Source organism: Pseudomonas sp. NPDC086251, from assembly GCF_044746405.1.
Lineage (GTDB): Bacteria > Pseudomonadota > Gammaproteobacteria > Pseudomonadales > Pseudomonadaceae > Aquipseudomonas.
Window position 1 is genome coordinate 687,228 of the sequence record NZ_JBIVBY010000001.1, and the last position, 57,671, is coordinate 744,898.

The 57,671-nt window shown below is 60.2% G+C and carries 46 protein-coding genes and 1 tRNA gene (2 of these 47 cut by a window edge); 20 read left to right on the forward strand and 27 right to left on the reverse strand.

Annotation, left to right across the window (positions count from 1 at the left end):
- The 5 genes from ACIPL2_RS03050 to ACIPL2_RS03070 form a co-directional block, all read right to left on the reverse strand.
- Positions 1 to 1,007 carry the 5' portion of a patatin-like phospholipase family protein gene (locus tag ACIPL2_RS03050; RefSeq protein ID WP_401353360.1) on the reverse strand. It extends 136 nt beyond the left edge of the window, so only the first 1,007 of its 1,143 coding nucleotides appear in the window; its start codon is at positions 1,005 to 1,007; the stop codon falls past the left edge of the window.
- Positions 1,008 to 1,150: 143 nt separating this feature from the next.
- Positions 1,151 to 1,615 (reverse strand): MaoC family dehydratase, encoded by a 465-nt coding sequence (locus tag ACIPL2_RS03055; RefSeq protein WP_401352863.1) that lies wholly within the window; start codon positions 1,613 to 1,615, stop codon positions 1,151 to 1,153.
- Between the two features lie 194 nt (positions 1,616 to 1,809).
- A complete protein-coding gene (locus ACIPL2_RS03060; RefSeq protein ID WP_401352864.1) occupies positions 1,810 to 2,895 on the reverse strand; it encodes an AI-2E family transporter in 1,086 nt (361 codons plus the stop codon).
- A gap of 78 nt (positions 2,896 to 2,973) precedes the next feature.
- Positions 2,974 to 3,609, reverse strand: a complete 636-nt coding sequence (locus ACIPL2_RS03065) for a response regulator transcription factor (protein WP_401352866.1) — start codon at positions 3,607 to 3,609, stop codon at positions 2,974 to 2,976.
- A gap of 4 nt (positions 3,610 to 3,613) precedes the next feature.
- Positions 3,614 to 5,890 (reverse strand): PAS domain S-box protein, encoded by a 2,277-nt coding sequence (locus ACIPL2_RS03070; protein ID WP_401352867.1) that lies wholly within the window; start codon positions 5,888 to 5,890, stop codon positions 3,614 to 3,616.
- Between the two features lie 229 nt (positions 5,891 to 6,119).
- On the opposite strand from ACIPL2_RS03070, the gene ACIPL2_RS03075 reads away from it, so the two are divergent.
- The 6 genes from ACIPL2_RS03075 to phaR all read left to right on the forward strand — a co-directional run bounded on the left by ACIPL2_RS03075 (position 6,120) and on the right by phaR (position 14,100).
- On the forward strand, positions 6,120 to 7,742 hold the full coding sequence (locus ACIPL2_RS03075; protein ID WP_401352868.1) for an acyl-CoA synthetase: 1,623 nt from the start codon (positions 6,120 to 6,122) through the stop codon (positions 7,740 to 7,742).
- A gap of 122 nt (positions 7,743 to 7,864) precedes the next feature.
- Complete coding sequence (locus tag ACIPL2_RS03080; protein ID WP_401352870.1) at positions 7,865 to 8,191, forward strand: DUF485 domain-containing protein; 327 nt, start codon at positions 7,865 to 7,867, stop codon at positions 8,189 to 8,191.
- Entirely contained in the window at positions 8,191 to 9,861 is a 1,671-nt protein-coding gene (locus ACIPL2_RS03085) for a cation acetate symporter (RefSeq protein WP_401352872.1), read from the forward strand. Before ACIPL2_RS03080 ends, ACIPL2_RS03085 begins: the two co-directional genes overlap by 1 nt.
- Positions 9,862 to 9,928: 67 nt before the next feature.
- Positions 9,929 to 11,701 (forward strand): acyl-CoA dehydrogenase C-terminal domain-containing protein, encoded by a 1,773-nt coding sequence (locus tag ACIPL2_RS03090; RefSeq protein ID WP_401352874.1) that lies wholly within the window; start codon positions 9,929 to 9,931, stop codon positions 11,699 to 11,701.
- Between the two features lie 128 nt (positions 11,702 to 11,829).
- On the forward strand, positions 11,830 to 13,098 hold the full coding sequence (locus tag ACIPL2_RS03095) for an OprD family porin (RefSeq protein ID WP_401352875.1): 1,269 nt from the start codon (positions 11,830 to 11,832) through the stop codon (positions 13,096 to 13,098).
- Between the two features lie 489 nt (positions 13,099 to 13,587).
- Positions 13,588 to 14,100: a polyhydroxyalkanoate synthesis repressor PhaR gene (gene phaR, locus ACIPL2_RS03100; protein WP_401352877.1), complete on the forward strand. Its 513-nt coding sequence runs from the start codon at positions 13,588 to 13,590 to the stop codon at positions 14,098 to 14,100.
- Positions 14,101 to 14,135: 35 nt separating this feature from the next.
- Here phaR and phaP read toward each other — a convergent pair whose 3' ends face one another.
- Entirely contained in the window at positions 14,136 to 14,705 is a 570-nt protein-coding gene (gene phaP, locus ACIPL2_RS03105; RefSeq protein ID WP_401352878.1) for a TIGR01841 family phasin, read from the reverse strand.
- A 254-nt stretch (positions 14,706 to 14,959) separates the two neighbouring features.
- Here phaP and ACIPL2_RS03110 point away from each other — a divergent pair, with 254 nt between their 5' ends.
- Positions 14,960 to 17,500, forward strand: a complete 2,541-nt coding sequence (locus ACIPL2_RS03110) for a DUF3141 domain-containing protein (RefSeq protein WP_401352879.1) — start codon at positions 14,960 to 14,962, stop codon at positions 17,498 to 17,500.
- Positions 17,501 to 17,524: 24 nt separating this feature from the next.
- Here ACIPL2_RS03110 and ACIPL2_RS03115 read toward each other — a convergent pair whose 3' ends face one another.
- Positions 17,525 to 18,562: an AraC family transcriptional regulator gene (locus ACIPL2_RS03115; RefSeq protein ID WP_401352881.1), complete on the reverse strand. Its 1,038-nt coding sequence runs from the start codon at positions 18,560 to 18,562 to the stop codon at positions 17,525 to 17,527.
- Positions 18,563 to 18,919: 357 nt separating this feature from the next.
- On the opposite strand from ACIPL2_RS03115, the gene phbB reads away from it, so the two are divergent.
- The 5 genes from phbB to ACIPL2_RS03140 all read left to right on the forward strand — a co-directional run bounded on the left by phbB (position 18,920) and on the right by ACIPL2_RS03140 (position 25,079).
- Entirely contained in the window at positions 18,920 to 19,666 is a 747-nt protein-coding gene (phbB, locus tag ACIPL2_RS03120; protein ID WP_082377982.1) for an acetoacetyl-CoA reductase, read from the forward strand.
- A gap of 57 nt (positions 19,667 to 19,723) precedes the next feature.
- Positions 19,724 to 20,902: an acetyl-CoA C-acetyltransferase gene (locus ACIPL2_RS03125; protein WP_401352883.1), complete on the forward strand. Its 1,179-nt coding sequence runs from the start codon at positions 19,724 to 19,726 to the stop codon at positions 20,900 to 20,902.
- Between the two features lie 99 nt (positions 20,903 to 21,001).
- Positions 21,002 to 22,705 carry a class I poly(R)-hydroxyalkanoic acid synthase gene (gene phaC, locus ACIPL2_RS03130; RefSeq protein WP_401352885.1) on the forward strand — a complete coding sequence of 568 codons (1,704 nt, stop codon included), beginning with the start codon at positions 21,002 to 21,004 and terminating at the stop codon, positions 22,703 to 22,705.
- A gap of 324 nt (positions 22,706 to 23,029) precedes the next feature.
- Positions 23,030 to 23,683, forward strand: a complete 654-nt coding sequence (locus ACIPL2_RS03135; RefSeq protein ID WP_401352887.1) for a hydrolase — start codon at positions 23,030 to 23,032, stop codon at positions 23,681 to 23,683.
- A 64-nt stretch (positions 23,684 to 23,747) separates the two neighbouring features.
- Positions 23,748 to 25,079, forward strand: a complete 1,332-nt coding sequence (locus ACIPL2_RS03140; RefSeq protein WP_401352889.1) for an OprD family porin — start codon at positions 23,748 to 23,750, stop codon at positions 25,077 to 25,079.
- Between the two features lie 4 nt (positions 25,080 to 25,083).
- Here the strand turns inward: ACIPL2_RS03140 and ACIPL2_RS03145 are convergent.
- From ACIPL2_RS03145 to fdnG, 7 genes are all read right to left on the reverse strand, one after another.
- Positions 25,084 to 25,179: transfer RNA gene (locus tag ACIPL2_RS03145), tRNA-Sec, on the reverse strand.
- 478 nt (positions 25,180 to 25,657) lie between these two features.
- The gene (gene selB / locus ACIPL2_RS03150; protein ID WP_401352891.1) at positions 25,658 to 27,562 is read right to left on the reverse strand and encodes a selenocysteine-specific translation elongation factor; all 1,905 of its coding nucleotides are present in this window, start codon (positions 27,560 to 27,562) and stop codon (positions 25,658 to 25,660) included.
- On the reverse strand, positions 27,559 to 28,989 hold the full coding sequence (selA, locus tag ACIPL2_RS03155; protein ID WP_401352892.1) for an L-seryl-tRNA(Sec) selenium transferase: 1,431 nt from the start codon (positions 28,987 to 28,989) through the stop codon (positions 27,559 to 27,561). Before selA ends, selB begins: the two co-directional genes overlap by 4 nt.
- A gap of 64 nt (positions 28,990 to 29,053) precedes the next feature.
- Complete coding sequence (gene fdhE, locus ACIPL2_RS03160; RefSeq protein WP_401352893.1) at positions 29,054 to 29,980, reverse strand: formate dehydrogenase accessory protein FdhE; 927 nt, start codon at positions 29,978 to 29,980, stop codon at positions 29,054 to 29,056.
- A 4-nt stretch (positions 29,981 to 29,984) separates the two neighbouring features.
- Entirely contained in the window at positions 29,985 to 30,638 is a 654-nt protein-coding gene (locus ACIPL2_RS03165) for a formate dehydrogenase subunit gamma (RefSeq protein ID WP_401352895.1), read from the reverse strand.
- Positions 30,635 to 31,570 (reverse strand): formate dehydrogenase subunit beta, encoded by a 936-nt coding sequence (gene fdxH / locus ACIPL2_RS03170; protein ID WP_401352896.1) that lies wholly within the window; start codon positions 31,568 to 31,570, stop codon positions 30,635 to 30,637. Before fdxH ends, ACIPL2_RS03165 begins: the two co-directional genes overlap by 4 nt.
- Positions 31,571 to 34,633: a formate dehydrogenase-N subunit alpha gene (fdnG, locus tag ACIPL2_RS03175; RefSeq protein WP_401352898.1), complete on the reverse strand. Its 3,063-nt coding sequence runs from the start codon at positions 34,631 to 34,633 to the stop codon at positions 31,571 to 31,573.
- A 342-nt stretch (positions 34,634 to 34,975) separates the two neighbouring features.
- Between fdnG and ACIPL2_RS03180 the strand changes: the two genes are divergently transcribed.
- Positions 34,976 to 36,130, forward strand: a complete 1,155-nt coding sequence (locus ACIPL2_RS03180; RefSeq protein ID WP_401352900.1) for a MalY/PatB family protein — start codon at positions 34,976 to 34,978, stop codon at positions 36,128 to 36,130.
- A 212-nt stretch (positions 36,131 to 36,342) separates the two neighbouring features.
- Positions 36,343 to 37,200 carry a glucose 1-dehydrogenase gene (locus ACIPL2_RS03185; protein ID WP_401352901.1) on the forward strand — a complete coding sequence of 286 codons (858 nt, stop codon included), beginning with the start codon at positions 36,343 to 36,345 and terminating at the stop codon, positions 37,198 to 37,200.
- 45 nt (positions 37,201 to 37,245) lie between these two features.
- On the opposite strand, the gene ACIPL2_RS03190 is transcribed toward ACIPL2_RS03185, so the two are convergent.
- From ACIPL2_RS03190 to ACIPL2_RS03200, 3 genes are read right to left on the reverse strand one after another with little or no spacing between them, the layout of a single operon-like run.
- On the reverse strand, positions 37,246 to 37,695 hold the full coding sequence (locus ACIPL2_RS03190) for a DUF421 domain-containing protein (RefSeq protein ID WP_401352903.1): 450 nt from the start codon (positions 37,693 to 37,695) through the stop codon (positions 37,246 to 37,248).
- A gap of 7 nt (positions 37,696 to 37,702) precedes the next feature.
- On the reverse strand, positions 37,703 to 38,221 hold the full coding sequence (locus tag ACIPL2_RS03195) for a hypothetical protein (RefSeq protein ID WP_401352905.1): 519 nt from the start codon (positions 38,219 to 38,221) through the stop codon (positions 37,703 to 37,705).
- Entirely contained in the window at positions 38,214 to 38,732 is a 519-nt protein-coding gene (locus ACIPL2_RS03200) for a CinA family protein (protein ID WP_401352907.1), read from the reverse strand. The genes ACIPL2_RS03195 and ACIPL2_RS03200 overlap by 8 nt, the downstream gene beginning before the upstream one ends.
- A gap of 171 nt (positions 38,733 to 38,903) precedes the next feature.
- Here ACIPL2_RS03200 and ACIPL2_RS03205 point away from each other — a divergent pair, with 171 nt between their 5' ends.
- The 3 genes from ACIPL2_RS03205 to ACIPL2_RS03215 all read left to right on the forward strand — a co-directional run bounded on the left by ACIPL2_RS03205 (position 38,904) and on the right by ACIPL2_RS03215 (position 41,387).
- Positions 38,904 to 39,515, forward strand: a complete 612-nt coding sequence (locus tag ACIPL2_RS03205) for a Yip1 family protein (RefSeq protein WP_401352909.1) — start codon at positions 38,904 to 38,906, stop codon at positions 39,513 to 39,515.
- 46 nt (positions 39,516 to 39,561) lie between these two features.
- On the forward strand, positions 39,562 to 40,905 hold the full coding sequence (locus tag ACIPL2_RS03210) for a cation:proton antiporter (protein WP_401352911.1): 1,344 nt from the start codon (positions 39,562 to 39,564) through the stop codon (positions 40,903 to 40,905).
- A gap of 188 nt (positions 40,906 to 41,093) precedes the next feature.
- The gene (locus ACIPL2_RS03215; protein ID WP_401352913.1) at positions 41,094 to 41,387 is read left to right on the forward strand and encodes a hypothetical protein; all 294 of its coding nucleotides are present in this window, start codon (positions 41,094 to 41,096) and stop codon (positions 41,385 to 41,387) included.
- Positions 41,388 to 41,464: 77 nt separating this feature from the next.
- Here the strand turns inward: ACIPL2_RS03215 and ACIPL2_RS03220 are convergent, their stop codons facing one another.
- The gene (locus tag ACIPL2_RS03220) at positions 41,465 to 42,688 is read right to left on the reverse strand and encodes a zinc-dependent alcohol dehydrogenase (protein ID WP_401352914.1); all 1,224 of its coding nucleotides are present in this window, start codon (positions 42,686 to 42,688) and stop codon (positions 41,465 to 41,467) included.
- A 342-nt stretch (positions 42,689 to 43,030) separates the two neighbouring features.
- On the opposite strand from ACIPL2_RS03220, the gene ACIPL2_RS03225 reads away from it, so the two are divergent.
- Positions 43,031 to 43,507 carry a hemerythrin domain-containing protein gene (locus ACIPL2_RS03225; RefSeq protein WP_401352915.1) on the forward strand — a complete coding sequence of 159 codons (477 nt, stop codon included), beginning with the start codon at positions 43,031 to 43,033 and terminating at the stop codon, positions 43,505 to 43,507.
- A 240-nt stretch (positions 43,508 to 43,747) separates the two neighbouring features.
- On the opposite strand, the gene ACIPL2_RS03230 is transcribed toward ACIPL2_RS03225, so the two are convergent.
- A complete protein-coding gene (locus ACIPL2_RS03230) occupies positions 43,748 to 44,284 on the reverse strand; it encodes a hypothetical protein (protein ID WP_401353362.1) in 537 nt (178 codons plus the stop codon).
- 277 nt (positions 44,285 to 44,561) lie between these two features.
- Between ACIPL2_RS03230 and ACIPL2_RS03235 the strand changes: the two genes are divergently transcribed.
- Positions 44,562 to 44,807, forward strand: coding sequence for a hypothetical protein (locus tag ACIPL2_RS03235; RefSeq protein ID WP_401352917.1), 246 nt, complete (start codon positions 44,562 to 44,564; stop codon positions 44,805 to 44,807).
- A gap of 9 nt (positions 44,808 to 44,816) precedes the next feature.
- On the opposite strand, the gene ACIPL2_RS03240 is transcribed toward ACIPL2_RS03235, so the two are convergent.
- The 4 genes from ACIPL2_RS03240 to ACIPL2_RS03255 form a co-directional block, all read right to left on the reverse strand.
- The gene (locus ACIPL2_RS03240) at positions 44,817 to 46,739 is read right to left on the reverse strand and encodes a PAS domain S-box protein (protein WP_401352919.1); all 1,923 of its coding nucleotides are present in this window, start codon (positions 46,737 to 46,739) and stop codon (positions 44,817 to 44,819) included.
- A gap of 110 nt (positions 46,740 to 46,849) precedes the next feature.
- Positions 46,850 to 47,758: a zeta toxin family protein gene (locus ACIPL2_RS03245; RefSeq protein ID WP_401352921.1), complete on the reverse strand. Its 909-nt coding sequence runs from the start codon at positions 47,756 to 47,758 to the stop codon at positions 46,850 to 46,852.
- A gap of 156 nt (positions 47,759 to 47,914) precedes the next feature.
- A complete protein-coding gene (locus tag ACIPL2_RS03250) occupies positions 47,915 to 50,167 on the reverse strand; it encodes an ATP-dependent DNA helicase (RefSeq protein ID WP_401352923.1) in 2,253 nt (750 codons plus the stop codon).
- Positions 50,164 to 51,831: a VRR-NUC domain-containing protein gene (locus tag ACIPL2_RS03255; RefSeq protein WP_401352925.1), complete on the reverse strand. Its 1,668-nt coding sequence runs from the start codon at positions 51,829 to 51,831 to the stop codon at positions 50,164 to 50,166. Before ACIPL2_RS03255 ends, ACIPL2_RS03250 begins: the two co-directional genes overlap by 4 nt.
- Before the next feature lie 346 nt (positions 51,832 to 52,177).
- Between ACIPL2_RS03255 and ACIPL2_RS03260 the strand changes: the two genes are divergently transcribed.
- Positions 52,178 to 52,402: a YgdI/YgdR family lipoprotein gene (locus ACIPL2_RS03260; RefSeq protein ID WP_401352927.1), complete on the forward strand. Its 225-nt coding sequence runs from the start codon at positions 52,178 to 52,180 to the stop codon at positions 52,400 to 52,402.
- A 136-nt stretch (positions 52,403 to 52,538) separates the two neighbouring features.
- Here ACIPL2_RS03260 and ACIPL2_RS03265 read toward each other — a convergent pair whose 3' ends face one another.
- The 4 genes from ACIPL2_RS03265 to ACIPL2_RS03280 all read right to left on the reverse strand — a co-directional run.
- Entirely contained in the window at positions 52,539 to 54,392 is a 1,854-nt protein-coding gene (locus tag ACIPL2_RS03265; RefSeq protein WP_401352929.1) for a polyurethanase, read from the reverse strand.
- Positions 54,393 to 54,461: 69 nt separating this feature from the next.
- Entirely contained in the window at positions 54,462 to 55,826 is a 1,365-nt protein-coding gene (locus ACIPL2_RS03270) for a TolC family outer membrane protein (protein ID WP_401352931.1), read from the reverse strand.
- 2 nt (positions 55,827 to 55,828) lie between these two features.
- On the reverse strand, positions 55,829 to 57,178 hold the full coding sequence (locus ACIPL2_RS03275; RefSeq protein WP_401352933.1) for an HlyD family type I secretion periplasmic adaptor subunit: 1,350 nt from the start codon (positions 57,176 to 57,178) through the stop codon (positions 55,829 to 55,831).
- Positions 57,175 to 57,671: the end of a type I secretion system permease/ATPase gene (locus ACIPL2_RS03280; protein ID WP_401352935.1), read on the reverse strand. The gene runs 1,258 nt beyond the window's last position; 497 of the gene's 1,755 nt are visible here — the last part of the coding sequence; its start codon lies off the right edge, out of view; its stop codon occupies positions 57,175 to 57,177. Before ACIPL2_RS03280 ends, ACIPL2_RS03275 begins: the two co-directional genes overlap by 4 nt.

Below are 57,671 nucleotides of genomic sequence, written 5' to 3' on the forward strand. Positions count from 1 at the left end.
TTGAAGTCCGCACCGTCTTGCTGGGCAATTCGGTAGATCCGGTCCAGGTCACTGATCCCCTGAGTCTGGATCAATGTGCTGATGGCTCGACCGCCGATGCTCAAGGTACGGCGCTTGGTGCCGGACCACTGCGGCACCAGTTTGCCATTGCGAATGACATAAAACTGTCGTCCCTGCCGTAGGCGTGCGCCGGTCACGCTGTTGAGCGCCATCACGGTGCCCGGTGGGTAAAGGAACACCTGAGTGAGGACGCCGCCGTCCACGTGCATTTCCTGATACTGTTTGCCGTCAACCTCGACATCGATCATCACGGGTGAGACGGCGCCGGGAATGCTCATCGACGCAACCATGATGTTTCGAAAGAGGTGGAGCGCGCCGGGGGCATCGCTGGAAGCGATGGCGCCCATGTTCCAGGTGACGGGCCGCCCGGCGTCCAGGTCGGTGGTGCCGATCATCAGCATTCGTCCTTTGGCGTATTGCGCGGCGATGGCCGCCAGCACCTCGGCGGTGATGTACTTGGCAATGAGTCGCGCCAGTGGCTTGCTGTCCGCTATACCGTCGCTGGCCAGCCGGGTCAGGACACTTCGCGAATGGAAAACGTCCTTGGGACCGATGGCGCTGCAGATCCCCAGAATCACCGGGTCATAGTCAGGCCCCAGGTAAGCGAACGGCGCGACCAGGGCACCCGCGCTGATGCCGGTGACGACCTTGAACATCGGCCGGCTCCCGTGCAAGGTCCATCCGGCAATGATGCCCGCCGCGAAGGTGCCGGCGTCGCCGCCTCCCGAAATCGCCAGGTAATGACCCAGTGGCAACACGTCATCCCTGATCCCTGTGCCGGTGAGCGCCGCGATCTCTCGATCGTTGGCCAGGCTCGCATCGCGGATGAACGACGTCAGGTCATGGTCCAGCCAGTAGCGCGCATTCGGGATGCCCGGAATGACCGCTTGTTCCGTTAACGCTTGCGGCACAGCATCACGACGTTGCAGGCACCCTTCGCGCAACATGTTCATCGTGGTGGCGCTGGGCCTGGGCAAAAATGGTTTCAAAACGCCTCCTCCGGTCCCTGCAATCGACAGAGAACACGCGCAACGGAACGGTGAAATGGCTTCACCCATCATGCGCGCGCCATACAGCCATGACTACTTTCTCAGTCAGGCGGCGGTCGTCTGAACACCAGCAGTTTGCCGGTGGCACGCTGCACCACGTTGTCGTGCTGATTGCGGGTTTCCATGAGCATGGTCACCACGCCCCGGTCGGGCTTGGTGGCGGACGGTTCGATCGCCTGGACGGTGGTGGTGAGACGTAACGTGTCATCGGGGTAGGTCGGCGTCGGCCAGCTCAATTCAATCCCCAGGCCAATGATCCCGTCAGCCAGCGGCACGCTAGCCACCAGCAGTTTCATGGTCAGGGCCGCCGTGTTCCAGCCACTCGCCGCCAGGCCGCGAAACAGGCTCAGGTCGGCGGCTTCCGGGTCGAGGTGGAACGGTTGCGGGTCGTACTCCTGAGCAAACGCCAACATCTTCCTTCGCTCGACGTGGAGGCTGTCGCTGTCGAACACCTGGCCGAGGCTCAGGTCATCGAGGTAGAGTTTTTCCCAGGAATGCACGGTCATGATTCATTCCTCCGCTTGGCATTACGTGTAGCTGATGTCGCTGAGATCGATCGCCACCAGCAGCGCGTCGCTGTCGGCCTGGCCATCGGGCATGCGTCGATAGGCGCGCCGCTTGCCAGGCATGCGCAGCCCGTCGGCTACTATGTAGCCTTGAACATACTGGGCCGCAGGCAAACCACCGCTCACGTCGACGTTTACAGCCGTTCTTCCGGCGGCCGATCCTGCACCCACTGCCAGAATAATTGATAGCCCACCGCAAGCACCACCGGGCCGATGAACAGCCCGATAATGCCGCCGGTCACCATCCCGCCCAGGGCCCCGATCAACACCACCGGCATCGGCACATCGACCCCGCGCCCGAGCAGCAACGGTTTGAGTACGTTATCCACCAGACCGGCCACAAACACATAGATGGCGAAGACGATGGTCGCGGTGGAGGCGCCCTCGGTGGCGAACACGTAGACGATCACGGGCAGCGTAATCACCGTCACGGGCAACTGCATGATGCCGAGCAGCAACACCGCCAAGGCAAGCAGGCCTGCACCGGGGACGCCTTTGAGGACGAAACCGAGGCCCACCAGCAGCATCTGGATAAACGCGATACCGACCACCCCCAGCGCCACCGCACGGATCGTCGCGGTGCAGAGTTCGGCGATTTTCGGCCCCTTGGCCGGACCACTGACGCGGCTCGCAATCTGTACCGCGCTGCGGCTGCCGCCTTCGCCATAGGCCATGAAAATGCCGGCGATGATCAGGGCGAAGATAAAGGTCAGGAACCCCATGCCGACGCCAGCCAGTTTGCTCAACAAGGTCAGGCTGACCCCTTTGATCTGCGGGATGTACTTCTCGGTCAAACCCGGAAGATCGGTTGAGGCCTGCAGCCACGCCGCCGACAGCGGTTTCCCCACCACCGGCCAGCCGGCGACGGAATCGGCCGGCGGAGGAATGTGCACCCCGCCCTCCCTGACCACATTCATGGCTTTTTCGACCGAGTCGGCAATCGAGGTGCCCAACAGGTAAATCGGCACCATCAGGATAACGATGGCGATCAAGATGATCAGCGTCGCGACGTGCCCCTCTTTGAGGCTGCGCCCGGCCATCAGACGCTTTTGCAACGGATAAAGGGTGATCGCCAGGATCACCGACCACAGCATCAGGTCGCGGAATGGGCTGAAAATCTGAAAGCAGAACAACACCAGGATGACGATGAGTCCGGCGCGAATCAGGACATCGAGCAGGTTGCGACTGAACGTCTTTTCGGTGACGGGCGTGGGCACCATGACTGCCTCCTTGCAGATCGCTGCAGAGGGTTGTGATCGGTTAGCCCAGCATAGACGTTCAGCAGAAAACGTGAGGCCTCAACGCAGCTTCAGTGGGTCGATCAGTTCAGCGGCGATGGCCATGCCCACCAGGTCTGGCAAGGTGTTGGCCTGCATGCGTTTCATCACCCGCGAGCGATACAGGTCGACGGTTTTGGCGCTGACCCCCAGTTGCTCGGCGATTTCACGGGTGGTGTAACCCTGCACCAGCGGCAACAACACATCGCGTTCCCGTGGGGTCAGTGTGAGCAAACGCGCCTGCAAGGCTTCGTGGCCCTGATTGCCGGACCGATTGGCCGCGCAATTGCTGAGCGCCTGTTGCACGCTGTCCAGCAGCAATTGCTCGTTATAGGGTTTCTCGATGAAGTCATGGGCGCCGGCCTTGAAGGCGCGCACCACGATCGGCACGTCCGCGTGGCCGCTGACGAAAATGATCGGCAGGTTCAATTCGCGGGCGCGCATTTCTTCCTGCACGTTCAGCCCGCCCATGCCGGGCATGCGCACGTCCAGCAGCACGCAGGCATCAAGCGTCGCATCACAGGCATTGAGAAATTCGACGCCACTGGTAAACGGCAGGGCCTTGAGGCCGACCGACTCCAGTAACCAGACCGTTGAATCGAGCATGCCTTGGTCGTCGTCGACCACATACACCACGTGCTCCGTCACACCTGACATTAGGTTATTCCTGTTGTTGTTTTGTTGGACCGGCAAGCGGCAAGCGGCAACACATCAGCAACCCGACAGGCTGACGCCGGGCCTGCAATTCGCCACCGAAACCTTCGACGATGCTGCGGCTCATGGACAGCCCGAGCCCCAGGCCATCGGCCTTGCTGGTATAGAACGGGGTGAAAATCTGTTCCAGCTCGGGCTCGCTGACGCCCGGCCCCTGGTCTTGCACGCTGATTTCCACAATGGCACCACTGCCCTGCCCCGCGGCCATCACGATCAGCGAAGGCTGGCCGGGGTGTTGTTCGCGGTTGGCATCGATGGCGTTGCGCAACAGATTGAGCAGGACTTGCTCCAGCAACACCCGGTCGGCATAAACGGGCGGCAGATTATCCGGCAGCCGATCCTCGATTGTCACTTGGCAATTGCTCGCCTCCCAGGCGCACAAACGCACGGCCTCACGAGCAACGTCGGTAAAGTTGAGCGCTTGCATGCGGCGCTGGCCTTTGCGCAGAAACGCCCGCAGACGCCGGATCACTTCCGACGCATGGGTAGCGTGATAAGTGATGCGCTCCAGGCCTTGCGCGACACGTTCGGCGGCTTGGGGATTGGAACCCACTGTCTGTAGATAGCGCTGGCTGGCATTGGCGTAATTGACCACGGCGGCCAGCGGTTGGTTGATCTCGTGGGCAATGCCCGACGCCAGTTCACCCAGCGTCACCAGGCGCGCGGTGTGCGCCAGCTCGTCCTGATGGCGGCGCTGCTGCACTTCGCGCAGTTCACGTTCGGTCATGTCCCGCGCCACCAATGAGTAATAGCGCTCGTTACCGGCCGCACGGTGCGCCAACAGTACCAGCGACACCGGCACCGACGTACCGCCCGCCGGGGGTTGCAACCGTGCATCGGTGCTCCAGACCCCATCGCGTTCGGCGCTGCTCCAGCCATCCCGTTGCAAACGCGCGAGGTCGGCGCTGGCGAACAACTCGCCCAGGGCCGGCATCGACTGTTCCTCGTCAATCCCGAGGATGCGCCGCGCGGCGGGGTTGAGGTAGGTGACCTGCCCTTCGGGGTCGATGAACAACACCGGATCGGTGTTGGCCTCGACGACCTCGGCCAGGCGTCGCTTGTTTTCTTCGGCCTGCACCCTGGCAGTGATGTCGCGGGAGACGCTGACCACTTCAACCACCGCACCGGTGTAGGTTTCACGAATCGCCCGGCTCGCGGTTTCGAACCACAGATAGTGCCCGGCCCGGTGGCGAATGCGATAGGTCATGGTGTGATAACCGTCCTGCTCCAGGGCATCGCGCGCACGCTGCACCAGATTGGCCAGGTCGTGGCCATGGAACAGGCCCTGGGCCAATTGCCCGCGCAACTCTTCGGGCCAGTAGCCAAGCAAGGTCCAGGAGGCCGGCGATGCATCGAGAAAGCGCCCGTCCGGTGTGTGACGGGAAATCAGGTCGGTGGTGTTCTCGATGATCAGCCGGTACAGCCGGCGCGCCTTGGTGGCCTCGCGCTCGGCCAGCACTTGCGCCGTGGCGTCGCGGCAACGGGCGAGCACGCGGTTGTCCTGCGGATCGGGGATAAACGTCCAGATCAGGATCTGCGCTTCGAACTGCGCCTCGACCCCTTCAATGGCACGTTGCTGATCGAGACAGGCGCGTACCAGCACCCGGTGATTGACCGGCAAAAAGCCCAGAACATCGGTCAGCGGTTTTTCCGCGAGCAGCGCCAACAGCGCCGCATTGAACTCCAGCGGTCGGCCCTGGGCGTCGAGCAACAGACTTGGTTGCGGATCGTGGCCCAACAGCGGCGAGCCTCGCAGCATGCCATTGACGCTGCTGAGCAAAGTGGTCAGCAAATCCTGCACCCAGCCCAGCCAATCAAGGCTCACGCCCTCGCACACTTCCACCAGCAGCAATCCGGCCTGCCCGGGCTGCAAGGCCAGATCGAACACCTGGCCATGGCTGATGGCGGCCCGGCGCAATCGGCCGGACAACCAGCAGTCGAGTTGACGCACCTGAGCCAGGTCCAGACGCCCGTCCTCGACCAGCCGATCGAACAGCAGCTGATCGCTGGCCAGTGCAGGGTCGCCCAACCCCGGTGGAAAATGCAGCGCGGCGCCTTCGTGGCTGTAAATCCCGGCCTGGGGTTGCCAGCTCAGATAAACCGCCCGGCGCACCTCGGGACAATCCTGCAACGCCCGGCACAACGCATCGGCCCGGGCGGCCAGGGACACACCCTCGCGCTGCAGGCGCAACCAGCTGTGCAATCGAACGGGAGTCAGGCTCATCACAGGTCCGCTTCGTTGGGGACGCCAAGGATATACCGGCCTCATAGGTATGGCAGCATTCATTTGGTGTCGCAAGAAGGCAATATAGTAGTTCTACTATACTGCGTAGGTTGTACTTCCATATCAATGGCAGATTGTTATATAAAGCAAACCGGACATAAAAGATGACCTCAGCGGCTACGCTTAAAGGTCATCCATAGAGCTAACAATCAGCCACCGAGTACCCGTCATGTCGATCTACGAACAAGGGCTAGGCCCTGCGGCTGTCAATCATATTGCCTTGTCTCCGCTCAGCTTCATCGAGCGCACCGCCAGCGTTTACCCCAACTACCCCGCCGTCATCCATGGCTCGATTCGCCGCACGTGGGCGCAGACCTACACCCGTTGCCGACGCCTGGCCTCGGCGCTGGCCGGTCGTGGCATCGGCAAGAACGACACCGTGGCGGTGATGCTGCCGAACATCCCCGAGATGCTCGAAGTGCACTTCGGCGTGCCGATGATCGGCGCCGTGCTCAACCCGCTCAACGTGCGCCTGGATGCTGAAGCCATTGCCTTCATGCTGCAGCATGGCGAGGCGAAGGTGCTGATCACCGACCGCGAGTTTCATAGTGTGATTCACGCGGCGATCGGCATGCTCGATCACCCGCCGCTGGTGATCGACGTCAATGACCCGGAATACGGCGAAGGCGAGGCCGTCAGCGAGTTGGACTATGAAGCGTTGCTGGCCGAAGGCGACCCGGATTACGCCTGGCAATGGCCGGCGAACGAATGGCAAGCCATCTCGTTGAACTACACCTCCGGCACCACCGGCAACCCCAAAGGCGTGGTTTACCACCATCGCGGCGCCTACCTGAACTCACTCGGCAACCAGATGACCTGGGCCATGGGCAACCATCCGGTATACCTCTGGACGCTGCCGATGTTCCACTGCAACGGTTGGTGCTACCCGTGGATCATCACCGCGTTGGCCGGCGTGCATGTGTTCCTGCGCCGGGTCGATCCGCAGAAAATCCTCACGCTGATCCGCGAGCATCAGATCACTCACCTGTGTGCGGCGCCGATTGTGCTCAACGCGCTGGTCAACATGCCCGAGTCGGCGAAAGCGGCCATCGATCACCCGGTCAACGCCATGGTCGCCGGTGCGGCGCCACCGGCCAAAGTGATCGGTGCCGTGGAAGAAATGGGCATCAAGGTCACCCACGTCTATGGCCTGACCGAAACCTACGGCCCGGTGACCCTCTGCGCCTGGCATGCCGAATGGGATGAGTTGCCGCTGGATGAACGGGCGCAAATCAAATCCCGTCAGGGCGTGCGCTACCCGACGCTCGAAGGCGTGATGGTCGGCGACTCGAAGACGCTGGAACCGACCCCACGGGACGGCCAGACCATCGGTGAGATTTTCATGCGCGGCAACACCGTGATGAAGGGCTACCTGAAAAACCCGACCGCCACCGCCGAAGCCTTCGAAGGCGGCTGGTTCCACACCGGCGACCTGGCGGTGTGTCACCCGGACGGTTATGTCGAGATCAAGGACCGACTCAAGGACATCATCATTTCCGGTGGCGAGAACATTTCCACCATCGAGCTTGAAGGTGTGCTCTACCGCCACCCCGGTGTGATGGAAGCGGCGGTGGTTGCCCGTCCCGATGAAAAATGGGGCGAAACGCCTTGCGCATTCATCACCTTGAAGGCCGATCACCAGGACGTTCGCGAGGCCGACATCATCAGTTTCTGCCGCGAGCACCTGGCCGGTTTCAAAGTGCCACGCACCGTGATCTTCACCCTGTTGCCGAAAACGTCTACCGGCAAGATCCAGAAGTACGTCCTGCGCGACAGGGCTAAAGCGCTCTAACCGAACCAGCGTTGTACCCACCAGGCGGCAGGTGCTTTTACCTGCCGCCTCGGGTTCGTGCACGCCGAATTCGGCCCTGCCCGACTCAAAACACTGATAACAAAAACAATGTGGAGCCACCCATGATCGACATCCATTCAACCGATACCCAACGATGTGAACGCATTCGGAGCAATCCGAAATTCCTTCAATTGGTCAGCAGCCGTTCGCGCCTGGCCTGGTCGTTGAGCGCCGCCGTGCTGGGCACTTACTACCTGTTCATGCTGGTGGTGGCGTTTGCCCCGCAGTGGTTGCACGCACCGCTGGGCGAACATCGGATGTTGACGTTGGGCATGCCGGTTGGCGCGGCGATCATCATTTTTTCCTGGCTGCTGACCGGTTGGTACGTCTACAGCGCCAACACCCGCTTCGATGCACTGGGCGCGGCCATTCTTGAGGAGAGCAAGTAATGAACCTGCTTCGTAAACTGCTCCTCGCCGGTGCCGGGCTGCTGCCGGCCTCCGTTGTACTGGCGGCGCCCGCGTTGGGCGCCATCGAAAAACAACCGCTGAACGTGCATGCGATCGGCATGTTCTTTGTGTTCGTCCTCGGCACGCTGGCCATCACCTGGTGGGCGGCGCGGCAAACCAAATCCACCTCCGACTTTTACACCGCTGGCGGTGGCATCACCGGGTTCCAGAACGGTCTGGCAATTGCCGGTGACTACATGTCCGCCGCCACGCTGCTGGGCTTGTCCAGCCTGGTGTTCGCCAAGGGCTACGATGGCTTCATCTATACCATCGGTTTCTTTGTCGGCTGGCCGATCATCACCTTTCTGATGGCTGAGCGCCTGCGTAACTTGGGTCGCTACACCTTCGCCGACATCGTGTCCTATCGTCTGGACCAGAACAAAGTGCGGATCTTCGCTGCGTTCGGTTCGTTGACCGTCGTGTGCTGCTACCTGATCGTGCAGATGGTTGGCGCCGGTCAGTTGATCAAATTGTTGTTCGGTCTCGATTACCCGGTCGCTGTAGTGATCGTCGGCGCATTGATGCTGGTCTACGTGATCTTCGGCGGCATGATCGCCACCACGTGGGTGCAGATCATCAAGGCCGTGTTGCTGCTGGCCGGCGGCACGACCCTGGCGGTGATGGCCATGTCGCAGTTCGGTTTCAGCTACGAAACCCTGGCCACCAAAGCCGTCGAGGCTCACGCCAGTGGCTGGAACATCATGGGCCCCGGCTCGATGCTCGCCGACCCGATCAACACCGCGTCGATGTCGCTGGGCCTGGTGTTCGGGATTGCGGGTCTGCCGCACATCCTGATGCGCTTCTTCACCGTGCCGAACGCCAAGGAAGCCCGCAAGTCGGTGTTCTACGCCACCGGCTTCATCGGTTTCTTCTTCCTGGTGGTCTGCACTCTCGGTTTTGCCGCGATGGTCATCATCGGCACCGACCCGCAGTACTACGTCAACGGTGAAGTCGGCGGCGCCTTGATCGGCGGCGGCAACATGGTCGCCATGCACCTGGCCAAGGCGGTCGGCGGCAACCTGTTCTTCGGTTTCCTCTCGGCGGTCGCGTTCGCCACCATCCTCGCGGTGGTCTCCGGGCTGGCCCTGGCCGGTGCGTCGGCGATTTCCCACGACCTCTACGCCACGGTGTTCAAGAAAGGCAAAGCCACGCAGAAACAGGAAATGCGCGTGACCCGCATGGCCACTGTCGCCCTTGGGATCATCGCGATTCTGCTGGGCATTCTGTTCGAGAAGATGAACGTCGCCTTCCTCGTCGGCCTGACCTTCGGCATCGCCGCCTCGACCAACTTCCCGGTGCTGATCATGGCCATGTACTGGAAAGGCCTGACCACCAAAGGCGCGATCATCGGCGGTTTCGCCGGCCTGATCTGTGCGCTGGTGCTGGTGATCCTCTCGCCAGCCGTGTGGGTCACCGTGCTCGGTCATGCTCACGCGATCTTCCCGTACGACCACCCGGCCCTGTTCTCCATGCCGCTGGCGTTCCTGGTGATCGTGGTCGTGTCGAAACTCGACCAGAGCGTGCGCGCCGGCAAGGAACGTGACGCCTTCGCCGACCAGTTCGTTCGCGCCCAGACCGGCCTCGGGGCCGCCAGCGCTTCCAGCCATTGATTGCAAAGGCACGGCCCGTTCCACGGCGCCGTGCCCACCGTACAACCGTCCGATTGAGGTTCACGTTATGCCCGAATTCAACGCCCCGCTGCGCGACATGCGCTTTGTGCTGCACGAAGTGTTCGACGCCCCGGCCCTGTGGGCGCGTCTGCCGGCCCTGGCCGACAATGTCGACGCCGCCACCGCTGACGCCATTCTTGAAGAGGCGGCCAAAGTCACCTCGCACCTGATTGCCCCGCTGAATCGCAGCGGCGACGAAGAAGGCGCGCAGTGGCTCGACGGCCAGGTCAGCACGCCGATCGGTTTCAAACAGGCCTACGCCACCTACATCGAAGGTGGCTGGGTAGGCCTGTCCGGCAACGCCGATTTCGGCGGCATGGGCATGCCGAAGATGCTCGCGGTGCAGTTTGAAGAAATGCTCTACGGCGCCAATTCCAGTTTTGCCCTGTATTCGGCGTTGAGTTCCGGTGCCTGCCTGGCGCTGGATGCCCACGCCAGCGACACCCTGAAAAACCTTTATTTGCCGCCGATGTACGAAGGCCGTTGGGCCGGTTCCATGTGCCTGACCGAAGCCCATGCCGGCACCGACCTGGGGATCATCCGCACCCGCGCCGAACCCCAGGCTGATGGCAGCTACAGCATCACCGGCAGCAAAATTTTCATCACCGGTGGCGATCAAGACCTGACCGAAAACATCGTGCATCTGGTGCTGGCCAAACTGCCGGACGCTCCAGCAGGGCCGAAAGGGATCTCGCTGTTTGTCGTCCCTAAAGTGCTGGTGAATGCCGACGGTTCCCTCGGCAAACCCAACGCGGTGAGTTGCGGTTCGATTGAACACAAGATGGGCATCAAGGCCTCCGCCACCTGCGTGATGAACTTCGACGGCGCCAGCGGTTGGCTGGTCGGCGAAGCCAACAAAGGCCTGGCGGCGATGTTCACCATGATGAACTACGAACGCCTGTCCATCGGCATTCAGGGCATCGGTTGCGCCGAAGCCTCGTATCAGAGCGCCGTGGCTTATGCCCGTGAACGTGTGCAGAGCCGCGCACCGACTGGCGCAATGGCCCCGGACAAAGTCGCCGATCCCATCATCGTTCACCCCGACGTGCGCCGCATGCTGCTGAGCATGAAAGCCATGACCGAAGGCGGCCGCGCGTTCGCCAGTTATGTCGGGCAGCAACTCGATCTGGCGAAGTTCTCCGATGATGCGCAGGAACGCGACAGCGCGCAAAACCTGGTGGCGCTGCTCACCCCGATTGCCAAGGCGTTCTTCACTGACACCGGTCTGGAAAGCTGCATCCACGGCCAGCAGGTGTTCGGCGGCCATGGCTACATCCGCGAATGGGGCCAGGAACAATTGGTCCGTGACGTGCGCATTGCGCAGATCTACGAAGGCACCAACGGCATTCAGGCGCTGGACCTGCTCGGTCGCAAAGTGCTTGCCGACAAAGGCATCGCTTTACGCCAGTTCACCGGCCAGATCCGTCAATTTGCCGATCAGCCCGATGCGCCCTACTCCGCTCAATTGCTCGATGCCGTGCAGCGCCTGGAAGACCTCAGCGACTGGCTGCAAGACCAGGCCGCGACCAACCGCAACGAAGTCGGCGCCGCCTCGGTGGAGTATTTGCACCTGTTCGGCTACGTCGCCTACGCCTGGCTTTGGGCGCGCATGGCTCAGGTCGCGAAGAAAAAACACAGCGAAGACCCCGCGTTTTATGGCGCAAAAATCGCCACCGCCGACTTCTACATCCACCGCCTGCTGCCGCGCATTTCAAGCCTGGAGCAATCCATCCGCGCGGGCAGCGGCTCGTTGTATGGCCTCAGCGCCGAACAGTTCTAACGATTGAACCGCACGCGGCGCCACGCTCCTCTCTTTTCGGCGTTCGCGTTTTTTATTGATCAGCCCTCGCCTGTCTGGCGAGGGCCGCGGGACCTGCTTTTCCATAATAAAAACAAAGGGGCTTCACCATGGATCGTCACACCCGCAATCTCGCTACCCGACTGCTGCTGGCCGGCGGTGTCATCAGCCTCTCGGCCCCCGCCGCTGCTGACTTTATCAAGGACAGCAAGGCCAGCCTTGAGCTGCGCAACTTCTACTTCAATCGCGACTATCGCCAGACCAACGCACCTCAATCCAAACAAGAGGAATGGGCGCAGGGTTTTCTGTTGCGCTACGAATCCGGCTTCACCGAAGGCTTAATCGGTGTCGGTTTCGATGCCATTGGCCTGCTTGGCGTCAAACTCGACTCCAGTCCCGATCGCGCCGGTTCCGGCCTGCTCAAACGCCATAGTGACACCAGCAAAGGCGCGCAGGACGAATACGGCGAACTGGGCCTGACCGCCAAACTGCGGGCCTCGAAAAGTACGCTGAAACTCGGCACCCTGCTGCCCAAACTGCCGACGCTATTGGCCAACGATTCTCGGTTGTTGCCGCAAACCTTCAAGGGCGGTCAGTTGACGTCGCTGGAACTCGAAGGCCTGACCGTGGATGCCGGGCGCCTGACGCAGGTCAACCAGCGCGACTCCTCGGACTACGAGGACATGGGCATCACTCGCACCGGCGCCAAGGGCATCACCACGCGTCATCTGGACAGCGACAGCTTCGACTTCGCCAGTCTGAATTACAAATGGACCAGCAACCTCGCCACTGGCTATAGCTATGGTCACCTCGACAATTTCTACAGCCAGCACCTGGTGAACCTGACTTACGTGTTGCCGGTGACCACGGGGCAATCGCTGAAGACGGATTTGCGTTTCGCTCGTTCCACCGATGATGGCGGCAGTAACGTCGACAACAATGCGATTGGCGCGATGTTCACCTACAGCCTCGGCGGGCACGCGTTTGGGCTGGGTTATCAGGGCATGAGTGGGGACACGGGTTATGCCTATGTCAACGGCGCCGATGCGTTCCTGGTGAACTTCGTGCAGATCGGCGACTTCGCCAGCAAGGACGAAAAATCCTGGCAGGCGCGTTACGACTATAACTTCGCGGCGATGGGGGTTCCGGGTCTGACGTTTATGACTCGCTACCTCACTGGTGACAACATCGATCTGGGCGGCAACCGCCCGGAAGGCAAGGAATGGGAGCGTGATACCGATATTGGGTATGTGGTGCAGAGTGGTCCGCTGAAGAATGTCGGGGTGAAATGGCGTAATGCGACGGTGCGCTCGACCAGTTTTGGCAGTGATCTGGATGAGAATCGGTTGATTGTCAGCTATACGTTGCCGATTTGGTAAGTCGATCCAGTGTTTGCAAAGGGGGCTCGCTTAACGGCGCAGTCCCCTTTTTTCTGGTGGATGTGTGGTGTGCTTGCGGGCCTCTTCGCGGGCAAGCCCGCTCCCACATTAGATCGTGTTCTTCCCGACAACCCGGCGGGCTTGTTCCCGATGGACTCACAGGCACCGCGGTTATTCAGTTGAAACATGTCATCGTTGACGTCCATCGCGAGCAGGCTCGCACATGAGATCGTGTTCTTCCAGACACCCCAATCAACTGTAGGAGCGAGCTTGCTCGCGATGAACTCAAAGACACCGCGTTTATCCTGTTAAAACGCGTCATCGTTAACGACCATCGCGAGCAGGCTCGCTCCCACATTTGAAGGGGAGATACCTGCGGGAGATTGGCCGTCTTCGCTGGACAGCCAGCTCCCACAGGGGATTAGAAACAGGTGCCGCCCATAGTAGGTTAAGATGCCTGCACACCAGGCCCGCCGCGAGACGCCCCGCATGACTGATAACACCCCCCGCCTGATCAAGAAATACCCCAATCGCCGACTGTATGACACCCACACCAGCAGTCACCTGACGCTGGCGGACATACGCCAATTGGTGGTTGATAAAGTGGCCTTCCAGGTGGTCGACGCCAAGAGCGGCGAGGACCTGACGCGCAGCATCCTCCTGCAAGTCATTCTGGAAGCCGAAAGCGGTGGCGAACCGATCTTCACCAGCGAAATGCTGATGGGGATTATCCAGTTCTACGGCCCGTATCAAGGCGTACTCGGCAGTTACCTGGACAAAAGCATTCAAACCGTCATCGACATCCAGTCCCAGACCGGCGCGCAGTCGTCGGAAGCCTGGAGCACCTTTATGCATCAGCAAGCGCCGGTGATGCAGGACCTGATGCGTCAATACGTCGATCAGTCCAAGGCGCTGTACCTGAACACCCAGAACCTGTTCGGCATGTTTGGCGGCAAGCCGGATGCCAATGGCGGGACGAAAAAAAATGGCGATGGGGAATAAACCCATCGCCATCGGTGCAACCGTACTGATGTGACTTACTTGTTACCGCTGGTGGTCTTGGCGCTGGCTTCCGGAGCCGCTTTAGCGGCTGCCGCGGTGGCGGCGTCGAAGTTGCTCTGAGCGGTTTCCGAAGCCTGTTTCACGGCTTTCTGTGCACTGTCAAACGCAGTACCGGCATTCGCCAGGCCTGACTTGAACGCGGCCACGACTGGCTCGGAACCGGCCGGTGCATTCTTGCTGATCTCTTCAACGAACGCTTGAACCTGCTGGGTGCCGGCCTCGACCTGACTCGAGGTCAGTTTGGCGATGTCCGACTGCGTACCCACGATCAGCGCTTGCACCTGACGGTTGAACTCGGCCAGACGCTCGGTTTGCGCGCTCGGCTGAGTGAAAGAAGCCTGCAGCTCAGCGAAACCTTGTGGATCGCGGACGGCCAGCAGCTTGCGAACCCCTTCGAAATGCTCTTCGGTGGAGTCACGCAGTGCCTTGAACTGCAACTGGCTCAGCTGTTCAACACTGGCGAACACCTTGCCGCTGATTTGCTGCAGCAGGTCGAGGTTGGCTTTCTGAGCGGTTTGCAGTTTTTCCGAATTGAAAAAAGACATGCTTGAATCTCCTGGTACTGGAAGGCCCTGATGGGCCCGGGGACGCGATAGCGATCCGGCCAGTCATCGCGTCAGCCTTGATATTGCAGTGCACAAAACTATTTGGCAACGGCTATTTTTGTGCAGCGCAAAATAAACTTTGCTCACGGCCCCCCTCTTCGCTATAAACTCCTGACATCGAACAGCCAGCCTAGCCTTGTTTAGTCAAAGGGTTTAGAGGGGCAGGTTCTCACGCATGGCGTCAGGAGTTCACGATGGGTCAGGAAGAATATATTGCATTGCAAGATGAAGGGCTTTGCGCCCCGGCTGGTTTATTCGAGCACCTCAATCATCTGCAACGCCTCAATGCCCGCAACGTCCTCGACGCCGTGCAGAAGCGCCAGGCCAAAACCTTCGCGCCGCTTAGCCTTGGGCAGCTCAGACAACCGACGGCGGCTGACTGGCAGGAATACTTCACTGACCTCGGCCAACGCAGCGTGCTGTTCTGGGACACCTTGCGCCAACGCGGCGACAATACGCTGGCCCACGAACGTGCCGGGTATCCGCTGCTGCTCAAGTTCAACCATGAAACGCTGGTCGATGGCGCCGAGCTGCCACGCCCAGTCAATTACTCGCTGTTGCAGATTCTCGCGGGCCCCGGCCAACGGATCGACAGCAAAAAACAACCGGTGATCATCATTGACCCACGCGGCGGTCACGGCTCGGGCATCGGCGGTTTCAAACAGGATTCGGTCATCGGTGAAAGTCTGAGAGCAGGCCATCCCACCTACTTCATCTCGTTCAGTCACTCGCCACGTCCTGGGCAAACCCTCGCTGACATCGTTGAGGCGCAGGCGCGGTTTATCGAAGTTGTCAGTGCCCGGCATCCAGACAGCACCAAGCCTGTGATCATCGGCAACTGCCAAGCGGGCTGGGCATTGATGGGTCTGGCGGCCAAACGTCCCGAACTGCCGGGCCTGATCATCGTCAATGGCGCGCCGTTGTCCTACTGGGCCGGCGTCAACGGGCGCAATCCGATGCGCTACACCGGTGGCTTGTTGGGTGGCGGCTGGATGGCGCGCCTGGGCAGCGACCTCGGTAATAGCCGCTTCGACGGGACGTGGCTGGTCAGCAATTTCGAGAGCCTCGACCCAGCCAACACCTACTGGGGCAAGTACTACCATTTGTTCAGTGAAGTCGACAGCGAAGCGGCGCGCTTTCTCGATTTCGAACGCTGGTGGGGCAGCCCGACCCTGCTCAATGGCGAAGAAATCGAGATGATTGTCGACGATCTGTTCATCGGCAATCAGCTGTCCGGCGGCCTCGGACGCAAGAGCAGCGGACTCGACCTCAAACTGATTGAAGTGCCGGTGGTGGTGTTCTGTTCCTATGGCGACAACATCACCTCGCCGCAACAGGCGCTGGACTGGATCACCGACGTCTACCCCAGCGATCTCGCCTTGCAAAGTGCCGGGCGCACCATCGTTTACCTGCGACACGCCAGCATCGGGCATTTGGGCATCTTCGTTTCCGGCGAAGTGGCTCGGCGCGAACACCGCGAATTGCTCGGTGCGGTCGACACGATCAATGCGCTGCCGGCCGGGCTGTATGAAATGCTCATCGATGATTTGCCGCAGAGCTCAGAGACGCCCTACACCGTGCGTTTCGAACCTCGGCGAATTGCCGATATCCATGGCGATGCCAAACCGCCCCGTGACGACGACCGCGAATTCGCCCTGGTCGAGCGCGCGTCTGTCATCAACAACGGCCTGTACGATGGTTTCGTCCGTCCATGGTTGCGCCAGTTGATCAATGAACCGAGCGCCGAGTTGATGCGCAAGGCTCACCCGTTCCATCAGCAGCAAGTGCTATGGAGCAGCTTGAACCCGGCGCTGTGGTGGCTGGCCGATAGCGTTGCCCAAGTGAACAACAATCGTCACCCCGCCAGCCTGGACAACCCGTTGTTAGCTTGGCAGGAACTGTTTTCCAACCAGGTCCAGGACGCGTTGAACGGTTACCGCGATCTGCGGGATGCGGCTCAGGAAATGTGTTTCTACGGCGTGTACGGCGTGCTCAATAGCCTCGCCGGCAATGCACCGGGACGCAATCTTCAGGCGCATGCCGAGCTGCACGACAAGGCCCTGATTGAGCGCTTGCAGGACGCCCTGCCCCTTGGCGGCCTGATGGAAGCCTTGATCCGCATCCTCTTTTTGCTCGGCCGCGACAGCGATAAATCCGGCAAGGACAGCGTCGAGAAATTGATCCAGCAAATGCAAGTGTTGCTGCAGGACTACAGCGCGGAGCCGCTCGATCTTCGCGAAACCGTCAGCCTGCAAAAACTGCTGGTCGCCACTTACCCGCAAGAAAGCCTGCAGAGCTTGCCGTTGATGCTTCCCGAGGCCGAGGAGCGCCAGCAGGTGCTGGCCGCCGTCGCCAATTTGCTGCCGGAGCTGCTGACTGGCAACGGTGCTGAACACCCGTTCTGGTGCACCTTGCACACACTGTTCGACGTACCGCTGCCGGGCTTCAACCTGACCCAATCGCCGGGTGAGGCTGATGTCGTCAAGGAACACGTCCCGGTAGTCACACCGGAGCCGGTCCAGCAAAAAGCGCCGGTCGTCACGCCTGAGCCAATAAAGCAGAAAGCACCCGTGGTAACGCCGGAACCCATCAAACAGGCAATTCCGGCCGTCACACCCAAGCCGACGGCACCAAAAATCCCCGCAGTGCCCCACAAGCTAACCGCCAAGGTAGTGACGCCACCGCACAAACCCGCCAAGAACAAAAAAGGCGTGAAAAAACCTCCCGTGCTGTAACGCTGAATCGCTGACGAGACCGCGTCAGACTGGCGCGGCCTCCTCGATTTCAAACGATTCATCGGCCCGATACTGACCGGGCGTCATGCCAAACCAGCGGCTGCACGCTTTGTTGAAGCTGCTGTGGTCATGAAAACCAAGGAGATACGCGACATGCTTCATGTTGAAGTGAGAATGGCGCAGGTAGAAATCAGCCAATTGCCGGCGCACCGCGTTCTGCACGTCCTTGAATTGCGTGCCTTCCTTTTCCAGGGCGCGCTGCAACGTTCGCTTGCTGATGTTCAACGCCGCGGCAATCGACTCCATGTCGCATTGCCCCTGGCCCTGACTCAAGCGCTCGGTAATCAGCGCACGAATCCTGCCGACAATGCAGAAACCAAACAGCAGGTCCAGTTGCGCCTCGGCAAAACTGTCATGCAGCACCGCCAACGCTTCGTTGGCCATGCTCAACGGACGCAGCAACTCCTGCTCGTCAAACACAATGCTGTCGTATGCCGCGTCGAAATGCAGCGCGCAGCCAAACAACCGTTGATGTTCGGATGTGTCTTCAGGTTCGGGATAGGTGAATCCGACGCTCAAGGGTTGCGGTGCGTTGCCGCCCGCCAGCTTCCGGCAGAAACCCAGCAACGAAGCCAGCCCGGCATCGGTGTATTGGCGAGGTTTGACCGAACCTTTTTGTTGATGGTCGAGCCCGGACAGTCGGTAATTTTGCTGTTCCGAGGTAAAGAAAAGGCTGAATCCCGTGCCGATCAACGGACTGAAACGCACCAGTCGTTCAAGGGCCTTTTTCAGATTCAGGCTGGACATCATGGTGTAGCCGACGATCTGAAAGCTGCCGGGGTGGAAACTGCCATAGGCCTTCAGGCCGATGTCCGGATCCCCCGAGGCCTGCGCGGCCAGTTCCCACAATCGATAGATCGCCCTTCGCTCGCAAAACGCTCCTGGTTTGTTCGCGAGATCAACATCCAGTCCAGCCTCCCGACACAGACTGGCAACATCCAGTCCCTGAGCCGAGAGCGTATTGACCAGCACGCTGGCATAGCCTGAACTCATTCTATACATGGCGTCCTCAATGACCTGTGGAACCGAACATCCTGTCCGGAGCCATGACTGATCTACGGTACAGCAAATAGTAACTGGCGGTTTAATTCTAAAAATTGACCTCAGTATAGGTATTCACACGTTTTTGCCACGTTCACGCACCGGTCGTCGCTTATTGACCCCATGTGACCTGTAGCAGCGATCTCGTGCCAACACACCCACGCAGGCGGGCGACGCCAAAAGCAGCTACCCGTCGATTCGACCCGGGTTTGGCACCGTTGGACACCAGACAGTCACCTCTCAACACTTCCGCACACCCGGCCAATACCGAACAATCCTTCCATCTTGCAGCGCAATATAAAAAAAGGAAGTGAGTCGATGAAGTCGCTTAGTCGTATTGCGTTGGTAACGGGTGGTATGGGTGGGATTGGCACTGCGATCAGCCAGCGCCTGTACAAGGAAGGATTCAAAGTCATTGTCGGTTGCAGCTCTGATTCCGCCCGCAAGAACGACTGGATTGCCGCACAACTGGCGGCGGGTTATCAGTTTGAATGCATCTATGGCGACATCACCGATTGGGAGTCGACGCGCAAGGCTTTCGAGATGGCCCGTGAGCAATTTGGCCCGATCGATGTCCTGGTCAACAACGCCGGCATTACGCGTGATGCGTCGTTCCGCAAACTCACCCCCGAAGACTGGAACGCCGTCATCGGCACAAATCTCAGCGGCGTGTTCAACACCACCAAACAGGTGATTGAAGGCATGTTGGCCAAGGGCTGGGGCCGGATCATCAACATCTCATCGATCAACGGCCAGCGTGGCCAGTTCGGCCAGACCAACTACAGCGCGGCCAAGGCCGGTATTCACGGTTTCACCATGGCGCTGGCCCGGGAAGTGTCGGGCAAAGGCGTGACCGTTAACACCGTCTCCCCCGGCTACATACAGACCAGCATGACCGCGGCCATTCGCCCGGACATTCTCGACACCATGATCGCGGCCACACCGGTCGGGCGTCTTGGCCAACCCGAAGAAATCGCCTCCATCGTCGCCTGGCTGGCGTCCGATGAATCGGGCTACAGCACTGGCGCCGACTTCTCGGTGAACGGCGGCATGAACATGCAATAGGCCTGTCGGGGCATGGACGCCCCGCTCCCGCTCGACACACATTTAATGAGGTCCTGCATGAACGAAGTCGTAATCGTTGCCGCTACGCGCACCGCCATTGGTACCTTTCAAGGTGCCTTGTCCGCCATTCCCGCCACCGAACTGGGTGCTGCGGTGATTCGCAGCCTGCTGGAACAGACGGGTATCGATGCCGCGCAGGTCGATGAAGTGATCCTCGGCCAAGTGCTGACCGCAGGCTCGGGACAAAACCCGGCACGCCAGACCGCGATCAAGGCCGGCCTGCCCTTTACCACCCCTGCCCTGACCCTGAACAAAGTCTGCGGCTCCGGCCTCAAGGCTGTGCAGCTCGCGGTCCAGGCGATCCGTTGCGGCGACGCCGAATTGGTGATTGCCGGCGGTCAGGAAAACATGAGCCTGGCCCCGTACGTTCTGCCAAAGGCGCGCACCGGTTTGCGCCTGGGTCATGCGCAACTGCAAGACAGCGTGATTCAGGATGGTTTGTGGGACGCTTTCAACGACTACCACATGGGCATCACTGCCGAGAATCTGGCCACCCAGTACACGCTCAGTCGTGAAGATCAGGACGCCTTCGCCGCCGCCTCGCAACAGAAGGCCGCCGCGGCCATCGAAGCCGGTTACTTCAAGCGTGAAATCACCCCGATCCTGATTCCTCAGCGCAAGGGTGAGCCGCTGGTTTTCGACACCGACGAACAACCGCGCCCGGACAGCACGCTCCAGGCATTGGGCAACCTCAAACCTGCCTTCCAGAAAACCGGCAGCGTCACCGCTGGCAACTCGTCGACCCTCAATGATGGCGCCGCCGTGTTGATGCTGGCCAGCGAAGCCAAGGCCCTGGCGCTCGGTTTGCCGGTGCTGGCGCGCATCAAGGCTTACGCCAGTGCCGGTGTAGACCCGTCGATCATGGGCATCGGCCCGGTGCCCGCCACCCGTCTGGCATTGACCAAAGCCGGCTGGACGCTGGATGACCTCGACCTGATCGAAGCCAACGAAGCCTTCGCTGCGCAATCACTGGCAGTCGGCAAGGAACTGGGTTGGGACACCAGCAAGGTCAACGTCAACGGTGGCGCGATAGCCCTGGGTCATCCGATCGGCGCATCGGGTGCGCGGATTCTGGTGTCGCTGTTGCACGAGCTGATTCGTCGCGATGGCAAGAAAGGCCTGGCCACGTTGTGCATCGGTGGCGGCCAGGGTGTCAGCCTGGTGATCGAACGCTAAGAAGAAACACAGGACTGCTTGCTTGACTGCCGACGCGGCGCCGAAGTCCGGCGCCGCGGTTTTTTTCTGCCCGGTTTACTGATGTGGGCAAGGAGTTCCATGGACAACAACGCGCATACGTTCAACACCTTCTGGTCAGGCCAGGTTCCGTTCATTGCCTCCTTTGCAGTGCAACAATTACGCCTTTGGGTCAGCACCAATCCGTGGTTCACGGGGCAGGAATACAGCGAGTGGTTTGACTTGCCGCGCGAAACCCTGGACAGCCTGCAATCAGACTATCAGCAACAATGGGGCGAACTCGGCCAGCGCCTGCTGACCGGTCAGCCCTTCAGCTTCGACGATCGACGGTTCGCCAGCGGTAACTGGAGCCAGCCGCTGTTCGGCTCCCTCGCGGCGTTTTACCTGCTCAATGCCGGGTTTCTCCTGAAACTGCTCGATAAGCTGCCGATCAAGGACAAGAAACCACGCCTGCGCCTGCTGTATCTGGTGGAGCAAGCCATCGCCGCCGGCGCGCCGAGTAACTTTCTCGCCAGCAACCCCGATGCCCTGCAACGTGTTGTCGATACGCAAGGCAGCAGCCTGCTCACCGGCATGTTGCACCTGGCCAGCGACCTGCAAGAAGGCAAGATGCGTCAGTGCGACAGCGGCGCGTTCAAGGTCGGCGTCGATCTGGCCAACACCCCCGGCGAAGTGGTCTACGAGAACGAACTGTTTCAACTGATCCAGTACTACCCGCAAAGCGAAACCCAATACCAACGCCCGGTGTTCGTCGTGCCGCCGTCGATCAACAAGTACTACATCCTCGACCTGCGCCCGGACAACTCGATGGTTCGCCACCTGTTGCAGCAAGGCCACCCGGTGTTTCTGATGTCGTGGCGCAACTTCGACCAGGCCCACGCCGGCACCACTTGGGATGATCTGGTCGAAACCGGCATCATCAAAGGCCTGCAAGTGACCCGTGAGATCAGCGGCGAGCAACGACCCAATTGCGTCGGTTTCTGCATCGGCGGCACGCTGTTGAGTTCGGCGCTGGCGGTATTGGCGGCGCGCGGTGACAAAGACATTGCCAGCGTCAGCCTGTTGACCACCTTCCTCGATTACCTCGACACCGGCCCCATCGACATCTTCGTCGACGAAGAGCTCGTGGCCTACCGCGAGCGCACCATCGGCGGCCTGAATGGCCCGATCGGCCTGTTCAAGGGCGAAGACATGGGCAACACCTTCTCGCTGCTGCGGCCCAACGACTTGTGGTGGAACTACAACGTCGACAAATACCTCAAGGGCCAGAAACCCAACGCGCTCGACCTGTTGTTCTGGAACAACGACAGCACCAACCTGCCGGGGCCGATGTACTGCTGGTACCTGCGCCACACCTATCTGCAAAACGACCTGAAATCCGGCGAACTGGACTGCTGCGGGGTCAAGCTCGACCTGCGCGCCATCGATGCGCCGGCGTACATCCTCGCCACCCACGACGATCACATCGTGCCGTGGAGAAGCGCCTACGCCAGCACCGCATTGCTCTCCGGGACCAAGCGCTTTGTGTTGGGCGGCTCAGGCCATATCGCCGGAGTGATCAACCCGCCCGCCAAGGAAAAACGCAACTACTGGACCAACAACCGGATCACCGAGGACCCGGAAACCTGGTTCAACAATGCCCAGCAACACGCGGGTAGCTGGTGGAATGACTGGTTCGTCTGGCTGGCTGAACAGTCCGGCGAGCGCCAACCTTCGGTGCTGCACACCGGAAACGCGCAATACCCGGCGATCGAGTCGGCGCCAGGGCGTTACGTGATGCAATGACCGCCAGCCTCTGCGATAACTTCACGCGAGGCTGCGTTCGGTTCTGTAGCAGCTGTCGAGCTTGCGAGGCTGCGTTCGGCTGCGAAGCAGTCGTAAACCCTGCGTACGCGGTGAGTCTGACGCACCGCATGTTCTGATCTTACGACTGCTGCGCAGCCGAACGCAGCCTCGCAAGCTCGACAGCTGCTACAAGGGCCCAATGCCCCACCGTGGGCCTCCTTCGCTCTTCCCCGCAAAAAAACCCAAACACAGCACACCGATTCAATATCCCCGCCGCGATCTACGTAACCATGACCTCCTCACTCACCCCGTAAGGACATCGTCATGGCCACCGCAAAAGCTGTTCCTGGCAAAACCCTGCTGACCCCGACCGACCACACGTTGATCATGATCGATCACCAGTCGCAAATGTCCTTTGCGACCAAGTCGATCGACGCCGTCACCCTGCGCAATAACGCCGCGCTCGTCGCCAAGGCTGCGCGTGGCTTCAAGGTCTCGACCATTCTCACCACCGTTGCCGAGAAGAGCTTTTCCGGTCCGATCTTCGACGAAATCAAGTCGGTGTTCCCGGAACACAACGTCATCGACCGTACTAGCATGAACACTTGGGAAGACGAGCGCATTGCCGTCGAGGTGAACAAGTTCGGCAAGCAGAAAATCGTTCTGGCCGGCCTGTGGACTTCCGTGTGCATTGTTGGCCCGGCGCTGTCGGCGATTGACCAGGGTTTCGAGGTGTATGTGATTGCCGATGCCTGTGGCGACGTCACCACCGAAGCCCATGAAATGGCCATGCAGCGCATGATCCAGATCGGCGCACGGCCGATGACCTCGCTGCAATACCTGCTGGAACTGCAACGTGACTGGGCGCGCAGTGAGACCTACGAGGAAACCGTGAAAACCTCGATCGCCAATGGCGGCGCCTACGGTCTGGGCCTGATCTATGCCAAAACCATGTTCGGTGCCTCGGAAGGCCATTAATCGTCTGCCGACCCACAAAGCGACTTCGGACCATCCGGAGTCGCTGCCCCAGGGTAATTGCCCGATGAAGCTGGCCTCGCAAAACCTGAAATCCGGCCTGCCGTTCTGGTTGTCGGTGGTGTTCGCCAGTACGGCCGGGACAGCTCTGGCTGATGAATCCGCACAAGGGTTTCTCGACGGCGCGACGCTTGAAGTGCTCAGCCGCAATTTTTACCTCAACAGTGACTACCGCTCTCCTTCGCCGGCCGACAAGAGCTACAAACAGGAGTGGGCTCAAGGCTTTATCAGCACCTTTGAATCTGGTTTCTCACCCGGCACGATCGGCTTTGGCCTCGATGCTCACGCTTTTCTGGGCGTGAAGCTGGATGGCGGCAAGGGGCATTCCGGGACGGGACTGCTGCCCGTGGACAGTGACGGCCGCAGTGAAGACAACTATTCCAGCGGTGGCGCTGCCATGAAAGTCAGGGCCTCGCGAACCACATTGACCTTCGGTGAAATGCTGGTGGAAACGCCGGTATTCGATACTGCCGATAAACGCCTGCAACCGGAGTACGCCACCGGTTTCCTGCTCAACAGCCGCGAATTCGATGGCATGAACCTGGTGGCCGGTCACTTCACGGCGTTCAAGAATCAGGACAGTTCTTCGGCCAAGGATGACTTTTACGGCTACGGCGCCAACACCGAAGCCGGCGGCATTTCGTTTCTCGGGGCCGATCTGTTCACGCAGAGCCCGGTCGGCGCAGCGCTCTACGCGTCCGAGCTGACCGATACCTGGCATCAGTACTACGCCAACCTGCACCTGAAACAGTCCGGCGTGTTCCTCGACGCCAATGTCTATCACACGCGGGACACTGGCGAAGCGCTGGCCGGCGCCATCGACAACACGGCATCGAGCCTGTCGGGCAAATACACGCTGGGTGCGCACGCCTTTACCCTGGCTTGGCAAAAAATCAACGGAGATACGCCGTTCGATTTCGTCGGTGGCGACTCGATTTACCTTGCCAACTCGATCAAGTACGCCGACTTCAATGGCGCCCACGAACGCTCCTGGCAAGCGCGCTACGACCTCGACCTGGGTCCGTTTGGGGTTCCCGGCCTGAACTTCATGACCCGCTATGTGAAGGGCAGTCAGATTGATGGCACCCATGCGCCTCAAGGCGGGGCCTATAACCCGTTCGATGAGACGGTCGGTGCGTTCGTGCCTCAACAAGGGGACGGCGGGCGGCATTGGGAGCGGGACATCGATTTGCGCTATGTCGTGCAATCCGGATCGGCCAAGGGTTTGTCGTTGCAACTGTCTCATGTGTCGCATCGGGCGAACACGGCTCAGGCCGGTGACGATATTGACCGGGTTTATGTGGTCATCCAGTACCCGCTGAGCTTCGGGCGTCTTTGAAAAATGGCGGAAGGCAGCCGGAGTCGAACCTGCCCGGGAACGGATGCCGTCCCCAACCGGGTTTGAAGCCCGGCCGCGCCACCGGGCGCGATTGCCTTCCTTGAAATCAGTGTAAATCTCTGTGGGCGCTGGTTTGCCAGCGACGGCTGTGTGGATAGTTGATGGTGTACATATCCATTCCTGCGGTAACGGCTGCTTTGGGTTACGCCCTTACGGCGTGTCACTTGGAAAAGCCCCAAGTAACCAAGGGCTTCTGCCCCTTTCGTTCGGTGCCTCGCTGTGGCTCGGCATGCCCTCGCTCCGGTCCTGCTCCGTGGGCCCGCCGCCATCGGCCATCCATGGCCGGCGGCGGCTAACCCGGCATCCATGCCGGGTTGCCCACTGCGCAGAACCTCCACTCGGCCTTACGAGGGGGCGGTGCATCAAGATCAAAAGCACGGCGGCCTACAGGCCGGCCTGATTCGTTATGGTGCCCATTCCCCCTGTAGGAGCGAGCTCGCTCGCGAAGAACGTCAATGATGGCGCGTGTTAACAGGATAAACGCGGTGCCTATGGGTCTATCGCGAGCGAGCTCGCTCCTACAGAGGTTGCGTTGCCAACGCGTTATCGAGACGGATCTGGCGTCGATCGCCAAACCGTCGGGTCAGGCCGATTCGGTCGAAGTATTCGAGAATCTGGATGCTGCGCTTGCGACCGAGGCCCACGGCATCGCGAAAGGTCGAAACCTGTATGACCGGGTTCTCGGTTGCCAGTTGCATCAGCATAGCCGCCAATCGGCGCAGCACCGCGTCGGTGTAAAACAGGTCACGAACCACTTGATGCAGCAACCCCAACCGCGCCATTTTGCGCAGCAGCAAGCGCACCGCGGCCTCATCGTGACCCAGGTCGCGCACCCACGGCGGATTGAAACCGGCCTGTTCGAATACCGGCTGCAACTGTTGCCACAACGCTTCATCGTCTGCGCTTAAACGCACCTGGTGATCCGGTAAATGCAGCCATGGCCCACTGGCGGCAATGGCGCCGCTGGCCAGCAGTTCGTCGAGCAGGCTGATGAACGTCGAGCGGTCCAGCGGGGTGCCGGTGAAGCGACGCAAGCGATCACGGTCCGGGCCCATTTGGTCCGGTTCCAGTTGATGAAAACGCGCGAGGTGTTCCAGCAGCGGCGCTTTCAAAGCGTCCCAGCGGGCGGCACTGAATAACAACGGACCTTGGCGGGTGTCGATCAAGCGCACGTCATCGGGCAACACCCACGTGCTGCGCGGACGGTTGAACTGACGCTCCAATCGCTGCGGGTCGAGCCCGGTGTCGCTGTGAGTCAGCAGTGCAGGCAGCACGGCTTCCAGACGGTCAGTCGTGGCCAGTGCCTGTAGCTGCGCCAGCCGTTCGGGACTTCGCCGTTGTCGGGTTGGCGCAAAAGGGTCGAGCACCCGGCCACCACCAAGGGTGCGTTGGGCGCTCTGGTCACGCAGGATCAAAGGATCGCCCTTCACCGCGTGCACCGGCGCCTTCAGCAGGAGCTGCGCGAACATCCGCTCACCCGGCGCCAGGCTGGAACCCTCGAGCAACGCCACCCGCCCCGTCACGTCTTGCGTACCCAAGTGAACGTGAACCGGTTGAAAATGTTCGAACGCCCGGGCTTCGCTAGCCAACACGTGCATCTCGATGTCCACACGCTGGGTCGGTGCAAACAGCCACTCGGCCAACAACCAGTGCCCACGATGAATCTGCTCCAGTGCCAGGCGTTCGGCGCTCAGGTTCAACGCCACGCGCTGGCCGGCAAACGCGCTGTCGGCGGCCTGATTCTGCGCATGCAGCCCGCGCACCCGCACCGGTTTGCCCTGCGGGCCGAGCCACAACGTATCGCCCACCGTTACCTGCCCGGACAGCGCCGTGCCGGTCACCACGATACCGGCGCCGGCCACGCTGAAGGCGCGGTCGATCGCCAGACGAAAACCACCGCTGACATTGCGTTGAAGCACCTCATGTTGCGCGTCGACCAAGGCCTCGCGCAGCGTATCGACGCCCTCTCCAGTCACGCTGGACAACGCAATCTGCGGCGCACCGGCATAAGGACCGGGCGCCAGCAACGTTTCGATTTGTTGGCGAACGGCCTGCACTCTGGCCGCGTCGACCCGGTCGCACTTGGTGATCGCGATCAATGCCCGTGGAATGCCCAGCAGTTCGACGATGGCCTGATGTTCGCGCGTCTGCGGCATGACGCCGTCGTCCGCCGCCACCACCAGCAACACCAGATCAATCCCTTGTGCGCCGGCGAGCATGTTGTGGGTGAAGCGCTCATGACCGGGCACGTCGATAAAACCGGTCAGCGCCGCGCCGGGTTCCAGCACCGCGTAGAGGTAACCAAGGTCGATGGTCATGCCGCGTTCGCGTTCTTCCCGGCGACGATCACCGGCCTGGCCGGTCAAGGCCTGGAGCAATAACGTCTTGCCATGGTCGATGTGCCCTGCCGTTCCGACAATCACTGTTGCGCGCCCTCCTCCCGCAATTGATCGAGTTGAGCCAGCCACGCCGGCTCGTCGTCCAGTTGTCGCAGGTCCAGCCACACAGCGTCGTCATCGATGCGCCCGAGCACTGGAATCGGCAAGGCACGCAGGGCCGCTTCCAGACTGTGCAGACATCGTCCGCGCAGACGCTTGGACACCTGCGGTCGCAGGCACAACGCGGCGCTCGGCAAGCGCGCCACCGGTTGGCTGCCGCTGCCGATCATGCCCAGTGCCGAAACGGCGCTGACGCTCCAGCCATCGCCCAGCACCTGCGCCAGCGACGGTTGCAGGCGTTCGGCTTGCGCCAGGATGTCGGCCTGCGGACGGGTCAGCAGGCGCAACGCCGGTAAGCGTTCAGCCAGCCGATCGGGATCGCGGTACAAGCCCAACACGGCTTCGAGGGCAGCCAAGGTCAGTTTGTCGACCCGCAATGCGCGCTTGAGCGGGTTCTTCTTGATCTTCGCGATCAGCTCTTTGCGCCCGACAATCAACCCGGCTTGCGGACCACCGAGCAATTTGTCGCCACTGAACGTGACGATGTCCGCGCCATCGATCAGCGCCTGGCGCACCGTCGGTTCGGCGGGCAGGCCCCAGCGCGTCAGGTCCAACAGGCTGCCGCTGCCGAGGTCTTCCAGCAGCGGCAGCCCATGCTTATGCGCCAACGCCGCCAGTTCCGCCGTCGGAACACGCGTGGTGAACCCCTGAATGCTGTAATTGCTCGCGTGCACACGCATGAGTAAACCGCTGCGCGGGCCGATGGCGGCTTCGTAGTCTTTGGCATGAGTGCGGTTGGTGGTGCCCACTTCGTGGAGCTTCACCCCGGCGCGCGCCATGATGTCGGGGATGCGGAAAGCGCCACCGATTTCAATCAATTCGCCGCGAGAGATGATGCCCTCCTTGCGTGCGCCCAGGCTGTTGAGCGTCAGCAACACCGCCGCGGCGTTGTTGTTGACCACGGTCACCGCTTCGGCGCCGGTCAGCTCGCGGATCAGGCCTTCGATCAAGTCGTCACGGTCGCCGCGCTTGCCGCTGTGCAGGTCGAATTCCAGATTGAGCGGATAACGGGCGGCCATCTGCACCGCTTCGATGGCCTCCTCCGGCAACAGTGCCCGACCGAGGTTGGTGTGAAGAACGGTGCCGGTCAGGTTGAACACGCGGCGGATGTGGCTGCGATGCTGAGCGGCCAAACGTTCAGCCGCCCGTCCTGCCAAGACTTCGGGAGCGATTTCAACGGCGTCGGTGTGCCCCGAAACCACTGGTGCGCGCAGGTCATCGAGCAATTGCCGCAGACTGCTCAGCAGCGCGTCACGCCCATAGCGCTCGGCCAATGGCTGGCACGCGGGATGGCGCAACAAGCTGTCGATGGAGGGTAGCCGCAGGGTTGAGCTGGCAGATCTGGAGGACATCAGGCGCTCCCGCAAACGTTGACCGTCGCGCCTGAGTGTAGCCGCTGCGCTTGAAGGGATAAGCTCAGTCGCCTCCGGGTGCCAGCAACAGATTCGGCGCCAGGCGCAGGTAACCTTCCTGCTCCAGGCGCATGTCCAGCATCAGGCTGGTCAGGTCCGCCGACAGCGCTTCGGCCTCGGCGTCGTTTTCCAGATAAAGCAGTTTAAGGTAGCTGCGGCAACCGGGGCAGACTTCCGCGCGCAACGGTGCCTGATTGGCGGCGTGACGGTCGTCATCAAGGCTGACGTATTCCAGGCCTTTGCTCTGTTCGCAGTACACGCACTTGACCCGCACCACGTGCCATTCGCAGGCACACAGCGAGCACACCAGGTAGCGTAAACCGTTGTATTTGCCGCGATGGCGAATCACCCCGGCCATGGCCGGCGAACCACAGGCCGGGCATTGATTGAGGCTGTCGCCGGGTTTCAACGCAAGGTCTGGCGTGTGCAGCAGCCAGTGACTCCAGGCCGCTTGCAATGCAGCGCCGAGAAACGGTACCAACGCTGCCGGCACCAGCGCGTACTGACCGCTGACCAAGGCAATCGCCCATGCCTTGCGTTGCCCGGCGTCGGCACCGCGCAACGTCGCCACGGCGTTCTCGACCGCCGGTTGCGTGGGTGACGGGCAATGCTGCAACAACGCGTCGAGCCACGGCAACCAACCGTCCTCGCGCGCCAGGCTGTCGGCGGCAAACGGTGGTAAGCCATGTTGCTGGCACAGTCCCAGGCGTTCGGGATCGGGCATGGCCGATACCGGTGGAGCGTCCAGCAAACCCTGCTGCACGTGGCACAAATCCGCCACCAACTTCAAGTAATCGGCCAGTGGATTGCCCTCGGCCAGGCGTTCCAGGCGCAAAGCCCGCAGGGTGAACAAGTTGTTCGGTGGCTGATGCAGAAACGGCGGTGAACTCGCCGCCGCTTCGATCTCTCCAGGCTCAAGAATGGTCGCCAAGGGGTTATCCTTTTTTGCTGATCGGCCGCTCGGGGTTTTCGTCGCGGGTCACTTCGCGGTACCAGAGTTCATGGTGCTTCTTCGCCCAGGCGCGGCTGACCCAGCCATGCGTCATGGCGCTGACCGAGCCCTTGATCCAGATGCCGGCGTAGATGTGCACGATGATGCTCAGTATCAACACAAATCCGGCCAACGCGTGCAGCAGCATGGCCCAGCGAATCGACGTAATGCCGAAGTAATCGCTGAAGTACACCCGCCAGATCACCAACCCGCTGAACAGCAACACCAGCATGCACAGCAGCAAGGTCCAGAACAGCAGCTTCTGTCCGGGGTTGTATTTGCCGATCGCGGGTACGCCCTCTTCTTCGTTGCGGATCACCCGCCCGACGCGCCGCAGCCACAAGCGGTCATTGCTGATAAAGAAGTTCGCCCGGAAGAATTGAATCACCAATCCCAGAAACAGCACGAACATCACCACGCCCAGGAACGGATGCAGAATGCGCGTCCACGGCCCGCCGCCAAACAGGTTGCTCAGCCAGAACAGCGCCGGGTGGAACAACGCCAGCCCCGACAGCGCCGCCATGAAAAAGAAAATCGCCACCAGCCAGTGGTTGGTGCGCTGGTTCGAGGTGTAGCGCAGGATCTGTCGGCGGATCATGGTCTGTTCTCCCCGCGCGGATCAAAGGTGTGTACCGACGGATCGACTTCATGCACCGCAGGATCGACGGTGGTCGGCAGTTCGTCCTCCTCGGCCACTTGCGGCCCGACCCGCACGTAGTGAAAGAACCCGGCCAGCACCGCCAAACCCATGGCCAGCAAGCCCAAGGGTTTGCTCACGCCTTTCCACAAGTCCACCAACGGACTGATGGTCGGAGCGCTTGGCAGACCGGCGTACAACTTCGGCGTGTCGGCGTGGTGCAGCACGTACATGACGTGGGTGCCGCCGACGCCTTCGGGGTCATACAGGCCCGCGTTGTCGAAGCCACGACTTTTTAGGTCGACGATGCGCTCCGCCGCGTGTTCCTTCATGTCTTCCTTGGTGCCGAAGACGATGGCGCCGGTTGGGCAGGTTTTCACGCACGCCGGCTCAAGACCCACCGCCACCCGGTCCGAACACAAGGTGCATTTGTAGGCTTTGTGATCCTTTTGCGAAATACGCGGAATGTTGAACGGGCAACCAGTGATGCAATAGCCGCAGCCGATGCAATGGTCCTGGTCGAAATCGACAATGCCGTTGGCGTGCTTGATGATCGCGCCGGGGCTGGGGCACGCCGTCAGGCAACCGGGCTCGGCGCAGTGCATGCAGCCGTCCTTGCGGATCAGCCATTCGAGGTTGCCGGCGTCGGTTTCGTGCTCGGTAAAGCGCATCAACGTCCAGGTTTCTGCGGTCAGGTCCTGGGGATTGTCGTAGGTGCCGTGGTTGTGGCCGACGTCGTCGCGCAGCTCGTTCCATTCCGAGCAGGCGACCTGGCAGGCCTTGCATCCAATGCACTTGGTGGTGTCGATCAGCTTGGCCACTTCCTCCTGATTGCGCACAGACGACGGGAAAGTAGTCGTGGCCGAACGGGCGATGATGTCTTGGCTGGCCATTTAGACTTTCTCCACGTTGACCAGGAATGACTTGGATTCCGGGGTCTGAGTGTTGCCATCGCCGAGGAACGGCACCAAGGTGTTGGTCAAGTAACCGTGACGCGTGAGCCCGGTGAATCCCCAATGCAGCGGGATACCGATCTGATGCACCACTTGGTTGTTGACCTGCAACGGTCGGATCCGCTTGGTCACCACCGCCACTGCTTCGATGAAACCGCGCTTGGAACTGACCCGTACTTTGTCGCCGGCAACGATGCCCTTTTCTTTCGCCAGCACTTCACCGATCTCGACGAACTGCTCCGGTTGGGCAATCGCGTTGAGCTTGCAGTGCTTGCTCCAGAAGTGGAAATGCTCGGTCAACCGGTAGCTGGTCGCGGCATACGGATAATCCTTGGCCACACCGAGGCTATCCCACACCGAATCGAAGATCCGCGCCGCCGGGTTGCTGGTGGCTTTCTTGTTGTCCGGGTGCAGCGGGTTGATCCCGATCGGCGTTTCGAACGGTTCGTAGTGCTCAGGGAATGGTCCTTCGTTCATCTTGTCGACGGCGAAGAAACGCGCCACGCCTTCGGGGTTCATGATGAACGGGTTCATCCCGGCTTCCGGTGCCGAGTCGGCCTTGAAGTCGGGCACATCGGTGCCGGCCCAGACCTTGCCGTTCCACCACACCAGGCGCTTTTTCTCGTCCCATGGCTTGCCTTGCGGGTCGCAAGAAGCTCTGTTGTACAGAATCCGTCGGTTCGCCGGCCAGGCCCAGGCCCAACCCTGGTGTTGTTTCATGCCATACGGATCACTGTTGTCGCGTCGGGCCATCTGATTGCCGGTTTCGGTCCAGCTGCCACAGAAAATCCAGCAGCCTGACGCGGTGCTGCCGTCGTCCTTGAGTTGGCCGAAACCGGCCAGTTGCGCGTTGGCCTTGATCGCCGCGCCGGTGGCATCGGTGATGTCGGCGGTGGCGTAGCCGTTGATTTCCTTGGCCAGTTCTTCCGGCGAAGGCTCATCGGGGATCTTGTACGGCCACGACAGTTTGAGGATCGGTTCGGCATAAGCGCCGCCATTGGCCTGGTAACGCTGACGCAGGCGGATGAACAACTCGCTCATGATCCGCACGTCGGTGCGCGCTTCACCCGGTCCGTCCGCGCCTTTCCAGTGCCATTGCAGCCAGCGGCTGCTGTTGACCAGCGAGCCGTCTTCTTCGGCGAAACAGGTGGTGGGCAAGCGAATCACTTCGGTCTGGATGTCGGCCGATTTCACGTCATTGTACGGCCCGACGTTGCGCCAGAACTCCGAGGTTTCAGTGGACAGCGGGTCCATCACCACCAGCCATTTCAACTTGGCCAGCGCCGCCATCACCCGGTTCTTGTCAGGCAGCGCGGCGATCGGATTGAAGCCTTGGCACATATAGCCGTTGACCTTGCCCTGGCCCATCAGGTCGAAGACCTTGAGGATGTCGTAGTTGGGGATGTCCAGTTTTGGCAAATAGTCGAAAGCCCAGTTGTTCTCGACGGTGGCGTTGGTGCCGTACCAGGCTTTCATCAGGCTGACGTGGAATTTGCTGTAGTTCTGCCAGTAGGACAACTGCCCCGGACGCAGCGGTGTTTGCGTGCGTTTGACGATGTAGGCGTTGTAGTCCTGCTCCGCGTCCTGCGGCAAGGTCAGGTAGCCCGGCAGCGCATTGGACAGCAGGCCCAAGTCGGTCAAGCCCTGGATGTTGGAGTGCCCGCGCAAGGCATTGACGCCGCCGCCCGGCATGCCGACGTTGCCCAGCAGCAGTTGCACCATCGCCGCGCTGCGGATGATCTGCGAGCCGATCGAGTGCTGGGTCCAACCCAGCGCATAGAGAATCGTCATGGTCTTGCCCGGTTGCGAGCACGTGGCGATTTCTTCCCAGATTTTCTGCATGGCGTCGACCGGCATGCCGCAAATCTGGCTCGCCAATTCAATGTTGTAGCGGCTGTAATGCTGCTTCATCAGTTGATAGACGCAGTGCGGGTCTTGCAGGGACGGGTCGACCTTGACGAAGCCGTCCTCACCGAGCTCATAGCCCCAGCCGGACTTGTCGGTGTAGGCGCGCTTGGCCACGTCGTAACCGCTGAAGATCCCGTCCTCGAAGCCATACCCGGCTTTGACGATGAACGAAACGTCGGTGTAGTTGCGCACGTACTCGTGCTGGATCTTGTTTTCGGTCAGCAGGTAGTTGATCAGCCCTCCCATGAAGGCGATGTCGGTGCCGGTGCGAATCGGCGCGTAATAGTCGGCCACCGAGGCGGTCCGGGTAAAACGCGGATCGACCACAATCAAGCGCGCCTTGTTGTGCGCCTTGGCTTCGGTCACCCATTTGAAGCCGCACGGGTGCGCTTCTGCTGCGTTGCCGCCCATCACCAGGATCAGATTCGCGTTACCGATATCGGTCCAGGTATTGGTCATGGCACCACGGCCGTACGTCGGGGCAAGACTTGCCACCGTCGGGCCGTGTCAGACACGCGCCTGGTTATCGAACCCCAGCATGCCGAGGCTGCGAACCACTTTATGGGTGATGTAACCCGCTTCGTTGGACGCCGCGGAAGCCGCGAGGAAACCGGTGGTCAGCCAGCGGTTCACCGTTTGGCCCTGCGCGTTCTTCTCGATGAAGTGGGCGTCGCGGTCGGCCTTCATCAGGTCGGCCACGCGATCCAGCGCTTCATCCCAGGAGATTCGCGTCCATTCGCTGCTGCCAGGCTTGCGTACCTCGGGGTACTGCAAACGGCTGGGGCTGTGAATGAAGTCCAGCAGGCCCGCGCCTTTGGGGCACAGGGTGCCGCGGTTGACCGGGTGGTCGGCGTCGCCTTCGATGTGGATGATGCTTTGCGCGACATTCTTGGCATTGTCGCCCTGGCTGTACATGATCACGCCACAGCCGACCGAGCAGTACGGGCAGGTATTGCGGGTCTCATGGGTGTGGGCGAGTTTGAAATGGCGTACCTGCTCGGCAAAGGCTGGCGGGGCCATGCCCAGCGCGCCCAGGCTCGAGCCCGCAAGGCCGATACCAGCGACCTTGAAGAACTGACGACGGCTGAGGTCCATCGTGCACTCCTGATCAGGTGATGACCCGGTACTTAAGCCGGGTTTTTCTGGACAATCACGGTGGCGGCAGCGTGGCTACCGACACTTGAATTTTAGACAGGGCTGTCGAATTCGCCACGAGAGCCGACCGTCGGGCACCTCATTCCCTTGTGGGAGCGGGCTTGCTCGCGAAGGGGCCGGCAGATCCAGCATTTATATCGACTGACACGACGCCTTCGCGAGCAAGCCCGCTCCCACAGATTGTGGTGTTCGGGCCTCTTGCGTTATCGCGCAGGCTCGCTCCCGCGGGGCTTGGCGATTATCATGGCCGCCATAACTAACCCTGCTGTTACGAGACTGCGCATGACTTTCGATTTTGATCAGGTGTTCGATCGCCACCATACCGGCAGCACCAAATGGAGCCGTTACCCGGCCGACGTGTTGCCAATGTGGGTGGCCGACATGGATTTCGCCGCGCCGCCGGTGATCATCCAGGCCCTGCAAAAACGCCTGGAACACCCGATGATCGGCTACAGCGTGGCGCAGGACGACTTGCGCGAGGCCATCGTTGCCGATCTCTGGAACAAGTACGCCTGGCGCGTAGAGCCCCAGGCGCTGATCTTCCTGCCGGGCGTCGAATCCGGTTTCAACATGGCGCTGAAGGCGCTGGTCCAGCCGCAACAGAACGTGGTGGTGCAGGTTCCCAACTATCCGCCGCTGCGGCATGCACCGGGCCATTGGGGGTTGAACAAGGTTGAGCTGGATTTCGAAACACTGGCTGACGGCACCTATGCCACGCGGCTCGACGCCTTGCGCCAGTCCCTGGCCGGCGGCGGTGCCCTGCTGTTGAGCAACCCGCACAACCCGCTGGGCAAGGTGTTCCCTCGGGAAGAACTGCAAGCGGTGGCCGACATCTGCCTGGAGCAGGACGCCTGGATCATCTCCGACGAAATCCACGCCGAACTGTGCTTCGACGGACGCAAGCATGTGCCCATGGCAACGTTGAGCCCGCAGATTGCCCAGCGCACCATCACGCTGATGTCGGCGAGCAAGGCCTACAACATCGCCGGGTTGAAAACCTCGTTCATGATCATTGAGGACCGGTCCGTACGCGAGCGGGTCAACCACGCCCGTTGCGGCATGGTCGACAGCGTCAACCCGCTGGGCCTGGAAGCCACCCGCGTCGCCTACAGCAAAGGCGCTCCCTGGCTGGCCGAACTGATGACGTATCTGCAAGGCAACCGCGACTACCTGGTCGACGCCGTTCGCACCCGGTTGCCGGGCGTCACGATGAATGTGCCGCAGAGCACCTACCTGGCATGGCTCGATTGCTCAACGCTGGGGCTGGAGAATCCGCAGCAGTTCTTCCTCGAACACGCGAAAGTCGGGCTCAGCCCCGGCCTGGATTTCGGCGATCACAGCAAACAATTCGTGCGCGTGAATTTCGGCTGCCCACGGGCCTTGCTTGAAGAAGGTATTGCCCGCATGGAACGCAGCCTGCTCAACCTCAAGGCCTGATACATCTCCCTGTGGGAGCGGGCTTGCTCGCGAAGGCGGTGTGACAGTCAACATTGATATTGAATGTGACGGCCTCTTCGCGAGCAAGCCCGCTCCCACAGGGTAATCTGTTTGATTCAAGCGTTTCGACAGCCTCCGAAATCCAACCGAACTCAAGGCAAAACACCAGGGTCAACCCTTTGACTCTTCTGCCTTGAAACCGGAGATTTCCCATGAACGACTATCCAAAACCACCCTTCCCCAAACAACACCAGCCGGTCCCCGGCTCCCAGCAGAAAATGGACCCGTACCCGGACTGTGGCGAGCAGAGCTACACCGGCTCCGGCCGCCTGGAAGGCAAGATCGCCCTGATCACCGGCGGCGACAGCGGCATCGGCCGTGCGGTGGCCATTGCCTTCGCCCGTGAAGGCGCGGACGTGGTGGTCGCCTACCTCAACGAACATGAAGACGCCCGGGAAACCGCGCGCTGGGTCGAACAGGCCGGCCGTCAATGCCTGCTGTTGCCCGGCGATATTGCGCAGAAAGCGCAGTGCCAGGCGTTGGTCGACAAGACCGTCGAGCGCTTCGGCCGGATCGATATCCTGGTCAACAACGCCGCGTTCCAGAGGACCCACGAACACTTCGAAGACATCCCGGACGAAGAATGGGTGATGACGTTCGATGTGAACATCACGGCCATTTTCAGGATCTGTCAGGCCGCGCTCAAGCACATGCAGGCGGGCGGTTCGATCATCAACACCAGTTCGGTCAATTCGGACATGCCCAAGCCCACCCTCCTTCCTTACGCCACCACCAAGGGGGCGATTGCCAACTTCACCGCAGGCCTGGCGCAGATGCTCGGGCCGAAGAACATTCGGGTGAACTGCGTGGCGCCGGGGCCCATCTGGACGCCGCTGATCGTCTCGACCATGCCGGATGAAGAAGTGCAGAACTTTGGTGGCCAGACCCCGCTGGGACGGCCCGGCCAACCGGTTGAGGTGGCGCCGATTTATGTGCTGCTGGCCTCGGACGAAGCCAGCTACATCACCGGCCAGCGTTACGGCATTACCGGCGGCAAACCGATGCTCTGAGCCAGTCCTGAGGCCGCTGCCGCAGGCTGTATTTGAGCAGGGGCTTCACGACGGTTCTTGCGCTATCACTGAAATCTTGCCGTTGCGCTCAATGATCGCAAACTTGATCTGATCCAGGGTTTCGATGCCCTGGCTCGAGCGCGCGGCTTCCATGATGTCGGCCTCGACCAATCGCGCGTGGCGCAGGCGTTTGTGCAGCACCTTGCCGTTCTCGACGATGATCGTCGGCCCGCCATCGATCAGCTGCGAGACCCATTGCGAGCGCTGTTTGAGCAGCGACAGACCGACGTCGATGGCAATCAGCGTGACGATCACCAGCATCGAATTGGTCAGGGAAAAGTCATTGCCCAGCAACGCCTGTTGCGTCGCCTCGCCGATGATCATCAACAACACGAAATCGAAGGTCGTCAGCTCGGCCAGAGAACGTCGGCCAGCGATCTTGAACAGCACCATCAGCGCCAGATACATCGCCGCCGCGCGCAATACCGAGTCCATAGGTCACCTAAGGGAAAATGAATTGATCCAGGTTCACCGGCTGGGCGCCGGGCGATGCGATGCGGCTGCGAAACAGCCCCAGCCCATCACCGCGCAACGTCAGGTAGAGGTTGGCCTGGCCCTGAGCGTCGGTCTGCACCCACAGCTTCAAGCCTTGGCCGGCACTGATGGCGCGTACGGGTTGCGGTTGCAGGGTTTCGATGCTGAAGCCATCCAGCAGCGCGCCGTTCAGTTCCAGCTCGACCGTGGCATCGGGCGCACCGATCACGCTGATCTGCATCGGGTTGGACGAGCCGTTGCGGTGGAACATCTCGTACTGCACCCGGACCTTGCCATCGCCACCGTGAACGTCGCGGGTGCTCAGCGGCCCGTGTGAAAACAACCCGAGCAGCGCCAGTAAAATCAACAGCACCAAGGTGTACCAGCCCCAGCGCTCGAATCGCCAGACCTTGACCTGATACGCCATGTCTTCTCGCACGGGATAGTCGCGGCTGTGGAAATCGGTAGCGCCGGATTCATCATTCATGTTGCGTTCCCTGGCCTTGTTCACCGGCGATCGCCTGTTGATGGAAATGCGGCACCAGCTTCAACGCATGTTCCGCGGCCAATAACTGCACCTCGCAACGCGTGCCGGAAAACTGCTGTTGCTGGCTGAACACATGGCGGCCCCGCTCGGACTGATAGGCCCAGGCGAAACAAATGGTGCCCGCCGGAATGCCATCGACGTCTTCCGGACCGAGGATGCCGGTGGTTGCCACCGCGACGTTGGCCGTGCTGTCGCGCAGCGCGCCCAAGGCCATTTCCCGCGCGACTTCACAACTGGTCAGGTTGAAGGTGTCGATCGTCTCGGGGCTGACGTTGAGCAAGCGTTGCTTCGCCTCGGGGGAATAAACCACGTAGCCGCATTCGATCAACTCGCCGCTGTGCGGAACCTCTGCCAGCAGCGTGATGATTTTTCCGGCCGTACACGACTCGGCGGTGGTCAGCAGCAAGTCGTTTTGACGCAAATACTCGACCACGGATTGGCTGACGCTCATGGCAAATCATCCGCAACAGTGCAATTGCTCGGTTGACTCTGCGCGGCTGTAAACATTCCCTCTATCGGACTGTGTCTCGCTCAGGGCAGAAAAAAGTGAACCCCTGTCAAAACTCGCCCCTCAATACGTTTAGGGGCCCTGTCACGGGCCGCTCCAGATCAGGAGGCCGTCATGTCCGCACCTATCGTCAAGCTGTTTACCCAACCGAACTTCGCGTGGACGGATATCCGCAAGGAAGAAGAAGCGCATCCGCGTCACTACCTCGCTCACCTGTTGCTGCTCGCCTTGATCCCCGCCGTGTGCCTGTTTATCGGGACCACCTACGTCGGCTGGAGCCTGGCAGAAAACGAAACCGTCAAGCTCAGCAGCGCCAGCGCGCTGCAACTCTGCGTGTTGCTGTACGTGACCATCGTTGCCGGCGTGGCGCTGATGGGGCTGTTCATCCGCTGGATGTCGCGCACCTTCGACGCGCGGCCGACGGTCAATCAGTGCATCGGATTTGCGGCCTACACCGTAACGCCGTTTTTCCTCGCCGGTATTGCCGGGCTGTACCCGAGCCGTTGGCTGGCGATCACGGTACTGGGCGCCGCGTCGATCTATTCAACGTTTTTGCTGTTCGTCGGTTTGCCCACGTTCATGCACGAGCGCAAGGAGCAAGGCCTGTTGAACGCCGCTTGCGTCTGGGGCGTTGGGTTGTTGGTGCTGGTGACTATCCTGGTGGAAATGATCCTGGTCTGGTTCAACCTGCTATCGCCTGAATACCTGCGCGCGACTGTCGGTTGATTATCAGAGGCCCTGCATCGCGGCACCCATTCGGTGAGTATCAGGCATGAGCTTCATTTTATGGGTCGCGGTGTTGGGCGCCGTGCTGATGACGCTGGCGCTGACCTCCTCGTATCTGCGCTGGATGCCCGTGACCACGTCGGCGGTGTGCCTGGTGCTGGGCGTCGCCATCGGGCCTGCCGGGCTCGGTTTTTTGAAGCTGGACACGGGCGACGCCTCGATCTGGATGGAGCACCTGACGGAAGTCGCGGTGCTCTTTTCGTTGTTCGTCTGCGGTTTGAAACTGCGCTTGCCCCTCCAGGATAAAACCTGGCGAATTGCCTTCGGCCTGGCCGGTCCGGTGATGGTGTTGACCATTGCCGGTGTTTGCCTGCTGTTGCACTACGGCTTCGAGTTTTCCTGGGGCCTCTCAGTGTTGATCGGCTCGATCCTGGCGCCCACCGACCCGGTACTCGCGGCCCTGGTACAGGTCAACGACGCCCGGGATGACGACAGCGTGCGCTTCGGCCTGTCGGGTGAGGCCGGGCTCAACGACGGGGTCGCTTTTCCGTTTGTGATCCTTGGGTTGCTTCTGTTGCAGCACGATGGCAATCCTGGCTGGGTGAGTGACTGGGTGTTGCGCAGCTTGCTTTGGGCAGTTCCGGCCGGATTGCTCATGGGCTATTGGATGGGGCGCGGCATTGGCCGACTGACGTTGTCACTGCGGATCAAGAATGACGACAGCACCCTTTCCCCCAACGACTACCTCGCGCTGGCACTGATCGCGCTGGCCTATGTCGGGGCGGAAGCGATTCACGCCTATGGCTTTCTATCCGTGTTCGCCGCAGGCCTCGGCTTGCGTCAGGTCGAGGCCAAATCCAGCGGCCACACGCAGCCGCCCGCCGAACATCTGGTTCAGCCGGTGGTCGGTCATCAGAACGTCGAGCCGCAGCACGCCGTGCACGGCGATACCGAACACCTTGAAGACACCCAGGTCGCGGCGGGCATCATGATGGGCGACATGCTCGCCTTCGGCAGCCTGGTGGAACGGGCCATGGAAGTGTTCCTGGTGACGCTGCTCGGCGTGGTGCTGATGGCACACTGGGACTGGCGCGCGCTGGTGATCGCGGGCGTGTTGTTTCTCCTGATTCGACCGCTGTGCGTTATCGCCACGCCGTGGGGCCGGTTGCTCGACGGTCGGCAGCGCGTGTTGATTGGCTGGTTCGGCATACGCGGGATCGGCAGCCTGTTCTATCTGTTTTATGCGTTGAACCACGGGCTTGGCCAGTCGGTGGCGACCTTGTGCACCGACCTGACGCTGTCGGTGGTCGCCTTGAGCATCCTGCTCCACGGGGTCAGCACGCAACCGGTGCTTGCCCGGTATGAACGGCGGAAGAATCCAAATAATTGATTTTTGTGCCCGTATTTTTCGGGGACGAATTATCGATTTTTCGAACTCAAAAAATTGAAATTCTTCTGTAATCCAGCCTGTCACACGTTTAATCCCGCCTCGCAGTTGTTCGGCGGGACTCGCCGGAATCGACGCCGCTTTGGCCTCGAAACCTGTTAAACGGGACCTCGAATAATAAGGTACTGGTCATGATTCAATACTCCACCTCCGAGCAAATCAAAGCCTGCCGGGCATTCGCTCTGGAGCGTAATCGTCAGATGTTCGAAGAAGCCCAGGCGCTGAGCCGCAGCGCGTTTGAGTTACTGGAGAGCGGCAAAATGGACGGGGAGTTGTTTGATCGCTATCAGGCGATGCGCAGGAAAGCTGATTTGAAGTTCGGGGAAGCGATCGAGCATTTGCGCTTACTCAACGAAGAGTTTCCACCCATTCCAATGTCCAACCAGCGCTCGGACGAAGTGCGTCAACACGAAAGCAGGGTTTAGATCGCTTTTCGCAGGAGCCAGGCTTGCCGGCGAAGTCGTTGTTGATAACGCCTTCGCCGGCAAGCTTGGTTGCGTATTTACAACGCCGGAATCGGGGTGACTTCCAGGCTCTCGGTCACCGGGACATCGCTCGAGCCGGGCGTGAGGATGACTTTGCGGCACTCCTCCTCTTTCTTGTCGAAAATCCTGTAGCCCTCGGCCACCTGCTCCAGTGACAGGCGGTGCGTGATGATCGCCTCCGGTTGCAGGCGCCCGGTTTCAATGTGCCCGAGCAATTCCGGCAGGTAACGCTGCACATGGGTCTGGCCCATTTTGAACGTCAGGCCTTTGTCGAACGCATCACCGAACAGGAAGCCGTGAATAAACCCGGAGTAAACGCCCGGCACACTGACCACGCCGCCACGGCGTACGGCAGCAATACACTGGCGTAAGGCTTTGCCGCTGCTGCCTTCGAGTTTCAGGGTGGCGAGCAGCGTTTCCGTGGTGCTGCCCTTGGCTTCGAACCCCACGGCATCGATCACCGCGTCCACGCCGCGACTGCCCGCGGTCTGGCGGATGATGGTGTCGGCCGGGTCATCGTCGTCATCAAAATTGATCGGGATGACACCATAGGTGCGTTGGGCATACGCCAGTCGATAGTCGTGATGGTCAACCATGAAAATCTGCTCGGCCCCCACCATCTTCGCGCACGCCGCACTCAATAACCCCACGGGGCCGGCACCGTAGATCGCAATGCTTGAGCCCGGCCCGATCCCGCTGTTCAGTACGGCCTGCCACGCCGTCGGCAGGATGTCCGACAGGAACAGCACCTTCTCGTCCGCCAGCAGACCTGGAACCTTGAACGGACCGGTGTTGGCCTTGGGCACCCTGACCAGTTCTGCCTGCCCGCCCGGAATGCCGCCATACAAACGGCTGAAACCGAACAATGCAGCAGGCGGTGGAATGGCCTTTTTGTTGACGATCGCGCCACGGCCGGTGTTGGTGGTTTCACAGCTGGCGTACAGCTCGTTCTGACAAAAGAAGCAGTCGCCACAGGCAATCACGAACGGGATGACGACCCGATCACCGCGTTGCACGGCGGTGACGGCCGAGCCGGTTTCCTCGACGATGCCCATGAACTCATGACCAAAGATATCGCCATGTTCCACGGTCGGAATCTTGCCTCGGTACAGGTGCAAGTCCGAGCCGCAGATGGCGGTGGCGGTCACGCGCAAAATGATGTCGTCAGGCGCTTCAATAGTGGGGTCGGGTACGGTTTCGATTTTTACATCATGGGCTCCGTGGTAAGTCATCGCACGCATGGCGGCATCCTCGTGGGTCAATAAAGACAGCGGTTGTCTGTATTAAGGGAGCGAGGCCGAACCGTGAGTTCAGTCGCATGAGCGGCGAATCTGATCAATGGTCGAACGGGTCAATCGTCGTTGCCGAAGGGGTAAAACGCGATCCTGCGAACTGCATGAGTCAAATTCCGGACTCATGCAGCCTGCATGACCGCAGTTCGCCATCAGCGCATTTAACGTATTGATATTCAAGGATGTTTTAGAAGGAAGAAACCCGGCACGACAAATGCTCAAGGACTATCAGCGACTTTCGGCCTTGAGACCGTTCGCGCTCATCCCCGTGACTATTTGAGAGATTCGACCATGAACGCCATAGACCTGTTGAAAGCCGATCATGAACGCGTAAAAGGCATCCTGACCCAGTTGAGCGAATCCACCGAGCGTGGTGTGAAGAAACGCACCGAGTTGCTCGCCAAGCTGGAAATGGAGATTACGATTCATACCCGTCTGGAAGAAGAAGTGTTGTACCCGGCGTATAAAAAGGCGGGAGGCAAGGAACAGGACGTCATGTATTACGAGGCCAAGGAAGAGCACCGCACCGTTGATTCGCTGGTGCTGCCGGACCTGAAAGTGACTGATCCGTCCACTCCGGAATTTGCCGGTCGGGTGAAAGTGGTCAAGGAGTTGCTGGAACATCACATTGAAGAGGAAGAAACGGAGATGTTTCCTCAGGCCAAGAAGCTGTTGGGGAAAGCGACGCTGGAAGAGTTGGGGGCGCAGATGGAGAGCTTGAAGGCGCAGTACAAGAAGGAAATGAGTGCGGCTAATTTGGCGGCTTGATGCATTTTGGCTTGGGTCGGGTGTATATCCGCTTCTTCGATAACGGCTGTTACTGGTTTCGAAGCTAACGCTCGACCTAGCCCCGTGTAGGAGCGAGCCTGCTCGCGAAGGACGTTAACGATGACGCGTTTCCACAGGATAAACGTGGTGCCTGTGGGTCCATCGCGAGCAAGCTCGCTCCTACAGGGGACGGTGTTTTTTTTGAGTTTGCCATGCCCCGGAGGCCAATCCCGATCCGCATCACCCACCAGGATTAGTCACCTGAATAAAAACCGCATAGCCCCCCAACAACACCCAAAAAGTCGCAAAAATCCACGGCGTGCGCACCGAAAACAACAGCGATTTCCGATACCCCTTATGCGAAGACTCCATCTCGCTAAACAACGGCGATTCGTCATAAGCAAGCCCCATCAAAGGTTCGCTACGCAACAACTCACTCTGCTTGAAATGCCAGTGATCAATGATGTCATACGCCGCGCGAATACCCGGCCAGGCATTGAGCGAACTGAGCAGCCCCAACAGCGCCAGGAATGGCGGCACCACCAGCGTGAAAAGCTTCCCCCACTCAGGGTTGAGGTTCGACATGCAGGATGCGAAAGCAATCACCAGAAACGACTGTGCCGCCAGATAGGCATCAGTGCGATTAGCCAGAATGCTGGTTTCGTACTGGATTTCCCGGCGGTAGAAATCCAGGCGTTCCTTGGGCGACCCGAACATCTTGGCGTTGTGTTCGGTCAGGGCTTCTTCGGCCGGGGTTTCGGTCAGTATTCTTGGCACAGGCGTCACGCATGGGAGGGAAAACGTTTAGAAGAAGCGTCAACCGACAAGTTCAGCTGGATTTCAACGCGCCCATGCCATTCCCTGTAGGAGCGAGCTTGCTCGCGATGGTCTTGAATGCACCGCGTTTCGCCTGATTAGACGCGTCATCGTTGACGATCTTCGCGAGCGAGCTCGCTCCTACAGGGGGCGGTTGTTTGAATCAGGCATTGCCGAAGGCGAACAGACCCTCACCACCGTGGTCCCTCAGATAACGGTCTGATGTTAAGGAGCGGAGATGGACTACCTCGATTGGGTGCAATGGCCAGCGATGCTGGTCACGGTGATGGCGGCGTGGTTGATCGGTTCGCGGCAACCTTCAAGCCGGGTGTCAGGCTTCATCTGCTTTATGGTCAGCAATATTTTGTGGGTGATCTGGGGTTACCACACCCACGCCTACGCCCTGATCGTGTTGCAGTTTTGCCTGTGTGCCGTGAATTTACGCGGTTTCAAGAAGAACGCAGGAGTCAGCACTGAACAGTGAGCGCGTCCGTCATTTCATGGCCGAGGCAATAATTTCCACCAGATGGAGTTGGTTATAGGGCTTGGACAACCGTGGGAGGCTGGTCGCGAAGCCTTCCAGCCGCTCGGCGTAACCGGTGGCGAGAATGATCGGTACGTCCGGCTTCATGTTCCGGATGGTCTGCGCCAATTGCGCACCACTCATCTGCGGCATGGCCATGTCCGTGATGACCAGGTCAATATCGTGCTCCTTCTCGAACAATTCCAGTGCCTGTGCGCCGGATGCCGCACTGATTACCCGATGACCGAGGTCCTCAAGCAACAGGCTGGTGCTCGTCAGTACCAAACTGTCGTCATCCACCACCAACACGCACAGACGAGGCACCTTCACGGCAGGTTTCTCTTCGGCGACCATTTTGTCGCACGGGCCGCCAGTCGCGACAGGCAACCAAAGTTCGGCGGTGGTACCGTGGTCCTTCTGACTCTTGAGTAAGAATCGCCCACCCAGCTGTTCGACAAAACCGTGAACCATCGACAGCCCCAGGCCCGTGCCTTTGCCGACTCCTTTGGTGGTGAAGAACGGGTCCATCGCCGAAGCCAGCGTCGTGGCATCCATGCCCTCCCCGGTATCGGTAACACTCAAGCAGACATAACGCCCGGCAACCAGGGACCACCTGCTCGGGTCGTCGACTTCTTCGGTGCGGGTGCTGATGACAATTTTCCCACCATGAGGCATGGCGTCTCGGGCGTTGGTGGCCAGATTCAGCACCGCCAATTCGAGCTGATTGAGGTCGGCCAGGACGGGTTCGAGCTCCGGCGAAAAATCAGTTTCGAGTGTCACTGAAGGCCCAAGGGAGCTGCGCAACAGTCCGCTGATCCCTTGCACCAGTTCGGGTATATCAACCGATTCGGCCTTGAGCTCCTGCCGCCGGGCAAAAGCCAACATACGTTGGGTCAGGGATACGCCACGCAAGGCCCCCTGAGTCGCGTTGTCGAGCAGTCGGGTGATTTTTGGATCTTCCCCCACGCGTTTGCGGACGATTTCCAGATTACCCAGAATGACCGTCAGCAAATTATTGAAGTCGTGGGCAATACCGCCGCTGAGTTGGCCGATGGCCTGCATCTTCTGCGCCTGGAACAGCGCTTCACGGGTTTGCTCGAGGGTCTGCTGTGCCAATGTCGCTTCGGTGATATCTCGGGTGATCTTGGCAAAACCGAGCAGCGTGCCGGTATCGCCCCAGATCGGGTCGACCACGACATGCGCCATGAATCGCGTACCGTCCTTGCGTACCCGCCAGCCCTTGTTTTCGAAGCGCCCTTCACGCACAGCAATGTCCAGCGTCCGTTTTGGCTCGCCAGCCTCGCGGTCTTCCGGGGTATAGAACATCGAAAAGTGCTGGCCGATGACCTCTTCGGGCAAGTAGCCCTTGATGCGTTGCGCCCCCTGGTTCCAGTTAGTCAGACGACCATCCGGGGCGAGCATGTAGATCGCGTAGTCGGTGACGCTCTGCACCAGCAGGCGAAACTGCTGTTCGCTTTGCTTGAGAATTTCTTCGGCCATCTTGCGGTCGGTCAAATCACGAGTGATCTTGGCAAACCCGAGCAACTTGCCCGACGGGTCGATAATCGGATCGATCACCACGTGGCACCAGAAATGCGTGCCGTCCTTGCGAACGCGCCAGCCTTCGCCCTCGAAACGCCCCTCCCGAATGGCCGTATCCAGCGCGCGTTGGGGCAAACCGGCCAAACGATCCTCTTCGGTGTAGAACTGCGAGAAGTGCTGGCCGAGAATTTCCGCCTCCTCATACCCCTTGAAACGCCGCGCACCCGCGTTCCAGCTGGTAATGATTCCATCGGGATCAATCATGTAGATCGCGTAGTCAATCACAGCATCGATCAACAGGCGAAACCGACTGTCATCGATGGCTGTGGTTTTGGTCCGATCTTCGATCATTGATATCTCACGTCAGCATTGTTTTTCAGGAGTATGCGACAAACCGCCAATTTGAAAAGCCGAATCATCAGCGGTTTGTCTTACGGAATATCTAATCTTGACGCTGGGTGTTAGCGGTACACGTATTTAACGATATAGGCGTACAGGTCGTTGTAGACAAAATCAGGCACCTGGTTGGCAAATGTCCCGGTCTTGAGCAACGCCAGGTGGCACTCTTTGACCATCTCGTCTCGCTCCGGCATGGAGTAGACGTGATTATTGATGATGGTGCTGTAGGCACTGTAACTGTAGGGCGCGGCGGTAGAGTTGATGGTCAACTCCCCGTTAGCGTCTTTGGAGTATGAGCTATGTGCTCGTAAAGTCCGTTCATTCAATGCGCCCAAACCGCGCTCGTACAAAAATAGCTGTGAACCGCTGACCGCTTTGGCGACTGTCTCGAACGCGAGGATAATCGCCTGAGCGTTACTCATGCTCGATTCCAGTGCCGAATAACTGACAAATCGCTCCAGTTCTTGTTTCTCCAGACTCCTCAGGGCCCGTTTGATGCTCGACAGGTGCGCAAACGCCTGGTTACAGCCCACGATGTGAGCTTCAAGCTGGTAGCCGGCGGGTATGGCATACGACGCAAGCCCGGCAAAATCGATGCTGTCGAACGCGCACTCCATGATGATGTTGTATTTGCGCGTGAACGCTGCCTCGAAGACCTTGCCGCTGACCTCACGGATAAACGCTTCCGTATGCTGGTACGCGTGCAAAACACCAAGCTTGATCATCTCGGCGTACTGAGGGTGTTTCTCCCGGTATTCGGGCAGGTACAGACGTACATAATTGCTGTAACGGCTCGACGGCAACAGGCTCTTTTCCAGCAGATAGGTTTTACCTGAGCCCTGCAGCCCCGCGGGGACCAGCAACTTGGGTGGTGTTTCGGCCGTTTTGCCACTGAACAGTGTGGCGGTGATTTCGTTGAACGCTGCGGTGACGTCTTCCGGGGTGTAAGCGTAAATCGGTGCTTGTGACATACCTTGATTTCCTTATCAAAGACGCGGGTAAAAGTGATACCCCGCCCTTTGAATAAAGCCCCCTCACCCGGTTTATTCAAATGAGTGTGTCTTTCAAGATATGTCGCTGTTTTTTAAGTAAAAGATCCTACTCGACTGTGGGAAAAAAGCCACCCTTCAAACTGACCACCAGCGTGGCAGCAACTGCTTGACCTTACTTTCGCCAAATCGGTCATCGATCAACATCACCACCCCTTGATCCTGCTGGGTGCGGATCACTCGTCCGGCGGCCTGCACCACTTTTTGCACCCCTGGAAACAGATAGGTGTAGTCGTAGCCGGCACCAAAAATCGCCGCCATGCGGTGTTTCAGTTGTTCGTTGACCGGGTTGAGCTGCGCCAGCCCCAGGGTGGCAATGAACGCACCGATCAGTCGCGCGCCGGGCAAGTCGATGCCTTCGCCAAACGCCCCGCCGAGTACCGCAAACCCGACGCCCTGACTGTCGGCGGTGAACTGATCGAGAAAGTCCTGGCGCTGCCCTTCCGCCATGCCTCGGGACTGCGCCCACAGATTGATGTGCGGATGTTTCTCGGCCAGCAACTGCGCCACTTGCTGCAAGTAATCGAAGCTACTGAAAAACGCCAGGTAGTTGCCGGGGCGCTGAGTGAATTGCCGGGCAATCAGTTCGACAATCGGCGCGAGGGAGGACTGGCGATGGACGAACCGCGTGGAGATCTGGCTGACGATGTGCACCTGCAGCTGGTCGGCATGAAACGGTGACTCCACGTCAATCCACACCGTGCTCGGCGGTGTCCCCAACAGATCGGCGTAGTAATGGCGAGGGCTCAAGGTCGCGGAAAACAGCACGGTGCTGCGCGCGGCGGTCAGGCGCGGGCGGATGAAACCGGCGGGCACCACGTTGCGCAGGCACAACTGCGACAGGTTGCGCTTGCGGTCGAGGTCGCGCTTGCTGATGTCGAACAGGAACTGCTCATCGAAGAGTTCAGCCACCCGGCAGAATTGCAGCATGTCGAAATAGAACGTCTGCAAGGCACTGTCCAGGCCCTGCGGATGATCGTTCAGGTAATCGCCGATGCTGGCGCTGCATGAAGACAGCGCCTGGAGCAGTTTTTCCGGGCCTTTGTCGTACGCCTGATAGGCGCCGAGTTGCAGGTTATGCAGGGCGTTCCACTCACGGTTGACCCGTTGCAGGGATTTTTTCAATGGCTCGGGCGCGGTTTTACGCAACGCGTTGAGCGTCGACTGGTCGAGGCTGGCGCTGTACATCTGCCGGCCGCGTTCCACCAGATTGTGCGCCTCGTCCACCAGCACCGCGACTGTCCAGTTGTTGGCCTGGGCCAACCCGAACAGCAGTGCACTGAAGTCGAAGTAGTAGTTGTAATCGGCGACCACCACGTCCGCCCAACGGGCCATTTCCTGGCTCAGGTAATAGGGGCAGACGTCGTGCTTCAGGGCAACCTCGCGCAACGCGCTCTGGTTCAACAGGCTCAGTTCGCTGGCCGCCTGGCGAGCGGCCGGCAAGCGATCATAGAAGCCTTGAGCCAACGGACAGGATTCGCCGTGGCAGGCCTTGTCCGGATGTTCGCAGGCCTTGTCACGGGCAATCATTTCCAGAACACGCAATGGCGGCGCCTCGGCGCTGTCGAGGATCACCTGTGCAGCGTCCAGCGCCAGTTTGCGCCCCGGGGTTTTCGCCGTGAGGAAGAACACCTTGTCCAGCCGTTGCGGTGCCAGAGCCTTGACCATCGGAAACAGCGTCCCCACGGTTTTGCCGATCCCGGTGGGCGCCTGAGCCATCAGGCAACGACCGGTGCTGACCGCCTTGAACACCGACTCCGCCAGATGACGCTGCCCCGGCCGAAAATCGGCATGGGGAAACGCCAACTGTTGGGCCGCCTTGTTACGTGCGTCGCGATGGGCCATTTCCTGCTCGGCCCAGTGCAGAAACCGCGCGCAATGGTGCTCGAAGAACTGCCCCAGTTCTTCGGCACTGAAGGCTTCGGCCAGGCAGGTTTCCTTTTCGCTGACGATGTCGAAGTACACCAGGGCCAGATTGATCTGCGCCAGATCGAGTTTCCGACACATCAACCAGCCGTAGATTTTCGCCTGCGCCCAGTGCAATTGCCGATGGTTGGCCGGTTGCTTGCTCAAGTCGCCGCGATAGGTTTTGACTTCTTCCAGGCAGTTTTGCACGGGGTCGTAGCCGTCTGCCCTGCCCTTGACTTGCAACGTTTGATACTGGCCCTCAAGTGCGACTTCACTCTGATAGCCGTCGCTGCGCCGGGACGCGACCGTGCGGTGCCCGACGATACCTTCCAGTGCGGTTGGCGACGGGGTAAAGCGCAGGTCGAGGTCGCCGACCTTGGCGGTGAATTCACACAGCGCCCGCACCGCAATGCTGTAGCTCAAGCGCTCTGCTCCGCCCATTGCACGTAGCACACGGCAATCGGCATGTGGTGTTCATGGCAGAACTCCAGCCAGCGTAATTGATTGTCTTGCAAGCGATCGCCGGGGCCTTTGACTTCGATCATGCGGTAGGTCTTTTGCTGCGGCCAGAACTGGATCAGGTCCGGCATGCCGGCGCGATTGGCCTTGATGTCCAGCAGCAGGCGATTGAACCAGTGCTTGAGGTGTTCGGCCGGCAGGCAGTCGAGCGCCTGATCCAGCAAGTCCTCGCTCAACGCGCCCCAGAACACGAACGGCGATTGCACGCCCCACTTGGCGGCATAGCGTTCACGAATGGTCTGGCGGTAACGCCCGTCGTCGAGTTCAGCCAGGCAACGCTGGAACAGTTCAGCACGGCGAGCATGAAAGTCTTCATTGAGCAGATCCACTGGCCCGCGCTGGAACGGGTGGAAAAACGCGCCCGGCAGCGGGGCGAAGATTGCTGGCCAGCACAGCAGTCCGAACAGCGAGTTGATCAGGCTGTTTTCGACGTAGTGCACCGGCGCCGATTCTTCCGCCAGGTGCGCCTGAACGTAATACTCCACCGACAGCGCCAGGTCGGTCCGGGGCAATTGCAGGTCCAGGCGCAGCATTTCCCGTGGTGACGAGCGCTTCATCGCCGGGCCGCCGAGCTTGCGCCGCAGCCTGGGCAACACACGTAGCAATTGCTGCTGTTCAGCAGCGCTTTCCGGCGCTTGCTCGGCATGGGTGGCCAGGTCCATGGCGAGCGAATACTCACCGCAACGTTCCAGCACGCGAATCAACCGCAGGCGCGCGCCGGGATAGGCGCATTCACGGTAGATGGTCAGGGCGTTAGGGAAATCCGCGATTCGCTCGCAATACTGTCCGATCTGGAACAACAACTTGCCGCGACGCCTTTGCAGCCACGGGTTGCTCAATGCCAGCCCGTTGATCTGCTCGACAATACCCGCCACCGCTTCACCGGCCTCGAAACGTTGCTGACAGTGGTGAAGAAAGAGGCAGGCGTCGACGTCGTCGCGGCTGCGCAAACCTCGCGATTCGGCGCAGAACTCGACTTTTTCGTAGGTGAAGATGCCAAGATCGGCCAGCACAAACTCTGACCAATCCTGGTAAAGATTGCCGAAAAACATCAGGCGCAGCCGGTCGCACAGGCCCATGATGGTCAGGCTGAACAATCGCTCGTCCAGGGTCGGGCACCAGTTCGCGAAAGCCTGAGCGTCGGGAAACCGTTCGCTCAGTGTCGGCAGCCAATCGGTCTTTTTGCCTTTGGGCTGATCGATGGCCGCACCAAAACACTGGAGGATTTCTGCCTTGAGCAGCACCTCGAACAGCGTCTCGATCGACAGCGCTGACTGTTCGTCAATCCAGCCCAGGGCCAGCAATGGCTCGGCGGCCAGGCCAATGTCGCCGATCTCGACGTAATGCAGTTTGCTCGCCCTGAAGTGAATGCCCTTGCGCATCACCATTCTGACCAGCAGCGCTCGGGATTCGCGGGGCAACTGGTGGAAATCACGGATGAAGCGTTGCTCCTCTATACTCAACACATCGGCATAGCGATGCTCAAGCCAATCAAGCACTTGCATGAAGTTGTTCAAGTAATAGAACGGATCGTCGAGGGGATTTGCAGTCACAGGAAAATGGGCCATGGCGAGCGAGTACTGGTTATGCGTACAGATACCAGCTACACCCCATCTGGTGCAAATGGAAAAGGATAAGCGGCGGCTCGTCATATCGCTCAGTTAAGCGCGTTCGGCTGTGAAGCAGTCGTGAAATCAGGCGATGCGTTCTTTCAGGACTACCTCGCGCTGAGGTTTTACGGCTGCTGCGCAGCCGATCGCAGCCTCGCAAGCTCGACAGCTCCTACAAAAAGTGTGTCGGGCTGAAATCGGTTATTTTTCCGCTGTCTGTCGAACTTTCTGGTGTTCCATGGCACCAACCGCCTTAGAGATACGGTAATCGCGCTGTTTTTTATTTGAAGTTTGAGAGGTGAGTATGAATATGAAGACTCTGGGCTTGCCCCTGGCGGTAGCAGCCTTTCTGGCCCTGGCCGGTTGCTCGACGCCAACGGTGGTGACACTGCAGAACGGCACCCAGTATTTGACCAAGGACATGCCGAAAACCAAGACCAAGGATGGCTTCTTTGAATTTGAAGACATCTCCGGGGCGAAAGTGAAGGTCAAGGCGGATGAAGTGAGCACGATTCGCCAGGAAGACTGAGGACCGCGTTATCGTTCTTCGCGAGCAAGCCCGCTCCCACATTAGACCGAGTCGACCGCAAACTTTGTGGAGGACAAAAATCAAATGTGGGAGCGGGCTTGCTCGCGAAGAGGCCCTTACCGGCGCCGCATCACCCTCAGGCAATCACAATTCCCGCACCCGACAAACTGTCCAATCCGACACCGACCAACGTCACCGAATCCCCGCCAAACGTCAGCACCGTGTCCTGCCCCACCGCCGTGGCATGCGCCCGATAATCATCGCCAGGCTCCACGCCCTGGACCCCGAGAAACACCAGCTTATCGTCCGCCTGATAGCCGATCACGCGGTCCTGGCCAAAGGCGCCGCTGAACAGGAACGTATCGGTCCCGCCTCCCGACTCCATCAGGTCATTCCCCGCCCCGCCGACCAACACGTCGTTGCCCTTGCCGCCAATCAAATGATCGTTGCCATCCAGGCCAAACAGCCAGTCGCCCGCCGTGTGAGCCTTGAGCGTATCGGCACCCGCGCCGCCCTTCACCGTTGACGCGTAGGGGGTCAGATTATTGCCGACCGCCAGCCCATTGGCCGTGACGCTGTGGGTCACGTCATCCTTGAACAGCCCCCATAAAAACCCCGGCTCTTTGCTGATGATGCTGCCGATGTCACGGGTGATGCTCATGCCGCCCTGGGCGTCGCGGATGTACAGGTTGCCGGCGCCGTCATTGGCGAAGTCAAGGTTCTTCACCGACTGCTGCACGTCGAGCACGTTGCTGCCCTTGCCGCCCAACAGGATGTTGTAGCCGCCACCGTCGCGAAAGGTGTCGTTGCCATCGCGGCCTTCCAGGTAGTCGTTGCCCTTGCCACCCTGGATCAGGTCGTTGCCGTCGCTGCCGATGATGAAGGTACTGCCCTTGTGGGTGTCGGCATTGCGATTGAGGTCCTGGACCCAGGTGTTGCTGCGTGCCGGGTCCGACAGGTTGGCAACGATAATCGTCGAGTCTTTGTCGGTGAGGTCGTAGAACCGCGACTCCAGCACCCGCGTCATGCCGTCGCCGTACCCGGTCGGCAAGTGCGAAATCCAGGTCGGAATGTTGAGGATGGAGAACGGCAGCAGGTTCCAGGCCGTCGACGCATAGTGGTCGTTGAAGCTGACGATGTTGTTGGTCGCCGACTCCTGATGGGCATCGTGCACGCCCACCGACGACAGGTTGAACGAGGAACCGTCGAGCGCCCGGAACACCGGATCGTTTTCGTAGCCAACGTTCAACACTTTATCGGTGCTGCTTTGGGTCGGTGACGCGTAGGCAATGTAGTTGGAGTCCTGGTAGAACCCGGCCCACTTGTCACGACTCAAATCCGCCAGGCTGTTGACTGCCAGCCCGCCGAGGCTGTGGCCGCTGACCAGTACGTCCTTGCCCGACAGGCCATTGGCCTGGGCAAACGCGGCGACGTCGCCGAGCAAGTTGCCGAACGCTTCACCGACGTAGTTCTTCGCATAATCCTTGGGGCCCAACGCCGCCAGCAGGTCGTTGATCACGTCGGCGATTGAATCGCTGACCAGGGTTTCCCGCGGGCCGCTGGTGCCACGAAAGGCGATGCCGATTTCAGTGAGATGGCCCTGGGCATCGTACTTGCCGAGGATTTCCACCTGAGCGCTGGTGTAGCCGTCCTTCTCGCCAAAGAAGGTTCCGCGCCCGTCGACCTTGCCGTCATAGCCCAACTGCGCGGCCGTGATGGGTGTCCAGCCAGCTTTTTGCACCGCCTCCAGCGCGGCTTTTTCCGAATCCGGATTCCACGGAATGCCGGGAATCACGCCTTGTGAGTCTGCGCCGCCGATCAGCGCCATCACCAGTGTCGCCGGCAAGCCCAGGCCGAAACCGTTGTGCTGGTAGCCGGTGGCAAAACCGTTATCGAGGTTGTGATAGGAATACAGCGTGATCGCCATCGCATCGGTAAACAATGCTTTGGAGTCTGCTGTGCCGAGGTTTTTGTAGTCGTACACACCCATGGGTATTGCCTCTCTCTTTGTTGGAATTGTCAGAGATAGAACGCGCTACAGGGCTGCAATGTTCAGGCGTTACGGAGTCCTCGGTCCTTGTCCGAACGCCTCGTCAACCTTGGCCAGATCCTGCTCGCTCAAAGTCCCGGCGTAGTAATGCAACTTGGTCCACGCCATTAAATAGTCGTACCGGGTCTGGGCCAGATCCCGACGTGTCGTAAAGAGTTGTTGTTCGGCATTCAGCGCATCGAGGTTGACCCGTTCGCCACCGAGGATGCTTTGCTTGGTCGACACCACCAGGGCTTCAGCCGAGCTCAGGGCTTTCTGATAGGCGCGCAGTTTGCTTACGCCCGACAGGCAGGCGCTGAACTGCCGACGCAGCTCGATCAGGGTTTCCCGGGTCTTGCCGTCCAGTTCGTACTCGGCCTGTTCCATGGCGCGGCTGGCCTGACGAGTCGAGGCCGAAACCCCTCCGCCGGCATACAGCGGCACATTGACCTCTATGCCGATGGTGTTGGTGTCGTAGCGCTGGTTATAGGTGTTGCCACTTTCCGACTCGTTCTGGCGCACCGAGGCGTAGGCGCTGACTTTGGGCAGGTGCCCGGCACGGTTGCGCTCGACCTCGTAGCGCGCCACTTCCAGGGCCTGGCGCTGGGAAGCCAGGTTCGGGTTGTTGGCGACGGCGATCTCATGCCAGGTGTCGTAACTGGCCGGTTGCAAGGTGAAGGTCTGGAAATTCTGGTCCAGCGGCGCCAGGTCGGCGATGTCGATGGCCGGCACGCCGATCAGCGCGCCCAGTTCCCGCAGGGCGGCATCCTGTTCATTGCGTGCCTCGATTTCCTCGGCGGTCGCCAGTTCATAGCGCGACTCGGCTTCAAGAATATCGGTGCGCGTGCCCTCGCCCTGGCGGAACATCTGCTCGTTCTGCTGGAACTGTTGCTCGTAGGCTTTTTTCTTCGCCAGGGCGATGTCGATCTGGTCCTGGGCGAACAACGCCTTGGTGTAGTTCTCCAGCACCCGCACCAGCAATTCCTGGCTCTTGCCGCGAAAGTTTTCGTCGGCGAACAGCGACTGCGCCACGCCTTTGCGATAGGCCGCGTAAGCTTCGTAGTCGAGCAACGGTTGTTGCAGGGTCAGGGTCGAGCCGTAGCTGCTGTAGTTGCGATCATCCGACTGGTTTTGCCCGCGCTCGTTGAGGTAGGTGACCTTCGAGGTGTTGCGGCCCTTGTTGTAGTTGTAAGCCAGTTTCGGCAACAGCCCGGCACGGCCAATGGCACGGTTCTCAAGGCCGGCGTCGCGCTCCTTGATGGCGCCGAGGAACACCGGATCATTGCGTAAGGCTTGTTCGTAGACGTCGAACGGCCCCATGGCCATCGCACTGTTGCAGGTCAGCAGCGCCAGGGTCGCGGCCAGCATGGAAAGCTTATTCATACAACGGAACATCCTTATTCCTCAGTCAACGCGGAGCCTGCCCGGTCGAGCAGCGGTTTGAACAAGTAGTTGAGGAGCGAACGTTCTCCGGTGCGCACGAACATTTCCGCCGGCATGCCGGGCTTGATCACCAGGCCGTTGAGTTTTTCCATGGCCTGCTCGCTGACGCTGCTGCGCAGCACGTAATACGGCGCCCCGGTTTTTTCGTCGACCATCTGGTCGGCGGAGATCAGGCTGACTTCGCCCGGCACTCGCGGGGTGCGGCTCTGGTTGAACGCGGTAAACAGAATGTCCACCGGCAAGTGCGTGCCGACCTTGTCGACCAGGTTGATCGGCAAGTGCCCTTCCACTTCCAGGCGTGTGCCCTGAGGCACGATTTCCAGCAGGGTTTCGCCCTGACGCACTACCGCGCCTTCGGTGTGAACCCCGAGGTTGACCGCGATGCCGTCGGCCGTGGCGATGATCTCGCTGTGTTGCAGGTCAAACCCGGCGGAGGTCAGTTGTTCTTCCAGGGTCACGCTTTTGAGCTGCGCATCGGCCAGTTGCGTGCGGACCTCTTTCTGGTACTCCTCGATGTGTTGTTGCAGCTTCAGCCGCGATTCGAGGATGCCCTGCTCCACGCGGCCACTTTCGCCGGTGTTTTCTGCCAATTGTTGCTGCACTTGCGACAGCTGACGCTGGTACTCCATCAACCGGTTGCGCGGGATGTAGCCGTTGTCCGCCAGGGGCTGCAGATTGCTTAATTGTTGTTGCAGCGAGTCGGCCTGGGCGGTCAAGTCCGTACGGGCGCGACGCATGCCGGCCAGTTGCGCACCGGCACCTTCGATGCTCGCGCGCAAGGCGGCTTGTTCGCGGGAAAAGGCTTCGCGACGGCTGCTGAACAACTGACGCTGGCCTTCCAGCACCAATTTCAGGCGCGGGTCAGGATCGTTGCTCAGTTCGGCGGGGAAACTGACCTGCTTGAGATTGTCACGCTCGCTCTGCCACCGCGCCAGACTGGCCCAGGCCATGCGGTATTGCGCTTGCAGGGATTGCACATCAGCGGCAACTTGCGTCTGGTCGAGCTGGAACAGTGGTTGGCCCTGCTTCACCACCTGACCTTCGCGCACCAGAATCCGGCTGACCACGCCGTTGCTCGTCGACTGCACGGCTTTGCGCTTGCCCGACACCACCACCGTGCCTTGCACCGGAATGCCCTGGTCAAGTGGCGCCAGGCTGGCCCACGTGAAGAAACTGCCAGCGCCGACGATCGCCAGAATCCAGCCCAGGCGGGCGAAATAACGCGCGTCGCGTTCAGGGCGTTCGGCGATGTAGTCGTGTTCCATCGCGGCTTCGTTTTGACTGTTCATCTGCAGGCTGCTCATACACCCGAATTCCTTGTCGACGGCTGAGATTGCCGGCTCATGCTGACCCCCGCCGGTGCTTGCGCGGCCGCTCCGGACAGCGCCTTGAGCACCTCCTGGCTCGGACCGAACGCCTGCAAACGCCCCTCATTGAGCACCAGCAACTTGTCAGCCTGGGCCAACGCCGAGGAACGATGGGTGACCAGAATCACACTGGTGCCCTGGGCCTTCATTTGGGCGATAGCACTGGCCAGCGCCGCTTCGCCGACGGTGTCGAGGTTGGAGTTCGGCTCATCCAGCACCACCAGGCTCGGCTTGCCATACAGCGCACGGGCCAGGGCCACACGTTGCTTTTGCCCACCGGATAAACCGCTGCCATCTTCCCCGAGCACGGTGTCGTAGCCCTGAGGCATGCGCAGGATCAACTCATGCACGCCAGCCTGTTGCGCGGCCACCACCACTTGTTGCGGATCGGCTTCGCGGAATCGGGCGATGTTTTGCGCGATGCTGCCGC

Bases quoted from the DNA above. Each gene is read 5' to 3' on its own strand.
- ACIPL2_RS03265 (WP_401352929.1), bottom strand. From the start codon at position 54,392: ATGGGTGTGTACGACTACAAAAACCTCGGCACAGCAGACTCCAAAGCA.
- ACIPL2_RS03270 (WP_401352931.1), bottom strand. From the start codon at position 55,826: ATGTTCCGTTGTATGAATAAGCTTTCCATGCTGGCCGCGACCCTGGCG.
- phbB (WP_082377982.1), top strand. From the start codon at position 18,920: ATGAAGTCGCTTAGTCGTATTGCGTTGGTAACGGGTGGTATGGGTGGG.
- ACIPL2_RS03215 (WP_401352913.1), top strand. From the start codon at position 41,094: ATGATTCAATACTCCACCTCCGAGCAAATCAAAGCCTGCCGGGCATTC.
- ACIPL2_RS03255 (WP_401352925.1), bottom strand. From the start codon at position 51,831: ATGGCCCATTTTCCTGTGACTGCAAATCCCCTCGACGATCCGTTCTAT.
- ACIPL2_RS03180 (WP_401352900.1), top strand. From the start codon at position 34,976: ATGACTTTCGATTTTGATCAGGTGTTCGATCGCCACCATACCGGCAGC.
- ACIPL2_RS03055 (WP_401352863.1), bottom strand. From the start codon at position 1,615: ATGACCGTGCATTCCTGGGAAAAACTCTACCTCGATGACCTGAGCCTC.
- ACIPL2_RS03240 (WP_401352919.1), bottom strand. From the start codon at position 46,739: ATGATCGAAGATCGGACCAAAACCACAGCCATCGATGACAGTCGGTTT.
- ACIPL2_RS03165 (WP_401352895.1), bottom strand. From the start codon at position 30,638: ATGATCCGCCGACAGATCCTGCGCTACACCTCGAACCAGCGCACCAAC.
- ACIPL2_RS03195 (WP_401352905.1), bottom strand. From the start codon at position 38,221: ATGAATGATGAATCCGGCGCTACCGATTTCCACAGCCGCGACTATCCC.
- ACIPL2_RS03200 (WP_401352907.1), bottom strand. From the start codon at position 38,732: ATGAGCGTCAGCCAATCCGTGGTCGAGTATTTGCGTCAAAACGACTTG.
- fdxH (WP_401352896.1), bottom strand. From the start codon at position 31,570: ATGGCCAGCCAAGACATCATCGCCCGTTCGGCCACGACTACTTTCCCG.
- ACIPL2_RS03190 (WP_401352903.1), bottom strand. From the start codon at position 37,695: ATGGACTCGGTATTGCGCGCGGCGGCGATGTATCTGGCGCTGATGGTG.
- ACIPL2_RS03260 (WP_401352927.1), top strand. From the start codon at position 52,178: ATGAATATGAAGACTCTGGGCTTGCCCCTGGCGGTAGCAGCCTTTCTG.
- ACIPL2_RS03110 (WP_401352879.1), top strand. From the start codon at position 14,960: ATGGGTCAGGAAGAATATATTGCATTGCAAGATGAAGGGCTTTGCGCC.
- ACIPL2_RS03235 (WP_401352917.1), top strand. From the start codon at position 44,562: ATGGACTACCTCGATTGGGTGCAATGGCCAGCGATGCTGGTCACGGTG.
- phaP (WP_401352878.1), bottom strand. From the start codon at position 14,705: ATGTCTTTTTTCAATTCGGAAAAACTGCAAACCGCTCAGAAAGCCAAC.
- ACIPL2_RS03135 (WP_401352887.1), top strand. From the start codon at position 23,030: ATGGCCACCGCAAAAGCTGTTCCTGGCAAAACCCTGCTGACCCCGACC.
- ACIPL2_RS03080 (WP_401352870.1), top strand. From the start codon at position 7,865: ATGATCGACATCCATTCAACCGATACCCAACGATGTGAACGCATTCGG.
- ACIPL2_RS03090 (WP_401352874.1), top strand. From the start codon at position 9,929: ATGCCCGAATTCAACGCCCCGCTGCGCGACATGCGCTTTGTGCTGCAC.
- ACIPL2_RS03220 (WP_401352914.1), bottom strand. From the start codon at position 42,688: ATGCGTGCGATGACTTACCACGGAGCCCATGATGTAAAAATCGAAACC.
- phaC (WP_401352885.1), top strand. From the start codon at position 21,002: ATGGACAACAACGCGCATACGTTCAACACCTTCTGGTCAGGCCAGGTT.
- ACIPL2_RS03185 (WP_401352901.1), top strand. From the start codon at position 36,343: ATGAACGACTATCCAAAACCACCCTTCCCCAAACAACACCAGCCGGTC.
- ACIPL2_RS03095 (WP_401352875.1), top strand. From the start codon at position 11,830: ATGGATCGTCACACCCGCAATCTCGCTACCCGACTGCTGCTGGCCGGC.
- ACIPL2_RS03225 (WP_401352915.1), top strand. From the start codon at position 43,031: ATGAACGCCATAGACCTGTTGAAAGCCGATCATGAACGCGTAAAAGGC.
- ACIPL2_RS03125 (WP_401352883.1), top strand. From the start codon at position 19,724: ATGAACGAAGTCGTAATCGTTGCCGCTACGCGCACCGCCATTGGTACC.
- ACIPL2_RS03115 (WP_401352881.1), bottom strand. From the start codon at position 18,562: ATGTATAGAATGAGTTCAGGCTATGCCAGCGTGCTGGTCAATACGCTC.
- ACIPL2_RS03065 (WP_401352866.1), bottom strand. From the start codon at position 3,609: ATGTCAGGTGTGACGGAGCACGTGGTGTATGTGGTCGACGACGACCAA.
- ACIPL2_RS03210 (WP_401352911.1), top strand. From the start codon at position 39,562: ATGAGCTTCATTTTATGGGTCGCGGTGTTGGGCGCCGTGCTGATGACG.
- ACIPL2_RS03085 (WP_401352872.1), top strand. From the start codon at position 8,191: ATGAACCTGCTTCGTAAACTGCTCCTCGCCGGTGCCGGGCTGCTGCCG.
- ACIPL2_RS03060 (WP_401352864.1), bottom strand. From the start codon at position 2,895: ATGGTGCCCACGCCCGTCACCGAAAAGACGTTCAGTCGCAACCTGCTC.
- ACIPL2_RS03275 (WP_401352933.1), bottom strand. From the start codon at position 57,178: ATGAGCAGCCTGCAGATGAACAGTCAAAACGAAGCCGCGATGGAACAC.
- ACIPL2_RS03205 (WP_401352909.1), top strand. From the start codon at position 38,904: ATGTCCGCACCTATCGTCAAGCTGTTTACCCAACCGAACTTCGCGTGG.
- ACIPL2_RS03075 (WP_401352868.1), top strand. From the start codon at position 6,120: ATGTCGATCTACGAACAAGGGCTAGGCCCTGCGGCTGTCAATCATATT.
- ACIPL2_RS03140 (WP_401352889.1), top strand. From the start codon at position 23,748: ATGAAGCTGGCCTCGCAAAACCTGAAATCCGGCCTGCCGTTCTGGTTG.
- ACIPL2_RS03070 (WP_401352867.1), bottom strand. From the start codon at position 5,890: ATGAGCCTGACTCCCGTTCGATTGCACAGCTGGTTGCGCCTGCAGCGC.
- phaR (WP_401352877.1), top strand. From the start codon at position 13,588: ATGACTGATAACACCCCCCGCCTGATCAAGAAATACCCCAATCGCCGA.
- selA (WP_401352892.1), bottom strand. From the start codon at position 28,989: ATGTCCTCCAGATCTGCCAGCTCAACCCTGCGGCTACCCTCCATCGAC.
- ACIPL2_RS03245 (WP_401352921.1), bottom strand. From the start codon at position 47,758: ATGTCACAAGCACCGATTTACGCTTACACCCCGGAAGACGTCACCGCA.